A 54099-nucleotide genomic window follows, 5' to 3' on the forward strand; every position below is an offset into this window, starting at 1 on the left:
GTGACGGCGCGCGAGTACGGCCCGGAGGCCGCCACCCGCTGCTGCGCCTTCTGGATGCGCGAGGCGGAGATGAGCTCCATGGCCCGAGTGATCTTCTTGGTCGTCTGGGCAGACTTGATCTTCTGCCGGTAGACCCGAAGTTGCGCTCCCATGTGCTTAGTCCCTAATCCTTGGTCAGCTAGCTACTACTTGCGCTTGCCCTTGACGATCTGCGCCTGCTCGATGTCCTCGGGCTCGATCTCCTCGAACACCTCGGTGCCGGCGGAGATGAGGGGCTTGCCCTCGCCCGTCTGGAACTCGAGCTTGAACTTGTCCACGGCCTCGCCGAGCGCGGCGGTGGTGTCGTCGTCGAGCACGTTCGTCTCGCGCAGGGTGTCGAGCACCTTGGTGTTGCGCGCGAGGTAGTCGTGCAGCTCGGACTCGAAGCGCAGGATGTCCTCAACGGGCACCTCGTCGAGCTTGCCGTTCGTGCCGGACCAGATCGAGACGACCTGCTTCTCCACGGGCATCGGCGAGTACTGCGGCTGGCGCAGCAGCTCGGTGAGGCGCGCGCCGCGGGCGAGCTGGCGGCGGCTGGTCGCGTCGAGGTCGGACGCGAACATCGCGAAGGCCTCGAGCGAGCGGTACTGGGCGAGCTCGAGCTTCAGCGTTCCCGAGACCTTCTTGATCGACTTGACCTGGGCATCACCACCGACGCGGGACACCGAGATGCCGACGTCGACCGCGGGGCGCTGGTTGGCGTTGAACAGGTCGGACTGCAGGAAGATCTGGCCGTCGGTGATCGAGATCACGTTGGTCGGGATGTACGCGGAGACGTCGTTCGCCTTGGTCTCGATGATCGGCAGACCGGTCATCGAGCCGGCGCCCAGCTCGTCGGAGAGCTTGGCGCAGCGCTCCAGCAGGCGGGAGTGCAGGTAGAACACGTCGCCGGGGTATGCCTCGCGTCCCGGCGGGCGGCGCAGGAGGAGCGACACGGCGCGGTAGGCCTCGGCCTGCTTCGACAGGTCGTCGAAGATGATCAGGACGTGCTTGCCGTCGTACATCCACTGCTGGCCGATGGCCGAGCCGGTGTAAGGCGCCAGGTACTTGAAGCCGGCCGGGTCGGAGGCGGGGGCCGCGACGATGGTCGTGTACTCCATTGCTCCGGCGTCCTCGAGGGCGCCCTTGACGGCCGCGATCGTGGAGCCCTTCTGGCCGATGGCGACGTAGATGCAGCGCACCTGCTTGTTGGTGTCGCCCGACTCCCAGTTCGCCTTCTGGTTGATGATGGTGTCGATCGCGATGGCCGTCTTGCCGGTCTGGCGGTCGCCGATGATGAGCTGGCGCTGGCCGCGGCCGATCGGGATCATGGCGTCGATCGCCTTGATGCCGGTCTGCATGGGCTCGTGCACGCTCTTGCGCTGCATGACGCCGGGCGCCTGGAGCTCGAGGGCGCGGCGCGCATCGGCCTTGATCTCGCCGAGGCCGTCGATGGGAGCACCGAGCGGGTCGACGACCCGGCCGAGGAACGCGTCGCCCACGGGCACCGAGAGGACCTCGCCCGTGCGGGTGACCTCCATGCCCTCGACGATGCCGGTGAACTCACCGAGGATGACGACGCCGATCTCGTCCTCGTCGAGGTTCTGGGCGAGGCCCAGCGTCCCGTCGGAGAACTTGATGAGCTCGTTGGCCATGACGCCCGGGAGCCCCTCGACGTGCGCGATGCCGTCAGCGGCGTCGATGACGTAGCCGACCTCGGTCTTCGAGGCCGCGCCGGGCTCGTACGCCTTGACGAAGTCCTTGAGCGCGTCGCGGATCTCGTCCGGGCTGATCGTGAGTTCTGCCATTGTTCGTTCCTTATGTGGGTAGTTCGCTAGCCAGCGAGCTGGAGCCTGAGGTCGTTGATGCGCGTGGACACGCTGCCGTCGATGACGTCGTCACCGATCTGCACGCGGATGCCACCGATGATCGAGGGGTCGATGACCAGGTTGAGCTTGAGGTCGCGTCCGTAGCTCTTCGCGAGCCCGGCGCGCAGGCGCTCGACCTGGGCGTCGCTGATCGGGGCCGCCGTGATGACCGTGGCGACCGCGAGGCCGGCCTGGTCGGCGACGAGGGATGCCGCGGTCCGCACGAGCTCGCCGATGCGGCGGCCGCGCGGCTGCTGCACGAGGTGGTCGACGATGGCGAGCGTCTGCGGGCTCGCCTTCTTCGCGAGGAGCTTCGTGACGAGGGCCGACTTCGCCGCCGGCGTGCCGAGCTTGCTCCCCACCGCGAGCTCGAGCTCGGGGTCGGACGACACGGCGGCGCCGAACGTGAACAGCTCGGCCTCGAGCTCGGAGCCCTTCGCGGCCGACGAGGCGACAGCACGGATGCCCACCTCTTCGATGCCGGCCAGAAGGTCGTCCTGGCTCGACCACCGCGACGACACGATCTCGCCGAGCAGAGCGCGTGCCGGTGCGCCGATCGCGGAGAACACCTGGCCGATCACCGAGGCCTTCTCCTGGGCGGCAACCGACGGGTCGGCAAGGACGGCGCGCAGCTGCGCCGAGCCGCCGATGATGCGGGCAGCCTCGAAGAGCTGGCTGCCGGCCGCGAGGGCCTCCGAGCCGCTGACCTTCGCGAGTGCGCCACGGGCGCTCGCGAGCGCCTCCCTGGTTGCCGATCCCACTACTTGTTCGCCTTCTCGTTCGACTCGAGGTCGGCGAGGAACTGGTCGACGAGGGACGACGCCTTCTTGTCGTCGCTCAGGCTCTGCCCGATGACGCCGGACGCGAGGTCGATCGCGAGCGAGCCGACCTCGGCGCGCAGCGCGACGATCGCGCTCTGGCGCTCGGCCTCGATGGTGCTCTGGGCGTTCGCCACGATGCGGGCGGCGTCAGCCGCGGCCTGCTCGCGAACCTCGTTGCCGATGGCGGTCGCGTCCTGGCGGGCCTGATCGCGGATCTTCGCCGCCTCAGCGCGACCCTCCGCGAGCTGGTCCGTGTACTGAGCGAGTGCCGCAGCAGCCTCGGCCTGGGCGATCTCGGCCTTCTTGATGCCGCCCTCGATAGCCTCGGCACGCTCATCCAGCGTCTTCTTCACTGCCGGAAGGAACTTCCAGACGAAGAACGCGACGATGATCGCGAAGCAGACCGCCGACCAGATGATGTCGTACGGCGCGGGGATCAGCGGGTTCGGAGCCGCTTCCTCTTCCGCGGCTGCAGCCAGGATTGCGCTAAGCATTCCTGCCTCCTTCGGTAGTTATCGGGGTGCTCAGGCGGGGAACGGGATGAACGCGACGGCGATCGCGACGAAGGCCAGTGCCTCCGTGAACGCGATGCCGAGGAACATGAGGCCCGTGAGGCGCCCCTGCAGCTCGGGCTGGCGCGCGACCGACTCGACGGTCTTGCCGACGACCAGGCCTACGCCGATGGCCGGGCCGATCGTCGCGATGCCGAAGGCGATCGGGGCGAGGCTGCCGGTGATCTCGGCGACGTTCGTAATGGGGTCCACGTGGGTTTCCTTCCGTAGGGATGAACTGGCGGATGCCAGGTTCGCTTGTGCTTAGTGGTCGTCGGCCAGCGCGAGCTGGATGTATGCGGCCGTGAGGAATGTGAAGACGTACGCCTGCAGCACACCGACCAGGATCTCGAAGATCGTGAAGATGAAGCCGAAGGCGAGTGTGCCGACGCCGAACAGGCTGTAGAGGCCGCCGGCGTTGAACAGGAAGAACTGCGTCGCCGAGAAGCAGAGCACGAGCAGCATGTGCCCGGCGATCATGTTCATCAGGAGTCGGAGGGCGAGAGTGACCGGGCGCAGGATGAAGGTCGAGAGCAGCTCGATCGGCGTGACGATGATGTACAGCGCGCCGGGAACGCCCGACGGGAACAGCGCGCTCTTGAAGAAGCCGCCACCGTGCTTCTTGATGCCCGCGTAGATGAAGGTCACGTAGGCGACTATCGCGAGCACCAGAGGCAGGCCGATGACCGACGTACCGGCAAGGTTGATGCCGGGGATGATGCCGGTGATATTCATGCCGAGCACGATGATGAAGATGCTCGTCAGCAGCGGGAGGAAGCGAGCGCCGTCCTTGACCCCGAGGTTGCCCTCGGCGATGTTCGACTTGATGAAGCCGAGCACGAACTCCATGATCGTCTGGCCGCGGCCCGGGACGATCTTCATGCGCCGAGTGCCGAGCCAGAAGACCAGCAGGATGACGAGGACGACGAAGAACCGGATCAGGATGACGCGGTTGATCTCGAACCAGGTGCCTTCGAAGAAGATGACCGGCGGGAAGAAGTCGTCAAGGGTCGGCCCGTGGAAGCCACCATCGCCTGATCCGTCATCGGTGGCGAGGTTTATGAGGGTGAGAGCGTGGTGTAGCAGCGCTATCTCCAGAATCGGGGCACACAGCTGTGCGGCGATGAAAATGTGGGGGGCGTTCTCAGTAACCCTATCAAAGTTCTACGACGTGTCGAACTCCTATTTACTGGGGGCGCTGCGCTCGGCATCCCCCGGCAGCGTTACGTCTCCGACGTACGGAACCCGCGCGCCCACGTAGGCGACGACGTCGACCACGAGGCTGCCGATGACCGCCGCGAGGATCGAGAAGAACATCACGAGCGGCTCGATGAACGGCTGGTTGCGCAGCAGCACGAGGATGACGATGAACACCACGAACTTGAGCAGCCAGACGCCGAGCACGATGCCGAAGAACAGGGTGCTGGATGCCTCGCCCTTGGTCACGCGCGCCGCGAGCAGGATGCTCAGGGCGGTGAACCCCATGAAGAGCGCCGTGAGGCCGGCGCCGATGAGGGCGCTCAGGAGCCCGGGGACGCCCGCGACGAGGTAGCCCGCGATCGAGCCGACGACCGCGATAGCGACCGTGAGGATTCCGCCGTAGACGAGGGCCCTCGCGAGGATGGTGGCGGTCTTCATATCGTCTCCTTGAGGTCTTCGGTTTCGGAGGCGGCGTCGAGGCCGTCGTAGCGCGCGACGTCGGCCGGGGCATCCGGGCCGCTCGCCTCCGTAGACTGCGCGACGGACTCGAGCGCCTTCCGCTTGCTCAGCGGCGAGAGGGTGATGATCGTGAGGACGACGAGCCCCGCGGCGATGAGCAGGGTCGCCATGTACCACGGCATGAACATGTAGCCGAGGCATCCCACCGAGACGACGAGGGTCCAGCCGTAGAAGATGAGCACGGCGTGGAGGTGCGAGTGGCCCATGTCGAGCAGGCGGTGGTGCAGGTGCTTGCGGTCGGCGGTGAACGGCGACTTGCCCGCGCGGAGTCGGCGCGTGATCGCCAGTCCGAAGTCGAGCAGAGGCACGACCAGCACCGCGAAGGGAAGCAGGATCGGGATGAAGCCCGGCAGCAGCGACGCGGTGAACTGGTCGGGGCGCGCTACGAAGTCAGACTCGACCTGCCCGGTGACGAGGATCGCGGAGGAGGCCATGAGCAGGCCGGTCAGCAGCGCACCCGCGTCGCCCATGAAGAGCTTCGCCGGGTGGAAGTTCAGCGGCAGGAAGCCGACGCACGCGCCGATGAGCACCGCGGTCAGCAGCGAGGCGAGGTTGAAGTACTCGGTCTGCGCCTGAAGCTGCAGCAGGTAGGTGTAGATGAAGAACACGCCGTTGGCGATGAGGGCCACGCCCGCGACCAGGCCGTCGAGGCCGTCGATGAAGTTGATCGCGTTCATCACCAGCACGATCGCGAACACCGTGATGATGAGCGAGACGTAGGGCGACACGATGGTCTGTCCGCCGATCGGCAGGGTAGAGATCTGCACGCCCTGCCAGGCGAGGATGCCCGCCGCGATGATCTGGCCGGCGAGCTTGGTGAGCCAGTCGAGGTCCCAGATGTCGTCCGCGACGCCGATGAGCACGATGATCAGCGCCGCTCCCCCGACGCCCAGCACCTTGCCCGGCTCGCTGAAGACGATGCTGAAGTTGGGCAGCTGCGAGGCCACGAGGAAGGCCGCGAGCATCCCGAGGAACATCGCGACGCCGCCGAGGCGCGGAGTGGGCCGCGTGTGCACGTCGCGCTCGCGGATCTTCGGGTACAGCCGGTACTTCGTACTGAGCTTCCAGATGACGATCGCGAGCCCGAAGGTCACGGCGGCCGAGACGCCGGAGACGAGGACGTAGAACGCTATTCGCACTTGTCGCCCCCCACGAGGTCGCGGATGTCCGCCGAGGCGATCACCCCTTCCCGCACGATCCGCAGCTTCCCCTCCGGGGCGAGGAGGCCTGTGGCGTCCACGATCGTCGACGCGACAGTGCCACCGGGACCGTCGTCGAGGTAGAGGGCGACGCTCTCCCCGAGCATCCGCTCGGCGTCCTGAGCCGTCGTCGCTGCGGGCTGGCCGGTGAGGTTCGCGCTCGAGACCGCGAGCGGCCCCGTCTCGGAGAGCAGCTCGAGGGCGATGCGGCTCGAGGGCATGCGGAGAGCGACCGTGCCGCGGGTCTCGCCGAGGTCCCACGACAGCGACGACTGCGCGGGCAGGATGATCGTCAGCCCGCCCGGCCAGAACGCCGCGACGAGCGCGCGCACCTCGTCCGGCACCGATTCGGCGAGCGCGTCGAGGGTCGGGATGCCCGGAATGAGCACGGGCGGCGGCGACTGGCGCGTGCGGCCCTTGGCGTCGATGAGCTTCTGCACGGCGGCGGGGTTGAAGGCGTCCGCGGCGACACCGTAGACCGTGTCCGTCGGGATGACCACGAGATCACCGCGGCCGACCGCGGTTCTGGCGAGGCGCATACCGGTGAGAAGCTCGGCTTCGACCGAGCAGTCGTAGATGGGGGCCATGGCCCTTCAAGAGTAATGCGAGACTAGTAAGCCCGTGGACCTCTACTTCTTCGACCTCGACAAGACGCTCTACGCGTACGACTTCCGCTACCGCCTGCCCGAGCTCGCGCGGCTCGCCGGCGCGTCGCAGTACTCCCTCGCCAAGGCGTGGTGGGCTGGCGGCTACGAGGCGCGCGCGGAGGCCGGCGAGTGGCCCACCGCGGACGAGTACCTCGACGAGTTCTCGGCGGTGACCGGGTCTCGGCGGCTCTCGCTCGAGGAGTGGGCGTCCGCTCGGCGGCTCGCCATGACGCGCATACCGGGGTCGATCGCGGCCCTGCGCCGGGCATCCCAGTTGGGCACTGTCTCCCTGCTCTCGAACAACCCCGCCGCCACCGCGACGGCGCTGCCGATGCTCGCGCCCGACGTGGTCGAGATCCTGGGCGAGAACCGCCTGTTCAGCTACCAGCTGAGGTCGCGCAAGCCCGGTGAGGAGATCTACCGCCGGGCCCTCGCCCACTACGGCGTCGCTGCGTCCGACTGCTTCTTCGCCGACGACTCCGCCGCCAACATCGCCGGCGCCCGCGCGGTCGGCATCACGTCGCACCAGCTCACCTCGCACGACGGCCTCTTCGACACCGACGCGCTCCTCGCGGCCATCGAGGCCTTCGCGGTGAGGCAGCGATGAGCCTCCTCTTCATCTTCGACATGGACGACGTGCTCTACCGGTACGACTGGCGCGTGCGCATGGCCGGGATGACCGAGCTCACCGGGCTCTCCCTCGAGGAGCTGCGCCGCCGCTGGTGGCACGACGCCGGTGAGTGGAAGGCCGAGGCCGGCGGGTACGAGACGCCGGACGCCTACCTCTCCGCCTTCGAGAGCGCCATCGGGATGCCCGTCGACGAGAGCGAGTGGGTGCGGGTCCGCGGAGCGGCGATGACCCCGGATCCGGCGTCGCTCGCGGCCGTGCGGAGGGCATCCGAGCTGGGGCAGATCACCCTGCTCACCAACAACGGCGCGCTCGCTGGCAAGCACCTCGCGACCCTCGCCCCCGAGCTCGTGGAGCTGTTCGGCGACCACCTGTTCACCTCGAGCCACTACGGGGCGCGCAAGCCCAACCCCGTCGTGTTCGAGCGGGTGCTCGAGGCGTACGGCGTGCCCGCCTCCGACGCCTTCTTCGCGGACGACATGCGCGTCAACGTCGAGGGCGCCGAGAGCGTGGGAATCACGGCCTACCGCTTCGGCACCCCCGAGGGACTCCTCGCCGCGATCGAGGCGTTCGCGGCGTCACGGGGCTAGTCGCGCGGGCTGACTCCCGCGCCGAGTCGTCACATCCTGCTCCAGGCGCCGCCCCGCGGAGCGCTTTGTGCAGGCTCACCGTCGAGCCGCCCCACGACTGTGCAGAAAATGCTCTTCGGGGGCCGGTCGGGAGCAGATATTCACTTCTCGTCCCACCCGTGGGCAACGAGGGCGGCCCGGATGCGACGAACCAGGGCATCGCGATCCGCGAGGTGGCGCTTGTGGACCCGGACCACCGTCCACCCCGCGGCCGCGAAGCCCGCAAGCCGGTCGATGTCGAACTGGATCTGCTCGTCGGTCGCGAAGTGGTGCTCCCCCTCGTACTCGATCACCACTCGCCACGGGTGGTAGACGAGGTCCCCCGTGCCGAGCTTGCGACCACGGGCATCCCGCACCACGGAGTTGACGGCCGGCTCGGGCAGCCCCGCACGTACAACCAGGAGGCGAACCACCGTCTCCTGAGGCGAGTCGGTGCCGCTGCGCACCAGGCCGAGCGCCTCGACAAGGCGCACAACCCCGCGCTTGCCAGCCGCGCCGGCAACCGCAGCACCGAGCTGATCGAGTGTGGCCAACGGGGACTCCCTGCGCACGAGCGCATCGCCGATAACGACGAGAGCATCAAGAGAGAGCCGCCCGGCGCACTGGACCCACGCATCGAGCGGCGAGCACGCCGGCAGCCCGTCGGCGACAGCGCCCGATGAGAACTGGTGTCCGACAACTCCGCGAGTTCGCGGCGGAGTGCCCGGGGGCGGCGCGGCCACGTGAAGCGGGAGCTTCCCCTCGCGATAGGGAAGCGGAAGGTGGTGCAAAGCGATCGCCGTCGACTCGCAGAAGAACTGGCCGGGACGCAGTCGAGGAGCATAGTGCGCGGCTCGCCGGCGGATCTCCTCCTCCGGCTTGAGCTCTTCGACGGGAGGGATCGTCGCGCGTACCCCGTGGAACGGCGCAATGAGGTCATCCCCTCGCGTGCGACCGTAGCCCAGCCCGGCCGCACGGGCTTCGGCGATGGTGAAGGATGCGGACAGCTGGCCTGGCAGCGGGACCCTGTGGTTCATCGGCCAACCATCGCCGCTTCGAGGTGTCGGCACTCGAGCCGGGCGCCGAATCGTGGAGAAGTGCTCTCGATTGGCCGGTGTGAAGCACTTGTTGCCGACTCGGCGAGACGTCGTGCTCCGAGGTAGCGGGGGTCAGCGCAGCGCGGTGGTCGCCCGGTCGCGGCCGAGCAGGTCGCGATGGTGCGCGACCGCGGTCCAGCCGTCGGCGCGCAGCAGCTCGCCGATCTGAGCGGCCTGCGCCTCGCCGTGCTCGAGCACGAGGGTGCCGCCGCGGCGCAGCAGTCGCTGGGCGGTGGAAGACACCCGGCGCACCAGGTCGAGGCCGTCCTCGCCGCCGTAGAGCGCGATCTCCGGGTCGAACAGGCGCACCTCGGGGTCGCGCGGGATGGCCCCGACCGGGATGTACGGCGGATTCGAGATGACCACGTCCACAGCGCCGTCCAACTCGGGCAGCGCGTCGGCCAGGTCGGCGAACACCGGTGTCGCGTTGGGAGCGCCGACCGCCCGGAAGTTCTGCCTCGTCCACACGTACGCGAGCGGGGAGACCTCCACGCCGTACACGCGCGAGTGCGGCACCTCCGTGGCCATGGCCAGGGCGATCGCCCCGCTGCCGGTGCCGAGGTCGACTGCCACCGGCTCCGGCGAGGCTGTGGAGGCCAGCGCGTCGATCGCGAACTGCACGACGGTCTCGGTCTCGGGCCGCGGCACGAAGACCCCGGGGCCGACCGCGAGCTCGAGCTGCCGGAACGCCGCGACCCCGGTGATGTGCTGCAGCGGCTCGCGGGCGGCCCGGCGCTCGACGAGTCCGGCCACCGTCACGGCGTCGTCGCTGCTGAGCCCGGAACCGGTGACGGCTTTCGCCTGCACTCCCCCGCGGCTGAGGCCCAGCACGTGGCCGAGCAGGAGCTCGGCATCCACCCGCGCGTTCCTGATGCCCGCGCCCTCGAGCACGCTCGTGGCGCGGTCGAGCATCGCCGCGATGGTGGTCATGATGTCGCCAGGCTCGATCAGCCTTCGCTGCCGAGTGCCTCGAGCCGCGACTCCTCGTCGGCCTGGATGCAGCTCTGGATGACCGGCTCGAGCGCGCCGTTCATCACGGCATCGAGGTTGTACGCCTTGTAGCCCGTGCGGTGGTCTGCGATGCGGTTCTCGGGGAAGTTGTAGGTGCGGATGCGCTCGGAGCGGTCCATGGTGCGGATCTGGCTCTTGCGGTACTCCGAGGCCTCGGCGTCCGCCTCCTCCTGGTACCGGGCAAGGATGCGCGCGCGGAGCACGCGCATGCCCGCCTCGCGGTTCTGCAGCTGCGACTTCTCGTTCTGCATGGCCACGACGATGCCGGTGGGGATGTGGGTGATGCGCACCGCGGAGTCGGTCGTGTTGACCGACTGGCCGCCGGGGCCGCTCGAGCGGTACACGTCGATCTTCAGGTCGTTCTGGTTGATCTCGACCTCTTCGGGCTCGTCGACCTCGGGGAAGACGAGCACACCCGCCGCCGACGTGTGGATGCGCCCCTGCGACTCGGTCGCCGGCACGCGCTGCACGCGGTGCACGCCGCCCTCGTACTTCAAGTGCGCCCAGATTCCCTCGGCGGGGTCGGTGGAGTTGCCCTTGAACGCGACCTGCACGTCCTTGATGCCGCCGAGGTCGCTCGAGGTCTGCTCGATGATCTCGGTCTTCCACTTCTTCGACTCCGCGTAGTGCAGGTACATGCGCAGGAGGTCGCCGGCGAAGAGCGCCGACTCGGCGCCGCCCTCCCCCATCTTGATCTCCATGATCACGTCACGGGCGTCGTTGGGATCGCGCGGGATGAGCAGGCGGCGCAGCTTCTCCTGGGCGGCTTCCAGCGACTCCGTGAGGCCGGGGAGCTCCGCCGCGAACGACGCATCCTCCGCGGCCATCTCTGTCGCGGCGGCGACGTCGTCCGTCAGCTGCTGCCACTCGTGGTACGCGGCGACGATGCGCGCCAGTTCGGCGTACCGGCGGTTGACCTTCTTGGATCTGGCCGGGTCTGAGTGGAGATCGGGGTCGGAAAGCTGGACCTGGAGCTCGTCATGTTCGGCCAGCAGCGACTGCACTGACTCGAACATGCCTAGTCCTCTTTGGTGCCGTTGGCGTTCGGCATCGACTTCTGCACCTGCATGAGGAACTCGACGTTGGTCTGGGTCTCCTTGAGGCGGCCCAGGACGATCTCGAGAGCCTGCTGCTGGTCGAGGCCGGCAAGAGCGCGGCGCAGCTTCCAGGTGACCTTGACCTCGTCGGCGCCCATGAGCATCTCCTCGCGGCGGGTGCCCGAGGCGTTCACGTCGACAGCCGGGAAGATGCGCTTGTCGGCGAGCTGGCGCGAGAGGCGCAGCTCCATGTTTCCGGTGCCCTTGAACTCCTCGAAGATGACCTCGTCCATCTTGGAGCCGGTCTCGACGAGCGCGGTCGCGATGATGGTGAGCGAGCCGCCCTCCTCGATGTTGCGCGCGGCGCCGAAGAAGCGCTTGGGCGGGTAGAGCGCCGACGAGTCGACACCGCCCGAGAGGATGCGGCCGGATGCGGGTGCCGCGAGGTTGTACGCACGGCCGAGGCGCGTGATCGAGTCGAGCAGCACGACCACGTCGTGGCCCAGCTCGACGAGGCGCTTGGCACGCTCGATGGCGAGCTCGGCGACCGTCGTGTGGTCCTCCGCGGGGCGGTCGAAGGTCGAGGCGATGACCTCGCCCTTGACCGTGCGCTGCATGTCGGTGACCTCTTCGGGGCGCTCGTCGACGAGCACGACCATGAGGTGGACCTCGGGGTTGTTCTTGGCGATCGCGTTCGCGATGGCCTGCAGCACGAGCGTCTTGCCGGCCTTGGGCGGCGAGACGATCAGGCCGCGCTGGCCCTTGCCGATCGGGGACACGAGGTCGATGATGCGGGTCGAGAGCTTCGTGGACTCGGTCTCGAGGCGGAGGCGCTCCTGCGGGTAGAGCGGCGTGAGCTTGCCGAATTCGACGCGGTTCGCGGCATCCTCGACGGGCAGGCCGTTGATGGAGTCGATGCGCACGATCGCGTTGTACTTCTGGCGGCCCTGCTGGTTGTCGCCCTCGCGCGGCTGGCGGATCGCGCCGACGACGGCGTCGCCCTTGCGGAGGTTGTACTTCTTGACCTGGCCGAGCGAGACGTACACGTCGTTGTTGCCGGGCAGGTAGCCGGAGGTGCGCACGAAGGCGTAGTTGTCGAGGACGTCGAGGATGCCCGCGACCGGGATGAGCACGTCGTCCTCGGTGATCTCGGGCTCGAAGTCGTCGCCGAGCGGGCCACGGCCGCGCTTGCGGTCGCGGTAGCGGTTGCGGCCGGAGCGCTCGTCGCCCTCGCCCTCGACGGCGCGCTGCTGCTGGCCGTTGCGGTTCTGGTTGTTGTTCTGCTGTTGCTGCTGCTGGTTGTTGTTGTTCTGCTGGCGCTGCTGGCTGTCGTTGTTGCCCTGGCCCTGGCCGTTGCCGCCGCCGTTGTTGCGGTTGCGGTTGCGGTTGCGCGAGGAGCGGCCGGAGCCGGACTCCTGCTCGCCGTCGTTCTGCTCGTTCTGGGCGCCGTCCTCGGCGTCCGACTCCTCGCCGACGGCGACGTCGGCGGGGGTGGGGTCTTCCGCGGGGGCCTCGGCCTGCGCGACGTGCGAGCGGGAGGAGCGCGGCGCCGACGCGGCGGGAGCCTCCTCGGTCTCGGCGGCAGCGGCCGGGGCGTCCACGACGGGGGCGCCGATGCCCGCGCCGGCGGCGGCGATGGCCTCGGTGTCGGCGCTGGTCACGCGGCGGGAAGCGCGCTTGCGCACGGCCACGGGCTCCTGCACGGGAGCGTCGAGTTCTACTGCGTCAACGGCGGTCTCGCCGTTGCTGTGGGACTGGTTCTCGTTGATTGCGTCCACGAGGTCTCCTTTTCGAAGTTTTGAAGCGCCGCTGATACCCAGGGAGCTTGCGAGAGCCTGGAGCTCGGCAAGCTTGAGGGTGCTCAGGTCGGCACGGGAATCCGCGCTCGTTGCACGGATGTTGACGTCAGTCACTACTGGGGTTCCTTTCCCCTACCGAAGCGTTGCGTTTCGGCGGAGAGCTGATTCCCCCTACAGCTGTCTGCGCGGATGCGCAGGAATCTAGTGCTGCGGGAGGAGGGGTGATGTCGCGACCGGGAGGCGACGGCTAGGCCGAAGCTTCTACCTGGTGCGTGATCACTGTAGCACCTTTGAAATCCACGGCCAGTAGGAGCGACTGCCAGTCGCCGGTGGCGTGCTCCGCCACGAGGTCGGCGGCGACAAGGCGCTGGGAGGGGTCGTCGGCGAGCACGAGGATCGACGGGCCGGCCCCCGAGACCACCGCGGCAACGCCGTGGTCGCGCAGCATGTGCACGAGGGAGCTGGTCTCCGGCATGGCGCTGGCACGGTAGTCCTGGTGCAGCTTGTCCTCGGTGGCCTGCAGCAGCAGCTCGGGGCTCTGGATGAGCGCGGCGATGAGCAGCGCCGAGCGCGACAGGTTGAAGACGGCGTCCTCGTAAGGGACCGACGCCGGCTGGAGGCTGCGCGCGAGCGCGGTCGACACGCTGTGGTCGGGGACGCACACGAGTGGGGACACTCCGCGGTGGACGATGAGCTTCTTCGCACGCGGGCCCTCGGGCGTCGTCCACGCGATGGTCAGCCCGCCGAAGAGCGCCGGGGCGACGTTGTCCGGGTGGCCCTCGAGCTCGGTGGCGATGACGAGCATCCGCTCGAGGTCGAGCTCGACCACGCCATCGAGGAGCCCCTTGGCGGCCATGATGCCCGAGACGATGGCGGCGGCGGAGGAGCCGAGGCCGCTCCCGTGCGGGATGACGTTGGTCGCGTCCAGCCGCAGGCCGGGCATCGGCTGGCCCACGTGGTCGAAGGTGTACCTGATGGCGCGCGCGACGAGGTTCGACTCATCCGTGGGCACATCGCCCTTGCCGACGCCCGTGACCTCGACGTGCACGCCCGACCCGTCGACGACCGTCACGCGCAGCTCGTCGTACAGCGCGAGCGCGAGCCCGAGGGTGTCGAAGCCGGGCCCGAGGTTCGCCGACGTCGCGGGGACTCTGACCGTGGCGGCAAGGCCCACGGGAAGGGTCATGAAGCACTCAGCCCGAGCACGCCCGCGATCTCGCTGATGTCCGTGGAGACGACGGTGGGCTTGACGTCGGAGCCGTCGGCTGCGCGGAGGGCCCACTGCGGGTCCTTGAGGCCGTGGCCGGTGACCGTGAGCACGACTACCGAGTCCTTCGGGATCTCTCCCGCGTCCGCCCGCTCGAGGAGCCCGGCGACACTGATCGCGGACGCGGGCTCGACGAAGACGCCGACCTCGGCGGAGAGGATGCGGTGAGCTTCGAGGATCTTCTCGTCGCTGATCGCGCCGAAGTAGCCGTTGCTGTGCTCGCGCGCCGCGATGGCGAGCTCCCACGACGCGGGGTTGCCGATGCGGATCGCGCTGGCGATCGTGTCGGGGTCCTTCACGACGTGGCCGAGCACGATGGGCGCGCTGCCGGCGGCCTGGAAGCCGAACATCCGCGGCATCTTCGTGGTGATGCCGCGATCGAGCTCCTCCTTGTAGCCGCGGTGGTAGGCGGTGTAGTTGCCCGCGTTGCCCACCGGGACGAAGTGGAAGTCCGGTGCGTCCTCGAGCACCTCGACGACCTCGAAGGCCGCCGTCTTCTGGCCCTCGATGCGGTCGTTGTTCACCGAGTTGACGAGGTGCACCGGGTAGTTCGCGGCGAGGTCGCGCGCGATGTCGAGGCAGTCGTCGAAGTTGCCCTGCACCTGCAGGAGCTCCGCGCCGTGGGCGATCGCCTGCGCGAGCTTGCCCATCGCGATCTTGCCCTCCGGCACGAGCACCGCGGCGGTGATTCCCGCGTGCGTCGCGTACGCCGCCGCCGAGGCGGAGGTGTTGCCGGTGGAGGCGCAGATGATCGCCTTGGCGCCGGCCTCGACGGCCTTGGACACCGCCATCGTCATGCCGCGGTCCTTGAAGGACCCGGTCGGGTTCATGCCCTCGAACTTCACCCACACGCGGGCGCCGGTACGGCGCGAGAGCGCGTCGGCCGGGATGAGCGGCGTGCCGCCCTCACCGAGGGTGATGACCGGAGTCGCCTCCGAGATGTCGAGGCGGTCGGCGTACTCGCGGAGAACTCCGCGCCATTGGTGGGCCACTAGTTACAGTCCTTCGACTCTCAGAACGGATACGACAGCACTCACGACGGAAGTGGCGGCCAGCGCCTCCACGGTCGCCGCGAGGGCGGACTCGGATGCCTCGTGCGTGATGATCACAAGGGTAGCTGTAGGGCGCGCGCTGTCGCCGCCGTCGCGGACGGACTGTGAGACGCCCTCGACGGAGACCCCGCGGTCGCTGAACATCGTCGCGATGGTGGCGAGCACGCCGGGCTCGTCGAGCACGGTGAGCGTGATCTGGTAGCGGGTCGTGACGCTCGACATCGGCAGCACCGGGAGGTTCGCGTGCGTCGACTCCGCGACGCCCGGGCCGCCCGCGACGTGGCGGCGGGCCGCCGAGACGACATCGCCCAGCACGGCGGAGGCGGTCTGGATGCCGCCCGCTCCCGCGCCGTAGAACATGAGGCTGCCTGCCGCCTCCGCCTCGACGAACACCGCGTTGTTGGCGCCGTGCACCGCCGCGAGCGGGTGGCCGAGCGGCACCAGGGCGGGATGCACGCGCGCTGCGACACCCTCGAGGCCGTCGGCATCCGTCACCCGCTCGCAGATGGCGAGAAGCTTGACGACGTAGCCGGCCTTGCGCGCCGCGACCACCTGCTCGTGGGTGACAGAGGTCATGCCCTCGCGGTACACCGCGCTGAGCGGCACCGTGGTGTGGAAGGCGAGGCTCGCCAGGATCGCGGCCTTCTGCGCGGCGTCGTAGCCCTCGACGTCGGCGGTCGGGTCGGCCTCGGCGTAGCCCAGGCGCGTGGCCTCGGCGAGGGCGTCCTCGAGCGTGTCTCCCTCGGTGTCCATGCGGTCGAGGATGAAGTTCGTGGTGCCGTTGACGATGCCGAGGATGCGGCTGACGCGGTCGCCCGCGAGGCTGTCGCGCAGCGGGCGGATGATCGGGATGGCCCCGCCCACCGCTGCTTCGTAGTACAGCTGCGCGCCGACCTGCTCCGCGGCCTCGAAGAGCTCCGGACCGTGGGTGGCCAGCACGGCCTTGTTCGCCGTGATGACGTCCGCGCCGGAGTTGAGCGCCTGGAGGATGTAGGTGCGCGCGGGCTCGATGCCGCCGATGAGCTCGACAACGATGTCCGCGCCCAGGATGAGGGCCTCCGCGTCGGTGGTGAAGAGCTCCTGCGGGAGGTCGGTGTCGCGCTTGGCGTCCAGGTTCCGGACCGCGATGCCCACAACCTCGAGGCCCGCGCCCGCGCGCGCCGCGAGCTCCTCGCCCTGCGAGATGAGCAGGTGGGCGACCTGGGAGCCGACGCTGCCGCCGCCCAGGATGGCGACGCGGAGGTTGCGGTATTCGATCATGCGCGCGTTCCCATATCTCGTGACAGCAGGTCTTGCTCGGTCTCGCCGCGCACGATCACGCGGGCCTCGCCGTCGATCACGGCGACCACGGGCGGCCTGCCCAGGTAGTTGTAGTTGCTGGCCATCGCCCAGCCGTACGCGCCCGTGGCGGGCACGCCCACGAGGTCGCCGGGCTGCACGTCGGCCGGCAGGTAGTCGGCGCGCACGACGATGTCGCCCGACTCGCAGTGCTTCCCCGCGATCCGCACCAGGGCGGGCTGCGCGGTCGACGAGCGGTTGGCCAGGCGCACCGAGTAGTCAGCCCCGTACAGCGACGGGCGCACGTTGTCGCTCATGCCCCCGTCGACGGAGACGTACTTGCGGACGGCGGTTCCCTCAACCAGCACGTCCTTGATCGTCCCGACCGTGTAGAGCGTGGTGGTCGAGGGCCCGATGATCGAGCGCCCCGGCTCGATGGCGACGACGGGGACCGGGATGCCCAGCTCCGCCGCTCCCGCCGCCACGATGTCCGCGAACCGCACGGCGATCTGGTCGATCGAGAGCGGCTCGTCAACGCTCGTGTACGCGATGCCGAACCCGCCGCCCAGGTTGAGCTCGGGCACCGGGCCGCCCTCGAGCAGATCGGCGTGCAGGGCGAACAAGCGGCGCGCGGCCTCCGCGAACCCGTCGGACTCGAAGATCTGCGACCCGATGTGGGAGTGCAGCCCGAGGAACGACAGCGACGGCTCCGCGCGGATGAGCGCGACGAACTCGGCAGCGTCCGCGAGCGGGATGCCGAACTTCTGGTCCTCCCGCGCGGTGGCGAGGTACTCGTGCGTGCTCGCGTGCACGCCGCTGTTGATGCGCAGGCGCACCTGCTGCACGCGACCGTGGCGCGCGGCGGCCTCCGCGACACGGGAGATCTCGATGCGGCTGTCGATGACGATCGCGCCGACGCCCACTCCGACGGCACGGTCGATCTCGGCGAGCGACTTGTTGTTGCCGTGCAGCCCGAGCCGCGAGGGGTCCACCCCGGCGGCGAGCGCCACGGCGAGCTCACCGCCGCTCGCTACGTCGATGTTGAGGCCGGCATCCGTCACCCATCGCGCGACCTCGATCGACAGGAACGCCTTGCCCGCGTAGTAGACCTTCGCGGCGGAGCCGACGCGCGCGAACTCGCGGTCGAACGACGCCCGGATGCCCGTGGCACGGGCCTTCACGTCAGCCTCGTCCACCACGTACACGGGTGTGCCGAACTGCTCGGCGAGGGCAGTGGCCGGGACTCCGGCGATGGTCAGCTCGCCCGAGGAATCCCGTGCGGCGTTCTGCGACCACACCGCTGCCGGCAGCGCGTTCGCGTCCTCGGGCACGACGAGCCACGACGGCGCGAGTGGATTGCTGGACACGGTCCACAATCCTACCGGGGCTAGTTGGTGGCTTCTGGGCACGTGCCGAGCGTCGACAGGGCGGGATCGGAGAGGGCCGTCCCGTCGCCGTCGATACCGACCACGAGGTTCTTGCCGACCACCTGCACCTTGTCGATGCTGAGCGCCTGGGGCAGGTAGCCCGCGACGCAGAAGTCGCGCGACGCGAGCAGGTCGCCGGCGAGCGAGCTGAACTCGGGGCTCGCACGCAGGTCGGCGACGGAGATCTCGTCCTCGCCCAGCAGGATCGTCACCGGGTCGAAGTTGATGCCGCCCTCCTTCGCCGTCGGGTTCAGGTCGACCGCCACGGGGATGCTGATGAAGAAGACGTTGAACTCGGTGCCGATGCGGATCAGCCCGTCCTTGAGCTCGATCGACTTCAGGTCGATGCCGCTCAGGAAGCCGGACAGCTTCTTGACGTTCTCCTCGCTCACGGTCACCTGGATGTTGAGCTGGTCGACGGGCTTGCTGCTGTCGAGCGGCACCTTCGTCGCAGTGATCTGCGCCTCGCCGGTGATGTCGCCGAACGTGATCGTGTCGACGTGCACGTTCACCTCGTCGAGGCCGCCGCGGGCCGCCTGGAGCAGCACTGAGCCGCTGCCGAGGTCGACGTCGACCTTCGAGGCGGGGTCGAGCTTGAGGACCTCGACGATGCGCTCGCGCACGTAGTTCTCGGCGTAGGTCTTGGCGTAGCCGTCGGCGATGACGAAGCCGACCACCAGCAGAACGACGATGGCGAGCGCGATGAGCACGCCGATCCAGCGACGGCGCTTCTTCTTCGGCGGTGCGACCTCGACGACGGTGGTCTCGACAGGCTCAACCGGCTTGGTCGGCTGGATCGGCTCGGCCATCGGGCTACATCCTCTCGGGTGCGCTCACTCCCAAGAGTCCGAGACTGTTGCGGAGCACTTGGCCGACCGCGTCATTGAGCCAGAGGCGGGTGCGGTGCAGGTCCGTGACATCCTCATCGCCCAACGGGGTGACGCGGCAGTTGTCGTACCACCGGTGGTAGGCCCCGGCTAGTTCCTCACTATACCGAGCGACCCGGTGCGGCTCGCGGAGCTCGGCTGCCTGGCGCAGCACGCGCGGGAACTCGGCGAGGATGCCCAGCAGGATGCTCTCCGTCTCGTGGCTCAGCAGGCTCGCGTCGAACGCGCTGCGGTCCACACCGGACGCCGCGGCGTTGCGCGCCACCGAGTTCGTGCGGGCGTGCGCGTACTGCACGTAGAAGACCGGGTTGTCGTTGGTCTTCTTGCCCCAGAGGTCGAGGTCGATGTCCACCTGCGAGTCGATCGAGCTGCGCACGAGGGCGTACCGCGCCGCATCCACGCCCACGGCCTCGACCAGGTCCTCCAGAGTCACGACGGTGCCCGCCCGCTTCGACATGCGCACCGGCTCGCCGTCGCGCACGAGGTTGACGAGCTGGCCGATCAGGATCTCGAGGTTCACGTACGGCACGTCGCCGAACGCCTTCGTCATGGCCATGAGGCGGCGCACGTAGCCGTGGTGGTCGGCGCCGAGCATGATGAGGTTGCGCTCGAAGCCGCGCTCCCGCTTGTTGAGGTAGTAGGCGAGGTCGCCGGAGATGTAGCCGGCCTCGCCGTCGCTCTTGATGACGACCCGGTCCTTGTCGTCGTCGTAGTCGGTCGAGCGGAACCAGGTCGCGCCGTCGGCCTCGTAGATCGCGCCGAGGTCGCTGAGCCGCTTGATCGCGCGCTCGACCGCGCCCGACTCGTGCAGCTCGTTCTCGTGGAAGTACACGTCGAACCGCACGCCGAACTCGTGCAGGGCCGCCTTGATGTCGCCGAACATGAGCTCGACGCCGTTGGCGCGGAACACCTCCTGCTGCTCGTCCCGCGGGATCCGCGACAGGTCGCCCGGGTAGAGGTTGATGACGCGCGCGGCGATGTCGGAGATGTAGGCACCGCCGTAGCCGTCCTCCGGCGCGGGCTCTCCCAGGTAGCTGGCCAGCAGGCTGCGCGCGAACCGGTCGATCTGCGCGCCGTGGTCGTTGAAGTAGTACTCGCGGGTGACGAGGCCGCCCTGCGCCTGGAAGATGCGCGCGAGGCTGTCTCCGACCGCCGCCCAGCGCACGCCGCCGATGTGGATCGGGCCCGTCGGGTTCGCCGAGACGAACTCGAGGTTGATCCGCACGCCCTCGTACAGGTCTCCCCGGCCGTAGGCCTCGCCCTGCTCGACGATGGTCTTCGCGAGGGCGCCCGAGGCCGCGGCATCCAGCGAGATATTGATGAAGCCGGGGCCTGCGACGTCGACGGATGCCACGCCCGCCAGCTCCCGGACGCCCGCCGCGACCTCCTCGGCCAGCTCGCGCGGGTTCACCCCGAGCGGCTTGGCGAGCTTCATCGCGATGTTGGACGCCCAGTCGCCGTGGTCCCGGTTGCGCGGGCGCTCGAGGACGAGGTCGTCGACGGTGACCTCCGCCGTGCCGCCGCGCTGCTGCACGATCCCCGTGACGACGGCGAGCATGGCGGCGGAAAGATCAGCTGGATTCACGAGGCTCAAGCTTAGCCGCGGCGCGTTGCGGAGGTTCCCGGGCGGGGCGCTCGACAATGGAGGCATGAGTTTCCGCCGCGCCGCGATCGCCGTCCCCCTCCTCGTGCTCGCCCTGGCCGGCTGCGTGCCCACCGACACGCCCACGCCGGTGCCCGAGCCGACGCTCACCGAGCCGTCCCTCACCCCGAACCCGACGCCCACGATCACGCCCACGCCCGGCCCTCAGACCGAGGCCGTCGACTTCGCCTGCTCCGACCTCCTCTCCGCCCAGGCGATATACGACTACAACCCCAACGTGAGCCTTCTCCCGAGCTTCTCGCCGACCGGCTCCTCGGCCGCCGGACAGGCCATCGCCCAGCAGGGCATCGCCTGCGAGCTCGTCAACCAGACCAGCGGCACCACCATCGACTTCGGCGTCGTGCGGTACACCGACGACGCCTACGCCGCGAAGCTCGACGCGGTCTCGGGGTCCGCCACACCCGCCGACAGCTTCGACGGCTACTTCGACAACGGCCTCGCCCAGTTCTTCTCCGCGCCGTACTACGTGACCGTGGAGTCGCCCGACTTCACCTCGCCGAGCGACATCGCCCCGCTCGTAGCCATGGCGCAGGCGGGCATCAGCGGCTAGCCCAACTGCACCAGCTGGTTGACGTCGTCCTTCGGGAGGTCGTCGACGATGGCGAGCACGCTCATGTCCGTGAGGATGAGGTCTGCCCAGTGGTTCGTGAGGAACGCGGTGTCTGCGGCGTCCCGGCCGGTCGAGATGCGCAGCATGCTCTCGCGCGGTGCCAGGCGCGTGGCATCCACCACCCACCAGGCGCCGTCGATGTGGGCCTCGGCGACCGCGTGGAAGTCCATCGGCGAGAGGCCGGGCGCGTAGACGGCGACCATGCGCGCGGGCACGTCGAGGGCGCGCAGCAGGGCGATGACGAGGTGGGCGTAGTCGCGGCAGACGCCCTTGCGCGCGAGCAGGGTCTGCTCGGCGCCGTCCGTCGGAAGGCTCGAGCCGGGCACGTACCGCAGGCGCTCCCACACCCAGAGCGTGACCGCGGAGAGCAGGGCGTGGCCCTTGAGCCCCGCGAACTCGGAGCGGGCGGTCGGAGTGAGGCTGTCCGACTCGCAGTAGCGGCTCGGACGGAGGTAGGTCACGAGGTCCAGGTCGACGGAGGGCGCCGGGTCTGAGCGGCCTGCGACATCCGCCGTGTAGTCGACGATCATGCGGCCGGGGCCGCTCACGAACGTGTGCAGCCTTGTGCCGTGCCGGTCGGTCAGTTCCGTGGCGCGCTGCGGCTCGCCGTCGAGAACGAAACTCAGGGTCTCGGATGTCACGGCGGACCCCTGCGCGGCCGTGATGCTGAACACCATGTTGGTGGTGCCGCGGATGTCGAGCTCGAGGTGGTTGGTGACAGTTCGCAGCATGTCTCGATCCTGTCACGGCGCTGGTAGCCTAGGTGACGTTCCCTAGCCCCCATAGCTCAGGGGATAGAGCACTGCCCTCCGGAGGCAGGGGCGGCAGTTCGAATCTGCCTGGGGGCACTTCGTGAATCTGCTGGTCAGACGGTTCGGGCGTCCGGTGGCCTTCATGGGGGTGCTGAAATTGCCAGCATCTCATCAAGGCGCCTGTCGCTAAGTTTCACTGATCTCTCCATACCTATACACGTCGAGAGCAAGCCGGAACGTCCCAGATCTTGACTGCCGTCACGGCGTGATGGCGAGTTGGCCCACGCCGAAAAGCAGCGGCACGAAGGACAGGACCGCGAGCACAGTCCCCGCCACGAACGGGTGGCCGTCGCGATACTCGGCTCGCACACTCCCGACAATTCCCGCGGTGAGGAGGGCAAGGGCGGCGATGTTCACCCAGTAGAGCGGGACGTCCCGGACAGGCACCAGCTGGGTGTACCGCCCCCAGTTCCCGAGCCCGATGAAGAACGTCTGCGCGAGTATCCCGAAGGCCGCAACGACATCGACGGCGAAGAGCGCGACGGTGAGGCCGCGACGGTAGACGACAACGTCAGGATTGCTCGACTTCATGGGAGCATCCTCGCACGACCGGTGACGCCCCCGCCCCCGTCTACGATCGACGCGTGGCGAAGCCGACCGAGCGCAAGTCGGTTCAGTACCGCTACTTGTAACACTTCGGCCGATCCGGACATCTCAGGGCATGGGAGGCGACGTGGACGACGAGGAGCTGTGGCGGGCGGCCGTCGGCGGCAACGGCCGTGCGTTCGGACTCCTCTTCAGCCGGCACCGCGACCGGGTGTTCCGGCACCTGCTGCGATTCGTGGAGGGCGGGGCCGACGCCGAGGACCTCACCGCCACGGTCTTCCTGGAGCTGTGGCGCACGAGAGACCGCGTGCGGATCGTCGACGGCTCGCTCGTGCCGTGGCTGATCGGACTGGCCACGAACGTGGCTCGCAACTCCAGCCGAGCCACCCGTCGATACCGGCGACTCCTCGCGAAGCTTCCTGCACCGGAGGTAGTGGCCGATCACGCCGACACCGTCGCCGAGCGATCGGGCGGCCAGGCGAGCGCGGCCCGACTGGCCAGCGCGATGCGGGCGCTGCCGCTCGTCGACCAGCAACTGCTCGCCCTGACTGCGCTTGAGGGGTACGGCACATCCCAAGCTGGGGAGGCCGTCGGACTCTCCCCCGGCGCCGCGCGCACACGGCTCTCGCGCGCGCGACAGCGCCTTGCCCGTTCGATCGAACCCACCCTCGCCACGGAACTGGACTGACCATGGACACCTTCTCAGAGCACCGCAGTGACGCGATCCGGACGATCTTGGAGGCGCAGGTGACGACTGACGGCACGCAGCCGTGGCGCCGTCATCGCTGGCTTGTGGCGGCCGCATTGGTCGTCGGGGGCGCACTGGCCGGCACCGGGGTATCCGCCGCCGCATTCGCGATCTCGGCCTCGTCGAGCACCGAGCCCGACCGCACCGCGGTGGCGGCACCGCCCGGCGTGATCCCCGGCCAGCCGATCATCTCGGTGTTGGGGGATCCGGCGAGCCAGCAGACATCGGGAGACTCGGACATCCCGCTCGAGGCCGCGCCCCCCGCCGCCACGCACGTGCGGGTCACGGTGGTGTGCCTCACTCCCGGCGCGACGAGCTGGGGCTTCGACCCGGGTGGGAACAACCCTTCCTCGAGCTGCGACGAGGCCGATGTGCTGTCGGCATCCCCCGGCGCCTGGTTCGATTTCCCACTGTCACCGACAACAACGACACTGTTCCTGCGGAGCTCGGCCGACACGCGGGTCGTGGTGACGTACCAGTACCTGAACTACGTTCCGACGGCGCTCGGGGTCAACGACCGCGGGGAGACCTACGGCGCATCCGCCCACGACAGCGGCCAGCAGCCCGACCTCGTTGCCGTGTCCGGCCTGTCGCCGACCGGGGAGCCGGTTGACGGCTACGTTCGGGCGACTGAGCTCGACTCCTTCGGCCCCGACTGGCCCGACCAGCCGAGCACCCCGGACGAGGCGCTCGAGTGGCAGGCGCAGCGCGACGAGTCCTACCCGGACGGGTGGGACCTGACCGTCTACGCCAGCGACGGCACGACGGTGATCGGCACGTTCCACGTCGGGAACTAGGGCGCGACCTCTACCGCACGACCGGCCCGATCGGCGACGGCGGGCACGCCCGGTCGATCCGCTCCCACTCCCCCGCCGACGTCGGCACCGGCTCCATCTCGGTGTACGGGCTCCAGAACGGGCCATTGCTCCGGATGTACCCGCCCGCGCGGTTCTCGACGTCGTAGCCGAGCAGCTGCAGGCACGGCACCAGCCGCTTCTGGTCGTACGACCAGATCTGCGCGCGCTCGTCGTCGGTGAGCTGGCCCACCCCGCTGGGGTCGGTCGGGTCGGCCGAGTACCGGAGCTGGCAGGCGGAGAACGCCCGGCGCACCTCCCGCGCGTCGAAGCCCGCGGCGACGACCGGGTCCCACCCGCCTTCCGCACTCACCACATCGAGGACGCCCGCCGCGGACGAGCACTCGTCAGCCAGACCGCTCGGCACGTCCTCCCCCTGCGACACGAGGGGCGCGGCGATCAGGCGGTAGGCCTCCACGGGCGTCATCGGCTCCGGAGGGGGCGGCGTGGGCGTGCAGGCGGCGAGCAGGGCCCCGGATGCCGCGAGCGCGACCCCCACGAGCATCCCCCGTCGAACTGCCATGCCCCATCTTCCGTCAGGAGCGCGCGATTCGCACGGGCTGCTTGCCTTCCTTATTCTATATACCTAGGATAAGGAGCATGCAGTCCCTCCAGCGTGTGACCGCGCCGACTGTCGAGGTGCTCCGCGCACTCCTCGACGCGGGCGAGCCGGTCTGGGGCCTCCGCCTCGTCAAGGCGACGGGACGGCCCGCGGGCAGCGTGTACCCGATCCTCAGCCGCCTCGAGGAGTCGGGATGGCTCGTGGGCGAGTGGGAGGCAGACAGCGGCCGTGACGGCCCCCGCCGCCGGCTCTACCGCTTCACCGCCGACGGGGAGCCCTCGGCCCGTGAGGTTGTCGCGGCCTTCGAGGCCCGGCGAGCCCCCGTCAACGTCTGGAGCCCCGTGATTCCCGGCGGTGCGATGTGAGCCCGGGCGAGCGGATGATCCGCCTCCTCGCCGCGTCCCTGCCCGCCGCGCGGCGCGACGACCGGCTCGAGGAGTGGCTCGCCGACCTCGAGGGCGCTGCGGAGCTCGGGCTCTCGCGCGGGACTGTCCTGCTCGGCGCGCTCCGACTCGGCCTCACCGAGAACCGGATAGCCCGGCTTCGGCCCCGCACCTGGCTCATCGGCGGCGGTGCCGTGCTCGGCATCGCCGTGCTCGGGGTGCCGACTGTCGCGATCGGCGGCACCATCGTCGACAGCGCCCGCGGCGTGGTGACTGTCGAGACAGCGGCGGACGGCACGGAGCGCACAGTCTCGTGGCGCGACTACCCCGGGATCGGCGGGCTCGACCCCGCCGACGCGCTCTCCGGCCCGACGGCGGAGGAGGGGGTGCGCCTCGGCGAGACGATCACCGCCGAGATCCGGGCCGCCCTCGACCTCGGCTGGAGCCGGGAGGACGGCGGCCAGGTGTTCTTCCCCGCGGAGAACCGGTACGGCGGCCTCTCCCTGCTCGTCGTCGTGAACACCCCGGCCTGGCTGAGCGCCGCGGCACCCGAGGACGCCGACGGCGCGATGCGGGTCGTGCAGGGCATCCTCGAGCGACACGGCTTCACCGCCCCGGCGCTGGTCCAGGACGACGCGACCACCGCCAGCGGCATCGCGGAGGGCCCGGCCGGCCAGTGGCTGTCGTTCGCACTGACCCCGGAGTCGCTCTCGGTGAGCTACGGCGCGAACGCGCTGCTGCCGGCCGCCGAGCGCTCCGAGTTCGAGCAGCTGCTGGAGCCGTACCTCCCCTACGCGCAGCCCGCGCCGCTGGCCAGCTGACGTGGCGGCGCGGTCCCGGGTGCTGCGGTTCGCCCGCGACATCCTGCTGATCCTGTTGGCGGCGGTCCTGATCTCCTTCCTCCTGAAGACCTTCGTGATCCGCTCCTTCTACATTCCCTCCGCCTCGATGGAGCACACCCTGCAGGAGGACGACCGCGTCATCGTGAACGAGTTGGAGCCGCGGCTCGCCCCGCTCTCGCACGGGGACGTCGTCGTGTTCCGCGACCCCGGCGGCTGGCTCCCGCCCGACGCGGGCGAGCCCGGCACCTGGTTCGACGCGGTGCTCGTGTTCCTCGGCCTCGCCGCGCCCAAGGACGGGGAGCACCTCGTCAAGCGGATCATCGGCCTGCCGGGCGACACGGTGGTGTGCTGCACCGACTTCGGCCAGCTCACGGTGAACGGCGCGCCGCTCGACGAGCCGTACATCGTGATCCCGAGCGGTGCGAGCCAGGCCACCCGCGAGCCGTTCAGCGTCACGGTGCCGGAGGGCGCGCTGTGGGTCATGGGCGACAACCGCTACAACTCCGCGGACTCGACGGCGCACGTCGACGACCCCGGCGGCGGCTTCGTCCCGCTCGCCAACGTCGTCGGCCGCGCCGTGGTGATCAGCTGGCCGGTGGACCGCTGGACCTGGCTCGACAACTATCCGGCGACGTTCGCCGCTGCTACCGTGTCGCCATGACCGCAGAGGTGCCGCCCGCCGATCCGGCGCTCGTCGACTCGCCCCTGCTCGCCCGCATCCGGGAGTCGGTGATCGGCGACGACCAGGTCACGCCCGGCCCGTTCGGCCCCCGGCGCGTCACCTACGCGGACTACACGGCCAGCGGGAGGTCGCTCGGCTTCATCGAGGACTTCATCCGCGACGAGGTCCTCCCCCGCTACGCCAACACTCACACCGAGTCGAGCGGCACGGGCCTGCAGACGACTCGACTGCGCGAGGATGCCCGCGCCACAGTCCACCGCGCGGTGCACGGCGACGACGACACCGTCGTGATCTTCGCCGGCAGCGGCTCGACGGCCGCGATCGACAAGCTCGTCGGCATCCTCGGCCTGCGCATCCCCGCCGACCTCGACCTGCGGTACGGACTGTCGAGCAGCATCCCGGCCGACCAGAGGCCCGTCGTCTTCCTCGGGCCGTACGAGCACCACAGCAACGAGCTGCCCTGGCGCGAGTCGATAGCCGATGTGGTCACCATCCACGAGGACGCCGACGGCCACGTCGACCTCGCCCACCTCACGGAGCAGCTCGAGCACTACGCGGACCGGCCGGTCAAGATCGGGTCCTTCAGCGCCGCGAGCAACGTGACCGGCATCGTCACAGATACGGAGCTCATCACGCGCGTGCTGCACGAGCACGGCGCGCTCGCGTTCTGGGACTTCGCGGCCGCCGCGCCCTACGTCGACATCGACATGCGGCACGGGTACGACGCCGTGTTCCTGAGCCCGCACAAGTTCATCGGCGGGCCCGGCACCCCGGGCATCCTCATCGCCCGCCGCTCGCTGCTCACCAACACGGTGCCCGACATGGTCGGCGGCGGTACTGTCGCGTACGTCAACCCGCTCGAGCACCGGTACCTCACCGATCCCGCCCACCGTGAGGAGGCCGGCACCCCGGCGATCATCGAGTCGATCAGGGCGGGGCTCGTGTTCGGGCTCAAGGAGGCGGTGGGCGTCGACGCGATTCAGGCGCTCGAGCACGACTTCCTGCGCCGAGCACTGTCGGCGTGGGGCGCGCACCCGGGCATCCAGGTGCTCGGCAATCCGCTCGCGGAGCGGCTCTCGATCGTGTCCTTCGTCGTCAAGCGGCCGGGCGGGCGGTACTTGCACCACAACGTCGTCGTGGCGATCCTCAACGACCTGTTCGGCATCCAGTCGCGCGGCGGCTGCTCCTGCGCTGGGCCCTACGGACACCGCCTGCTCGGCATCGACCTCGAGCGCTCGCACGAGTTCGAGCGCGAGATCGCCGGCGGCTGCGAGGGCATCAAGCCGGGCTGGGTGCGCGTGAGCTTCAACTACTTCATCAGCGACACCGTGTTCGAGTACATCGTGCGGGCGGTGACGATGATCGCGGAGCACGGCTACAAGCTCGTCCCGCAGTACCGCTTCTCCTTGGACACCGGGCTGTGGCGCCACGAGAACGGCCCGATCGAGCCGCCGATGCGCCTCTCGCAGCTGGCCTACGACGCCGACGGCCGCCTCACCTACCCGCGCCACGACGACACCGCGCCCGAGTCCGCACTCGCGGGCTACCTCGCCGAGGCCGAGGCGCTGTTCGCGGCGCTGCCCGAGCCGGACGCGCGGCACGCTTCGGACGTGCTCGGGGCCGATCTGGTGAGCGCCGACTTCGAGCACCTCCGCTGGTTCGACCTCCCGGCGGCCTCGCTGCGCTAGAGATAGCCCGGCCGCGCTGCAGTTGTTGCGTCACGCGCCAGTTGTTTCAGTAGCGCTGCGCAAAAGGTGTAGCGCGGCGCGTGTGCTAGCTCTCGGTGGCGTGCACCTCGAGGAACTCGTACAGCTCGCGGTCATCGACGCCGGGGAAGGTGCCGGAGGGCAGCGGAGACAGGATGTGCGCGTGCAGCTTGGCGCTCGACCAGGCCTTGCCCGACCAGCGCTCCGTCAGGTCGGCGGCCGGGCGGCGGCAGCAGTTCTCGTCCGGGCAGGTCGAGGAGGTGCGGTTGGTGGTCTCCCGGCCCCGGAACCACTTGGAGTGCGCGAAGGGCACGCCGATGGTGATGGAGAACTCCTCCGCGGCGGTCGTGCCGGTCTGGGTCGAGTCGAAGAACGTGCCCTCCGGGGTGTCCGTGTACTGGTAGAACTCCGTGGTGCGGTTGGTGCGGGTGAACGCCGTGCGGGCACTCCAGTGCCGGCACACGAACTGCCCCTCCGTCGAGCCCGTGACATCCACCGGGAGCCGCAGGCCGTCGTTCTCGTAGGCCTTCGACACCGCGCCGTCGTCGCTCACGCGGAGGAAGTGCACCTCGAGGTCGAGGTGCCGCGTGGCGAGGTTCGTGAACCGGAGGGCCGCGGCCTCGTGGGTGACGCCGAACGCGTCGCGGAAGTCCTCGACGGCGATGTTGCGGTCGGCCTTGGCTGCGGAGAGGAATTCCACGGACTGCCGCTGCGGCATCAGCACGGCCGCGGCGAAGTAGTTGATCTCGAGCCGCTGCTGGAGGAAGTCGGCGTAGGTCGAGGGGGTCTCGTGCCCGAGCACCCGGTGGCCCATCGCCTGCAGCGCCATGCCCCGCAGGCCGTGGCCCCCGGGGATCGAGGCGGGCGGCAGGTAGATCCGGCCGTTCTCGAGGTCCGTCACGGAGCGCGCTGAGTGCGGGAGGTCGTGCACGTGGACCAGCTCGAAGCCGAGCTTCTCCGCGATGCGGCTCACCGAGCGGTGGGTCAGGGCGCCCGTGGTGTGGCCCACCTCGGCGAGCAGCTTCTCGGCGACCACCTCGATCTCGGGCAGGTAGTTGTCCAGCGTGCGCATGTGCTGGCGCAGCTCGGTGTTGGCGCGCCTGGCCTCCTCGGGCGTCGCGATGGCCTCACGGGCGCGCCGGGCCAGCTCGCGGTGCAGCCCGACCATCGCCTCGAGCGTCTCGTCGCTGGTCCCCTTCGAGGGCCGGATGCTCGGCAGCCCCAGCGACGCATAGACGCTGCTGTGCTGCGCGCGCTCGAGCTCGATCTCGAGGGCGGCCCGCTTGCTGGGCGGCGCCTCGTCGAGCAGGTCGGAGAGCTGCACCTCCACTGCCGCGGCGATCGCGGAGAGCAGGGAGAGGCGCGGCTCGCGGCGCCCGTTCTCCATGAGCGAGAGCTGGCTGCCGGCGATACCGATCTTCTCTCCCAGCTGGTCGAGGGTCAGACCGGAGCGGGTGCGGAAGTGCCGGATGCGCTGCCCGAGGGTCACAAGATCGTTCACACCGTCACCATACCTAAAGATCCACTGATCTTTCGACCATATTGTCGGCAAAGGCCGCCAATCTCGCATGCATAGTGGAAGAACACCACTTCTTCGAGTCGAAAGGTCAATGATGAGCATCGCCGAAATCACCAGGACCGACTCCCTCGTACCGGAGGGCGCACACCCCTCGGTAGTGGCGTGGGTCGATGAGATCGCGGCCCTGACGCTGCCCGACGACGTCGTCTGGTGCGACGGGTCGAAGGCAGAGTGGGATGCCCTGGCACGCGACATGGTGGCCAGCGGCACGCTCATCCGTCTCAACCCGGAGCACCGCCCCTACAGCTTCCTCGCCCGCAGCGACCCCCAGGACGTCGCGCGCGTCGAGAGCCGCACCTTCATCTGCTCCGAGAAGCAGGAGGACGCCGGCCCGACGAACAACTGGCAGGACCCCGCCGACATGCGCGCCACCCTCGAGCCGCTCTTCGCGGGCAGCATGCGCGGGCGCACGATGTACGTCATCCCGTTCTCGATGGGGCCCCTCGGCTCGCCGCTCGCCAAGCTCGGCGTGCAGGTCACCGACTCCCCCTACGTCGCCGCGAGCATGGGCGTCATGACGCGCATGGGCGCGGAGGCCCTCGCCCTCATCGGCGACCGCACGCAATGGGTTCGCGCCATCCACAGTGTGGGCGCCCCGCTCTCCCCCGGACAGCGGGATGTGCCGTGGCCGTCGAACGAGACGAAGTACATCACCCACTTCCCGGAGACGCGGGAGATCTGGTCCTTCGGCTCGGCCTACGGCGGCAACGCCATCCTCGCCAAGAAGGCGTTCGCGCTGCGCATCGCCTCCGTCATGGCCCGCGACGAGGGCTGGCTCGCCGAGCACATGCTCATCATCAAGGTCACCAACCCGCGCGGCCGGGTGTTCCACCTCGCCGCGGCCTTCCCCAGCGCCTGCGGCAAGACGAACCTCGCCATGCTGCAGTCGACGATCCCCGGCTGGAAGGTCGAGACAGTCGGAGACGACATCGCCTGGCTCGGGCGCGGCGACGACGGCCGCCTGCGCGCGATCAACCCGGAGGCCGGATTCTTCGGGGTCGCCCCGGGCACCGGCTGGCAGAGCAACCCCACCGCGATGGAGACCATCTGGGGCAACACGATCTTCACCAACGTCGCCCTGCGCGACGACGGCGACGTCTGGTGGGAGGGCATGAGCGACAAGGCTCCCGACCACCTCATCGACTGGCAGGGCAAGGACTGGACCCCCGCGTCCGGCCGGCCCGCCGCACACCCGAACTCGAGGTTCACCGTCGCCGCGCGACAGGCCCCGAGCATCTCGGACGACTGGGAGGACCCCCAGGGCGTCGTCATCGACGCGATAATCTTCGGCGGTCGCCGCGCGACCAACGTGCCGCTAGTGGTGGAGGCACGGGATTGGGAGCATGGCGTCTACCTGGGCGCCACGATCTCATCCGAGCGGACGGCGGCCGCCGAAGGCACCATCGGCGAACTGCGGCGCGATCCGTTCGCCATGATGCCCTTTGTCGGCTACAACATGGCCGACCACTGGGCCCACTGGCTGAAGGTCGGCGCCGACCTCCGCAAGACCGGCACGGTGCCGCGCATCTTCCAGGTGAACTGGTTCCGCAAGGGCGCGGACGGCAGGTTCCTGTGGCCCGGCTTCGGGGAGAACTCCCGCGTCATCGAGTGGATGCTCGAGCGCGTGGACGGCCAGGTGGCGGCGAAGGACAGCCCCATCGGCCTGCTTCCGCTCGACGGCTCGCTCAACACCGACGGCCTGGACCTGCCCGCCGACGACCTCGCAGAGCTCTTCGCGATCGACCACGGCTCCTGGCGGGACGAGGCCGACGCGACCGAGGAGTTCTTCGCCACCTTCGACGGCCGCGTGCCCGCGGCGGTCACCAAGCAGCTCGCGCTTCTGCGGGAGAAACTGGGCTGACCACAACGTTTCAGGGCAGTGGTGCGTCTCAGTAGTTGTGACCACCACTACCTTTGACTTCGTGGCGCGCCGTACCGACAAGTCGACCAAGGCGGAGCAGTCCGGCTGGGAGCAGATCGTCACGCGGCTCGTCGCGGAGCGGGGCGACGCCCTCACGAGGTACGCGTACCTCGTGTCGGGCAACCGCGACGACGCGTCCGACCTCGTGCAGGACGCTCTGGTCAAGACCTTCGGCAGGCTCCGCAACGGGTTCACGATCGCGAGCGCCGAGGCGTACGTGCGCCGCGCCATCCTGAACACCTATCTCGACTCTGGCCGCAGAGTCAGCCGCTGGCGCAAGATCGCCCACCTGCAGGCCGAGGCCGAGGTCGACGACTCGACGGCCGGCGAGACGGACGCGCGGCTCGACATCCAGGGCCAGCTCGCGCGGCTCAGCCCGCGCGAACGGGCCTGCGTCGTCCTGCGCTACTACGAGGACCTCAAGGTCGACGACATCGCCGAGTGGCTGGAGATCAGCCCCGGAGCCGTCAAGCGCTACCTGAGCGACGGGCTCGCGAAGATGGCAGTGTCATTGAAGGAGGGCGGCGAATGACCGACGAAGACGACCTGCGCCGGATGCTCGGCGCCGTCGACTCGCCGTCGAGCACGCTCGACGCGAAACGGGTGATCAACCGCAGCCGCGCGCGCCGCCTCCCCCGCCAGATCGCCGCGGGCGCGACGTGCGCCCTCGTGCTCGCCGGGGTCACGGTCCTCGGCGTGCAGGTGACCCAGCAGGGCGGTGCCGTCAGCACCGCCGGCGGCGCTGCGGAGTCGAGCCAGGCCTACGACACGAGCGAGGCGGCGCCCGAGATGGACACGATGCTCAAGCGGTCCCCCGCCGACAAGGTCAACCTGTGCACGGCTCCCCTCAGCGAGGTCGCCGGCAGCAAGTACGGGCTGAAGCTCGACGTGGTGCCCCCGGCCGAGGCGCCCACGGGCACCGGGCCGGTTGCTGTCACGGTGCGGCTCACCAACACCTCGGAGGGCCGTGTTGTCGGCACGACGCTGTCGCTGCCGGCGATCACGCTCTCGCAGGGCGGCATGGTGCTGTGGCACACCAACGGCACTCCCGACCAGACCTACGTGCAGGTCAACCTGGCCCCCGGCGAGTCCCTCGACTACGTCACCACGTTCACGCCGGTGCGGTGCGAGGCCGTCGACGACGAGGGCGAGTCGTTCCAGGCCGACCTGCCAGCGCTGGAGCCGGGCGAGTATGCGCTCTCGGCACTCGTCGACTTCACGGCCGACGCGTCGATGGGGCAGCAGACGCCCGACCTCGACCTCGTGGCCGGACCGCTGACAACGTTCGCCCTCGGTTAACAACAGGAATCGCCGCCTCCCCATTGAGACGGCGATTCCTTATCGCGAGGTCGAGTGTAGCCCACCCGAACGGGTGTCGTTGACCATCGCTCGCTAGGGTGAGGGAATGCCGATGCTGACACGACTGGGCGCCGTGGTAGCGCTCTGCGCCGGGGCGATCCTGGTCGCCTCCCCCGCCCGCGCCGCCGATCCCGTCGACCTCTCCGGGCAGTACGTGCTCGACACCGTCGGCGCGGTCTCGGGCGACGAGGCTGCCGTGCAGGACGCGCTCGACTCGGTGTACGAGCGGGCGCGCATCCAGCTCTTCGTCGTCTACGTGGACACTTTCGACAACCCGTCGAATGCCGTCGACTGGGCTGACGAGACCGCGCTCCAGAACAACCTCGGCACCAACGACCTGCTGCTCGCCGTCGCCATCGACGACCGCCAGTACGCGATCTCGGTCGACCCCGCGTTCACCCTCTCCGACTCGCAGCTCGACACGGTGGAGCTGGCCATCGAGGACCGGCTGCGCGACAGCGACTGGAGCGGCGCCGCGATCGCCGGCGCCCACGAGCTCGAGGCGCAGGCGACCGGAGTCGTGGGCCCCGGGCCGACCACCCCCACCGAGGAGCCGAGCTCCGGCGGGGGCATCCCTGTCCTGCCGATCGTGGGCGGCGCGGCGGTCCTCGGCGTCGGGGCCTTCGTCGTCGCGCGCGTGCGCAGGCGGCGCCGGGAGAACGCCGAGCTCGAGACCTCGAAGCTCAACCAGAAGCAGCTCACGCAGCGCGCGGGCAGCCTGCTCGTGCAGCTCGACGACTCGCTGAAGACCTCGGAGCAGGAGCTCGGCTTCGCGGTGGCCCAGTTCGGCGACGCGGCCACCGCCGACTTCACCGCGACCCTCGAGTCGGCGAAGGCCAAGGTCTCGCAGGCGTTCACGCTGCAGCAGCAGCTCGATGACGCCCAGCCCGACAGCGATGCCGACCGCCGCGCGTGGACCACGCAGATCATCGAGCTGTGCGAGGCCGCCGATGCCGAGCTCGACGCCCAGGCCGACGCGTTCGACGCGCTGCGCCAGCTCGAGAAGAACGCGCCCCAGGAGTTGGAGAAGGTGCGCGCCGCGACGCAGGCCGCCATGATGCGACGGGATGCCGCGGCGGCAGCCCTCGCGACGCTAGAGCAGACCTACTCCGCGACCGCGGTGAAGCCCGTCTCCGAGAACATCGCCCAGGCCACCGAGCTTCTGGCGTTCGCGGAGACCACGGCTGCCACCGCGCAGCAGGCCGTCGATGCCGCGAAGCCGAGCGAGGCAGCCATCGCGGTGCGCACGGCCCAGGCTGGCGTCGGCCAGGCAACCGCTCTCTTCGACGCGATCGACGCCCTCGGCACGAACCTCGCGGAGGCCGCGACGAAGCTCGAGGCGGCAGTTGCCGACACCGAGCAGGACATCGTCGCCGCGAGGGCCCTGGACCCCGACCCCGCGCTGACGCCGCTCATCGCCGCGGCCGCCGAGTCGCTCGCGGGCGTGCCGAAGGGCGACCCGGTTGCCGGTCTCGCCCAGGTCGAGAAGGCCAACGCCGCCCTCGAGCAGGCGTTCACCGGAGTGCGCGACAAGCAGGAGCAGGTGGCGAAGGCCCGGGCGCAGCTCGACGCGACCCTGAGCGGGGCGCGGGCGCAGGTGCAGTCCGCCACCGAGTACATCACCACGCGGCGCGGGGGGATCGGCAGCACGGCGCGCACGCGCGTGAGCGAGGCCGAGCGGTATCTGGCCGAGGCCGCTGCGGCCGCGGCATCCGACCCCGTATCTGCCCTGGCGAAGGCGCAGCAGGCGTCGTCGCTGGCCTTCAGCGCCCTGCAGTCGGCGCGTGCCGACGTGTCGGGCTACGAGGCCCGCGAGTCGGCGACCGGGTACGACGACTACCCGGGCTCGGCGGGCGCCGACCTCGGCGGGATCCTCGGCGACTGGCTGTTCGGCGGCGGGGGCAACGGCGGCGGGCGCAGCAGTGGAGGCGGCGGCGGCTGGTTCAGCGGCGGCGGCAGTAGTTCGCGCAGCTCGTACTCGGGCCGCAGCTCGCGGTCGGGCTCGTTCGGAGGCAGCTCCCGCAGCTCGGGCCACCGCAGTAGTAGCAGTGGTGGCGGGCGCAGCCGCGGCGGTAGGTTCTAGCTATGGCTAAGCAGACAATCCTCGGGCGCATCGCCCAGCTCCTCAAGGCGAACATCAACTCGCTCATCGACCAGGCAGAAGACCCCCAGCTGATGCTCGACCAGCTGGTGCGCGACTTCACCAACAGCATCGCCGAGGCCGAGAGCGCCGTCGCGCAGACCATCGGCAACCTGCGCCTCATGGAGCAGGACCACGCCGAGGACATCGAGGCCGCTGCCGACTGGGGCCGCAAGGCGCTGGCCGCGAGCAGCAAGGCCGACGAGCTGCGCGCGGCGGGCAACACCGCCGACGCCGACAAGTTCGACAACCTCGCGAAGATCGCGATCGGCAAGCAGGTCTCCGCCGAGAACGAGGCGAAGCAGGCCGAGCCCACCATCGCCTCGCAGACGGTCACCGTCGACGCGCTCAAGAAGGGCCTCGACGGCATGCACGCCAAGCTGTCGCAGCTCACCTCGAAGCGCGACGAGCTCGTCGCCCGGTCGAAGACCGCCGAGGCGCAGGGCCAGGTGCTCGACGCGATCAAGTCGATCGACCTCATGGACCCGACGAGCGAGCTCGGGCGCTTCGAGGACAAGATCCGCCGCGAGGAGGCGAAGGTCGCGGGCCAGCAGGAGCTCGCGGCATCCAGCCTCGACGCGCAGTTCGAGAGCCTCGACGACCTGAGCGAGCAGGCGGAGGTCGACGCCCGCCTCGCCGCCCTCAAGGCCGGCGGCACGACCCAGGCCATCACGCAGTAGTCGGCAGACTCACAGGGCGCCCGGGAACATCCCCGGGCGCCCTTCTGTTTGCCCGATCATGACAACTATCGGATTCATCGGTTCAGGCAAGATCGGCAGCCAGGTCGCGCGCAAGGCGATCGAGAACGGCTACGACGTCGTGCTCAGCAACTCGCGCGGGCCGGAGACGCTCGCCGGCCTTGTCGAGGAGCTCGGCCCGAAGGCTCGTGCCGCCACGGCGGTCGAAGCGGCGCAGGCGGGCGACCTCGTAGTCGTGACCGTCCCGTTCAAGGCCCTCACCGAGGTGCCCGTGGAGCCGCTCGAGGGCAAGGTGGTCATCGACACCAACAACTACTACTTCGAGCGCGACGGCCACTACGCGGTGCTCGACGACGGCACGCAGACCTCCTCCGGCCTGCTCCAGGCGCACCTGCCCACGAGCAGGGTCGTGAAGGTGTTCAACGCGATCTACTCGGCGGACATCACGACGGACGGCCTTCCCGCGGGCGACCCGAACCGCCGGGCGCTCCCGATCGCGGGCGATGACGCGGATGCCAAGGCCACCGTGGTTTCGCTCCTCGACTCCTTCGGGTTCGACGCGGTCGACGCCGGCACGCTCGCCGACAGCTGGCGCTTCCAGCGGGACATGCCCGCGTACGGGGTGCGCACGACGGCTCCCGAGCTGCGGGAGAAGCTCGCCGCGGCCACGCGCTAGGGTTCTGGCATGGCCGCCACGTTCGTCGTCGTCCCCCAATGGCAGGGCTCGGGCTCGTCCCGCGCGATGCGCCTCGTCGACGGCGCGGAGGCGATCCGCGGCGACCTGCCGTCGGCGTCCACCCGCTCCGTCGTGGTGCCGCTCGAGGCAGGCGACGCCGAGGGCAGTGGAGTCCACCGGCTGAGCTCCATCGCGATCGTGCGCGACCGGCTCATCGCGGAGCTCGCGCTGGTCGACGGCGCCGTCATCACGATCGGGGGCGACTGCAGCGTCGAGCTCGGCGCGATCCCCCGCGTCGCCGACCGGGATGCGGCGATCGTCTGGTTCGACGCGCATCCCGACTTGAACACCCCGGAGTCGAGCCCCTCGCACGCGTTCACCGGGATGGTCCTGCGCACGCTCCTCGGGGAGGGGCCCGCCGCGCTCGTCCCGGCCGACACGGTCGACCCCGCCCGCGTCGTGCTCGCCGGCGCCCGCTCGTTCGACCCCGGCGAGGACGCGTACGTGGCGGAGCACGGCATCCCCGCCATCACGGCCGAGGAGGTCTCGCCCGAGTCGGTGGTCGCCGCCGTGGAGGCCACCGGAGCGACCACGGTCTACGTGCACATCGACCTCGACGTGCTCGACCCCGCCGACATCAGCGGGCTCGGCGCCCCGGAGCCGTTCGGGGTGCGCGCGACGGTGCTGGTCGAGACGATCAGGGCGCTCGTGGCGCGGTTCCCCCTCGCGGGCGCCGGCATCACCGAGTTCGCGCCCGCCTCCCCGGAGGACGCCGTGGAGGATCTCCCCACCATTCTCAGGCTCATCGGCGCGCTCAACAGCTAGCGTGGGAGGCATGACGGACGCCCCGCGAGTGACAGTCGAGCGGGACGGCCACGTCCTGCTCATCGGCTTCAACCGACCCGAGAAGCGCAACGCCGCCGACTTCCAGCTCCTGCGGGAGCTCTCGCTCGCGTACGGCGAGCTCGAGCGCGACCCCGAGCTGCGGGCCGGGTTCGTCTTCGCGCACGGCGACCACTTCACGGGCGGCCTCGACCTCGCCGACGTCGGGCCGCGCATCGGTCCGGACGGCCTCGACATCGTTCCCGAGGGCGGCATCAACCCGTGGCAGGTGTCGGGTGAGAGCATCACTAAGCCCGTCGTGATGGCCGTGCAGGGCACGTGCCTAACGCTCGGCATCGAGCTCATGCTCGCCAGCGACATCGTCGTCGCGGCGGACTCCACGGTGTTCGGGCAGATCGAGGTCGCGCGGGGCATCCTCCCGTTCGGCGGCGCCACGATCCGCTTCCCCCGCGCCGTCGGCTGGGGCAATGCGATGCGCTGGATCCTCACCGGCGACTCGTTCCCCGTCGAGGAGGCCCACCGCATCGGGCTGGTGCAGGAGGTCGTGCCGCACGGCGAGCAGTACGCGCGGGGGCTCGAGCTCGCACAGCGCGTCGCCGCCCAGGCTCCCCTCGCGGTTCAGGCGGCACTGGCGAATGCGCGCCTCGCGGTGCGCGACGGGGATGCCGCGGCGGAAGCCTCCCTCCAGCCGAACCTCGTGCGGCTCGCCCAGAGCAAGGACGCGCGCATCGGCATGGAGGCCTTCGTGACGCGCCAGCCCGCAGTGTTCATCGGAAAGTAGGAGACCATGCCCAGCTATGACGTAGTGATCATCGGCGGCGGTGCCGTCGCCGAGAACGTCGCCGACCGCGCCGTCCAGGGCGGCCTCACCGCCGTGCTGATCGAGAGCGAGCTCGTGGGCGGCGAGTGCTCCTACTGGGCGTGCATGCCCTCGAAGGCGCTTATCCGCAGCGGTCTCGCCCTGCGCGCCGCCCAGCGGGTCGGCGGCGCGAGGGAGGCCGTGACGGGCGAGCTCGACGTCGCAGCCGTCTTCGCGCGCCGCAACGGCTTCACGCACGACTGGGACGACCAGAGCCAGGTCGACTGGGTCGCCGGGGCCGGCATCGACCTCGTCCGCGGGCACGGCCGGCTCACGGGCGCCAAGGAGGTCACGGTCACCGCCGAGGACGGCACCACGACGGTGCTGACCGCGAACCACGCCGTGGTGGTGAGCACGGGATCCGACCCGCTTATGCCCGACATCCCCGGCCTCCTCGACTCCAACCCCTGGACCCCGCGCCACGCGACGAGCGCCCAGACCGCGCCGTCCAGCCTCGCGATCATCGGCGGCGGAGTGGTCGCCGTCGAGATGGCCACCGCCTACGCCTCCTTCGGCACGACGGTCACGATCATCGCGCGCAGCGGGCTGCTGCAGGGCCAGGAGGACATCGCCGCCGAGGCGGTCACGAAGGGGCTCCGCGGCCTGGGCGTGGACATCCGGCACGGCTCCCCCACCAGGGTCGAGCGCTCGGAGGACGGCGTGGCGGTCCACCTAGGGGACGACGACGTGGTCATCGCGGAGGAGGTGCTCGTGGCGACCGGCCGCGTGCCCCGCAGCTCCGACATCGGCCTCGAGAGCGTGGGCCTGAAGCCCGGCGACTGGCTCGACGTCGACGACACCCTCCTTGTGAAGGGCTTCGACTGGCTGTACGCGACGGGCGACGTCAACCACCGCGTGCTGCTGACCCACCAGGGCAAGTACCAGGCCCGCGCGGCGGGGGACGTCATCGCGGCCCGCGCGAACGGCACGGCCGTGGACGACACGGAGTGGGGCGTCCATGTCGCGACCGCCGACCACCGGGCGGTCCCGCAGGTCACGTTCGCCGAGCCGGAGGTCGCCTCGGCGGGCCTCACCTCGGACGCGGCGCGCAAGGCCGGCTACGACATCCGGGTCGTCGACTACAACCTCGGCTGGGTGGCGGGGGCCTCCCTGCAGGCCGACGACTACGAGGGCACCGCGCGCATGGTCGTGGACGAGAAGCGGCGCGTGATCCTGGGTGTGACGTTCATCGGGCAGGACGTGAGCGAGCTGATCCACGCGGCGACGGTCGCGATCGTCGGCGAGGTGCCCCTCGAGCGGCTGTGGCACGCCGTCCCGGCGTACCCGACGATGAACGAGGTCTGGCTGCGGCTGCTCGAGACCTACGGACGGCCGACCGCGGCGTAGACGCCCAGGAGTCCCGCCGCGGACGCGCCCCACGTGAACCGCTCGGCGTGCGAGCGCGCGGAGGCCCCGAGGGCGGCGCGGCGGCCGTCGTCCTCGATGAGCACGGCCATCTCGGTCGCCCAGTACCGCGGCTCGCGAGTGCCCAGCAGCACCCCGGAGACGCCCTCCACGACAGACTCGGAGAGCCCGCCCGCGCGGTAGGCGAGCACAGGGGTGCCGCTCGCCGCGGACTCCAGCGCGACGAGCCCGAAGGTCTCGGAGAACGACGGGACGATCGTCAGGTCGGCCGCCGCGAACAGGTCGGCCAGGGCATCCCGGTGCAAGGCGCCCACGAAGCGCACGTCGGTGGCGACGCCGAGCTCGGCAGCCAGCGCTCTCAGCTGCGCGGCGAAGCCCTCGTCGCCCGGGGTGACGTCGCCCGCGACCACGAGCACTGGCGCCCACCCGCGCAGGGAGTGCAGCTCGGCGAGTGCCCGCACCGCGAGCTCGTGGCCCTTGAGCGGCTGGACCCGGCCCGCGATCACGACGATCGGACGGTCCGCCTCCAGCCCGAGCGCGAGCCTCGTGGCGGCGTGGGCGGCGACAGGGCGCGGCGCGAACAGGCCGAGGTCGACGCCGGGCGGGATGATCCAGGTGCGGTCCGGCGCCGCACCCACCTCGTCGATCAGCACGGTCGCCTCCGCCGACGAGGCCGCGATCACGGCGTCCGCCTGGGTGGCGAGGAACGTCTCACTGCGCAGCCGCTGCACCGGCTCGGGCGCCTGCCCCTCGCCCGCGAGCGCGTTCTTCATAACGCCGAGCGTGTGGAAGCTCTGCACGAGCGGCCGGTCGAGCTCGATCGCCACGGGGAGGGCGGCGATGCCGCTCAGCCAGTAGTGGGCGTGCAGCACGTCGTAGTGGCGGGCGCGGGCGAGCCGCGCCACCTCTTCTCCGAACTCGTCGGCGACCTCGGGCAGCCGCTCCTTCGGCAGCAGTCCGGGCCCGCCCGCGGGCAGCTCGTGCAGGGTCACGCCCGGCAGCAGCTCGCGGACGGCGGGCGCGCCCACCGCCCGGGTCACGAGGTCGACCTGCACGCCGCGCAGGGCGAGCTCCGCGGCGACCCCGAGCACGACGACGTTGAGGCCCCCGGCGTCGGCGGTCGCGGGCTGCGCGGCGGGCGAGGTGTGCATCGCGATCATCGCGACCCGCTCGACGGATACCGGCATGCTGCCCACTGTATTCTGCGGAGTATGGCGAACGAGACCCCCGCACGACCCGGACTGGTCAGGAGGCTGCGATCCTCCCGCTGGCTGAGGGCCGTGGTGCTCTCCCCGGTGGTGGCGCGGCCCGGCTACTGGTTCACCACGCTGTGCGCCGTGGTCTACGGGGGCGTCCTCAGCCGCTTCCGCCTGCGCCGCGAGGGCGGCCTCATCGTCGCGCCGCACCTGCCGACGTGGGCGTACGGGCGCGGCGGGACGACGGTGGGCGCCGTCTACCTCACGACGGACAACATCTCCCCCGCCATCCTCGAGCACGAAGCCGTGCACCGCGCGCAGTGGAAGCGGTACGGGCTCGCCTTCCTCCCCCTCTACGTCGATGCGGGGCAGGATGCCCGCGCCAACCGCTTCGAGGTCGAAGCCGGTCTTGCGAAGGGCGGGTACGGCCGATGACCCGCACGATCGTGATCACCGGCGCGAGCTCGGGCATCGGAGCCAACGCCGCCGGCCGCCTCGCCGCCGCGGGGTGGGACGTGGCCGTCGTGGGGCGCAACCCGGAGCGCACGAGGTCCGTGGCCGAGAGCGTGGGCGGCACGGCGTTCCTGGCCGACTACGACCGGCTCGACGAGGTGCGCGCGCTCGCGGCATCCCTCGCCGACCGCTACGAGCGGATCGACGTCCTCGCCAACAACGCCGGCGGGCTGATCCACGCCCGCGGCCTCTCCGCCGACGGGCACGAGCGCACGCTGCAGCACAACCACCTCGCACCGTTCCTGCTGACGAACCTGCTGCTGCCGAAGCTCACGGGCTCGCGGGTGATCGGCACGGCCAGCGTCGCCAACCTGTTCGGCAGCCTGCGGCTCGACAACCTGGAGTGGACGAAGCGGCCCTGGCTCGGGGGCTGGCAGGCCTACGGCACCTCGAAGATCGCGACGATCCTGTTCACGCAGTCGCTCGCCGCCCGCGGTGTCGAGGCCTACGCGTTCCACCCCGGGTATGTCGCCACGAGCTTCGGAGTCGACTCGCCGCTGGTGAAGTTCGCGAACTTCGTCTCGCGGAACAGCCTCGGCATCTCGCCGGAGCAGGGCGCGAGCCCGCTCGTGCACCTCGCGACCGCGGAGACCACGGGGGTGCCGAGCGGCACGTACTTCGACGGGCTCAAGCCGTTCGGGCGCATCGACCGCAGCGCGAGGAAGCCGGGGATCGCCGAGGCGCTCTGGAAGGCTAGCGCGGAACTGGTGGGCTTGGCCTAACCTCGGTCATTCGTCACAAGTTGCTCCACCTCGCCCCCTGCGGAGCACTTTTGCACGTCTCGTTCGGCTGCTCTCTGGCGAGTCGTCGAATAGTGCTGCGGATAACGCGTTCCGGAGCACTTCTTGACCAGTCGCCGTGCGGCGGCGGGGGCGAAGGGACTAGTCGCTCGTGAGCAGGCGCGCGGGGCCGTCGGCGGCGACCCAGGAGTAGACGCTGCTCGAGCCGAACGCGCTCACCGGGAGCATCTCGGCGAGCCACGCGTCGAGCGAGCGGCGCAGCGCCTGGCCGCGGTCGCGCACGAGCCAGCTGACGGAGAACCGGCCGGGGGCGGCGAGCTGCTCGATGTCGCTCTCCGACTGCACCTCGACGAAGACCTGGCCCCGGGCCGACGCGGGCAGCGTGGCCAGGATCATGCGGATCGTCTCGACGCACGCCTCATTGCCGGCGAGCAGCAGGCGGTCAGCGTCTTTCGGCGGGTTCCACGCGACGGGGGCGGAGGTCTCGGGTGTCATTGCCCTCCCAGTATAGGCATGCCTTACCTAAGAACTAAAGGGCCCGTCAGCGTCGATCGCGTAGATCCAGCGGGCTCCGGGATGCTCGGAGACCGACCACACCCGCCGGGCGCCGGGCTCGCGCGCGAGGTCCTCCGGGCCCGGGGGCAGCGCGCCGGGGTGCCGGACGAGCTCCCCCGGCAGGCCCGTCCACAGGTCCCCGTTGCGGGCCGGTCCGTTGCTCGTGGTCACGAACCACGTGCCGTCGACGACGCAGGCGCCCTGCATCCGCTCCGGTCCGCCGTGCACGTCGATCGCCGGTCCGCCGAGCTCGGCGCGCAGCAATCGAGCGTCGTCCGTGCGGTTGCGGTACTCCCCCGCGATCAGCCGCGGGGCCGCCCCGCCGTGCTCGAGCGAGACGAACGAGTAGCGCATCGCCCGCTCGCCCTCCGCCCGCTGGGCCGCGTAGCCGCCGCTCTGGGGCAGCAGGTAGTCGCGGCGGCGCAGCAGCCGGGCCAGAAGCCCCGGCCTCCGGACTTCGACGATGTCGCGGACGTCGAAGTGCCGCAGCCCGCCGAACGTGTCCGCGACGTAGAGCCGGTCCCCGTGCCAGGCGAGCCCGCCGGCGTGGACGGCGACCGGCCGCAGGTCGTGCTCGACCAGCTGCACGTGCCAGAACCGCGGCCGGGCATCCCGCAGCTCGACGAAGGTCACCCGCGCGGCCGTGTCGATCCCGTCGACCGGGTGGTGCCAGCTCACCGCCGCGATCCCGCCCTGCAGGTCGATGCCCTGCGGCCACCACGCGCTGTCCCGCTGCTCGCGGCGGGGCCACCGGATGCCCCGGCCCCCGCTCACCGCGGACCCTGGCGCCGCCGCCCACCGCGCCCGTCGCCCGCGCCGCGCGCGCACGCCCTGCAGCCCGACCCGGTCGAGGCCGCCGACCGCGGCGGGGCCGGGATCCCAGCGCAGTTCGAACATTCTTCGAGCCTAGGTGTTGACAATCCCGGCCAAGCCTGATTGGTTAGTTACGTGACCAACTAACCCACTAACCAAACATCGGAAAGGAGGTCTCCATGGATGAATCCCGGCCCATCTTCGTTCAGCTCGCCGAGCAGATCGAGAACGACATCATCGCCGGCACGCTCGCCGAGGAGACCCAGGTTCCCTCGATCAACGAGTTCGCCGCGTTCTACCGGATCAACCCGGCGACCGCGCTCAAAGGCGTGACGATGCTCGTCGACGAGGGGGCGCTCTACAAGAAGAGAGGGATCGGCATGTTCGTAGCCCAGGGCGCCCAGGCGCAGCTCAAGACCAAGCGGCGCGACAAGTTCAGCGCGGAGTTCGTCGCTCCGCTGCTCACCGAGGCGGCAAAGCTCGGCATCACGTCGGAGCAGCTCGCAGACATGATCAGAAAGGCAGACAGCAAATGACCTCAGTCACCGAGGGCCGGGTTATCGAAGTGCGCGGGCTCACCAAGCGCTTCGGCGGCGTGACGGCCGTGGACGACGCCACCTTCAGCGTCACCGAGAACAAGATCTACGGCCTTCTGGGCCGCAACGGCGCGGGCAAGACGACGCTCATGCAGCTGCTCACGGGCCAGGACTTCGCCACCTCCGGAGACATCCGGGTGTTCGGCCAGACCCCCGTGGAGAACGCCGCCGTGCTGCAGCACGTCTCCTTCATCAAGGAGAGCCAGCGCTACCCGGACGACTTCCGTGCCAAGCACGTGTTCAAGAGCGCGCCGTGGTTCTTCGAGAACTGGGACGCGGACTTCGCCGAGCAGCTCATCGCCGACTTCCGCCTGCCCGTCGACCGCCGCATCAAGAAGATGTCCCGCGGCCAGGTGTCCGCAATCGGGGTGATCGTCGGGCTCGCCTCGCGCGCTCCCCTGACCTTCTTCGACGAGCCGTACCTCGGCCTCGACGCGGTCGCGCGGCAGACGTTCTACGACCGGCTGCTGGCCGACTACGCGGAGCACCCGCGCACGGTCGTGCTCTCCACCCACCTCATCGACGAGGTGAGCAACCTCCTCGAGCACGTCCTCGTCATCGACGAGGGCCGCATCATCATCGACGAGGACGCGGAGGCCCTCCGCGGCAGCGCGACCACCCTGGTCGGCACGAAGAGCGCGGTCGACGGCTTCATCGGCTCGCGCGAGGTGCTGCACCGCGACGCGATCGGCGGCCTCGCCTCGGTCACCGTCACGGGGCTCACCGCGACGGAGCGCACGGATGCCGCGGCCGCCGGCCTCGAGCTGGCACCGGTCTCCCTGCAGCAGCTCATCATCCGCAGGACCAACACGAGCGAGAAGGAATTCGAGGTGTCAGCATGACCACCATCACGTCAACCGTCCGGAAGCCCGTGAGCGCGCTCGGCCGCATCGGGAACGTCGTCAGACTGCACCTGACGAACCCGTGGACGACGATCATCCTGCCGTGGATGATCCTGGGGATCATCCTCGTCGGGAACATCGCAATCTGGGCGATCATCCTCGCGAACACCCCGACGGCGGACATCGCCGATGTGCGCGAGGGGCTCGGCTACAGCGGAGCGAGCATGTACATCTTCGTGTACATCATGGTGGTCGCGGTTCAGGCCATCGCGGTGACGTTCCCCTTCGCCCTGGGGTACGGCGTCACCCGCCGCGACTACTACCTGGGCACCGCGCTCACCTTCGTCGGCCTCTCCGCGATGTTCAGCGTGGGTCTCACGATCCTTGCGGCAATCGAGCAGGCCACCGACGGCTGGGGGCTCGGCGGCCGGATGTTCACAACTGTGTACTACGGAGACGGCTGGGGCCAGCGGCTCTTCATCTTCTTCGCGGCGTTCCTGTTCTTCTTCTCGGTCGGCATGGCCGCCGCGTCGATCTGGGTGCGCTGGAAGGCGAACGGGCTCGTGGCGTTCTTCGTGGGCCTGGGCGTCATCCTCATCGGCGGCGCCGCGCTCTTCACCTTCACCGGCACGTGGGGCTCGTTCGGAGCCTTCTTCGCGAACGCCGGGCTCGTGGGCTCCTTCGCGTGGAGCCTCGTGATCAGCGCGATCGCGGCGATCGGCGGCTTCTTCGTCCTGCGTCGAGCCACACCGAAGAGCTAGCGCGCCACGTGAGGGCCGTCCCTCCGGGGGCGGCCCTCACTCGTGTTCCCGCCGCGCGTTGCGGAGGACGGCACGCCGCGAAACCGCCGTTCAGCACCCGCGGCGCGGCGCGGCGTCCTCCGCAACGGAGCGGGACACTGTCGAGCGCTACCCGAGCTCCTGGAACGCGGTGATCTGCATTCCGCCCGGCGCCTCGAGCCTCGCGTTGAGGGAGTTCCACGGCGTGACCGTCGGCGGCGCCAGCACGGTCGCCCCGGCGGCTTCGAGCGCGGAGGTCGCGGCCGCGGCATCCTCGACCTCGAAGGCCACCCGCACCGTCGCCTCGAAGCGCCGGCTGGTGGGCCTGCCCACCTCGACCTCGTCGATGTAGCGCACCTGCGCGGGGTTGGCGAGCTCGAGGGTCACCGAGGGGACCGACAGGATGATGACGCGCGCGCCGTCCGGGCCGTCGTACGACTCGAGCTCGGTGAGGCCGAGGGCGTCGCGGTAGAAGGCGAGGGCGGCGTCGAGGTCTTCGGTCTCGAGGACGAGGCGCAGTTGCTGGGCTGAGGTGGTCATGGTGCAAGCCTACGAACTAGCATGGGCGCGGGGTATCCGGGCGGCTCAGCGGCTGTCGCCGCAAGGTTCCGCACATCGGGAGCCCCACTCGTCTACACGACACCTATGAGGCTCAGCGGTTCGAATCCGTACAGTGCCCGCTCCGGCACCCCGCTTGCGGGAAGAGGCGCGGTGGCCCTGCGAGGGCGTGACGCCGGCTCCGGCCGGCAGAGCAGCCCTCCCGCCACCGCGGTGACGCCGGAGCGGGTACCTCGAGCCGGGAAGCAGCACCCATGACACTCCTCTCCAGCACCTTCACGAACGGCGCCATCACCGCCGGGCGCTACGTCACCGTGGCGCAGTGGCAGCGCGCCGTCGTCTTCACTGACGGCGCCCTGACCGGCACCGAGGGCCCCGGACGGCACCGCCGGAAGGGCCGCGCGGAGTGGCGCCTGGTCGACGTGCGGCCGAGCATCCTCACCATCCCGACCCAGGAGGTGCTCACGAAGGACGGCGTGCAGGTGCGCCTCTCGCTCGTGGCAACGCTCGAGATCACGGATGCCGCGGCCTGGATCGTCGCGTCAGCAACCCCGTTCGACGCCATCTACTCCGCGCTGCAGGTCGCCCTCCGGGACCGCGTGGCGGGCACCGACCTCGCGGACCTCTCCGCGAGCCGCTCGACCCTCCTCGAGGGCGTCGACGAGGAACTCGCCCCCGCTCTCGCGCACCTCGGCGCCACCGTCACCTCGATCGCGCTCAAGGACATCACGCTGCCGCAGGAGGTGCGCGCCGCCATCGCGCAGGCCGCCCTCGAGCGCCAGCGCGGCCTCGGCGAGCTCGAGCGCGCCCGCACCGAGGCCGCGACCCTGCGCAGCCTCGCCAACTCCGCCAAGCTCATGGCGGAGAACCCCATGCTGCTGCAGCTGCGCACCCTGCAGGCCGCCTCCGAGGGCGCGCAGATCATCATCCACCGCGGCTCCGACGCGGACGAGAAGTAGGAGCGATGGGCTACCTGTTCCTCGCCCTCGCGATCGTCGGCGAGGTCATCGCCACCTCCTTCCTCAAGTTCACCTCGGGCGAGAAGTCGGTGTGGTGGGCCTACCCGATCGTCGGCGTCGGCTACATCTTCGCCTTCGTGATGCTGTCGCTGACACTGCGGCAGGGCGTGCCGCTCGGCATCGCCTACGCGATCTGGGCGGGCGTCGGCGTCGTCGCGGTCGCGATCATCAGCTGGCTGGTCTTCCACGAGACGCTCACCTGGCAGCAGATCCTCGGGATGGTGCTGGTCGCGGGCGGCGTCATCCTGCTCGAGGCCGGCGGCAAGCACGAGAGCTAGCGCAACGAGCGCTTCTTGAGATTCAGCTCCATCATCACGGTGCCGAGCCAGCGGTCGTACTTGAAGCCGACCTTGCCCATCTGGCCCACGTTCTTGAAGCCGAACCGCTCGTGCAAGTGGATCGAGGCGTCGGCGTTCTTGTCCGCGATCACGGCGATCATCTCGCGCACTCCCGCAGCACGGGCGCGGTCGATGAGCTCGCCCAGTAGTGCCTTGCCGAGCCCCTTGCCTGTCGACGCCGGGCCCAGGTAGATGTGGTTCTCGACCGAGAACCGGAACGCCGCCTTGAGCTTCCACGGGTACACGTAGGCGAAGCCCAGCACGCTGCCGCCCGGGCTCACCGCGATGATGAACGGGTACCCCCGCTGGCGCGCACTGTCGAACTTCTTTCGCGCCTCCGCGAGCGTCCACGGGGTGTCATTGAGCGTGATCGACGAGTTGAGCACGTAGTGGTTGTAGATCTCCCGGATGCTCGGCACATCGCCCGGCTCGGCCGCGCGTATCTCGAACGAGAACGGGGCCTCCTCGGGCTCCGGCGGGCGGAGGTGGGGAGGCAGTTGCCGCCGAGGCTGGTACTCCTCCTCTAGCACCTGCCCGCTCCCATGCACCGAGCATAGGCGCTAGGTGATGTCCCGTCGCCATGCCGTGAGGTACCCGATCACCGACACGACGAGCGCCACCGCCGCCAGGACGAGGCCGCCCTGCCACCACTCGAGCGGGTCGGTGCTGCCGCCGCCGCCCGCGAAGGAGGTGAAGATGCTCGACCCGACGAGCGCGTCGCTCGCGGCACCGGGGAGGAAGCGCCCGACGGCGGCTGTCCAGTCCCAGATCGACGTTCCCAGCCGGAGGATCGGCTCGACGAACTGGGTGAAGGCGAGCACGCTGATGATGGCCGCCACCTGGTTCTGGATGAGGGACCCGACACCGACGCCGATGACCGCCCACAGCGCCATGGCGAGCACGATCCGCCCGGCGAGCGCCCACGTCGCGGAGTCGCCGAGGCCGGTCTCGGTGCCGGTGGCGCTGAGGATCGGAGCGCCCAGCCCGAAGGATGCGACGAGGCCCACGACGCCGAACAGCGCGCCCGCAGCCCCGAGGACCACGAGCTTGGCCGCGAGCACGCGGCCGCGCCTCGGCTGCGCGAGGAACGTGGGCGTGAGCGTCTGGTAGCGCACCTCCGAGGTGACGGCGAGCGTGCCCAGGATGAGCGGGAACACGTAGCCGACCGCCGTCACAGCGGAGTAGACGACCGGCGCGATCATGTCCGGCGGGAGCTGCGGCGCGTTCGACTGCGCGGACAGTTGGTCGCCCAGCGCGCCGAAGAGGCCGGCGAGGAGGGCCGCCGTGAATCCCACGTACCCGACCATGATGAGCGCGAGCAACCACCACAGCCGCGTGGAGGTGAGCTTGAGCACCTCGGACCGCAGTGCCGCGATCATGCCTGCACCCCCTCGGGAGCGCCCACGAGCTCGAGGAAGACCTCTTCCAGGCCCGCGCGCTCCGGTTGCAGGAGGCTCAGCGGCACGCCGGCGCGGTGGGCGATAGAGCCGACATCCGCAGCGGCGCCCCGCACCGTGAGGCCGGCGCCCGTGTCCACGACGTCGAGGCTGGCCGCGCGCAGCGCCGACCGCAGGGCCGCGCGGTCCGGCGCGTCGACGAGCACGGTCTGCGCCGTCTCGAGCTCGTCGAGCGAGCCCTCGTGCACGATGCGGCCGCGGGAGAGGATGACCACGCGCTCGACCGTCTGCTGCACCTCGCTGAGGAGGTGCGACGACACGAGCACGGTGCGCCCCTCGGCGGCGAGCTCCTGAAGCAGGCCGCGGATCCACCGGATGCCCTCGGGGTCGAGCCCGTTGATCGGCTCGTCGAGCACGAGCACCTCCGGATCGCCCAGGAGGGCGAACGCGAGGCCGAGCCGCTGGCGCATCCCGAGCGAGAAGCCGCCGACCCGCCGGTCCGCGGCCTCCGCGATCCCGGTGAGCTCGAGCACCTCGCCGATGCGCCCGCGCGGGATGCCCGCCGCCGCCGCATACACGGCGAGGTGGTTGCGCGCGGTGCGGCCGGGGCTGAAGCTCGACGCCTCGAGGGCCGTGCCCACCGTGGCGAGCGGCCGGGGAAGGTCGCGGTACGCCGTCCCGCCGAACGTCGCCGAGCCGCCCGTCGGCCGGACCAGGCCGAGCAGCATGCGCAGCGAGGTCGTCTTCCCGGCGCCATTCGGCCCGAGGAACCCGGTCACGCGCCCCGGCTCGACAGTGAAGCTGAGGTCGGACACCGCCTGCACGGCACCGAAGTGCTTGCTGACATTCCGGAACTCGATCGTTGTTCTAGTTCGCATAGAACAACCGTACCAGTACTAGGGCTCGAGCGACCAGTCCACCGGCGGGGCGCCCTGGGCGGCGAGCAGCTCGTTGGCGCGGCTGAACGGCTTCGAGCCGAAGAATCCGTTGCGCGCCGAGAGCGGGCTCGGGTGCGCGCTCCGGATGGTCGGCGTGCTGCCGAGGAGCGGGCTGAGGCTCGCGGCATCCCGGCCCCAGAGGATCGCGACGAGCGGCCCGCCGCGCGCCACGAGGGCCCGGATCGCCGCCTCGGTGACCGCCTCCCAGCCCTTGCCGCGGTGCGAGCCGGACACCCCCGCCTGCACCGTCAGCACGCGGTTGAGCAGCATGACGCCGTGCTCCGACCAGCGCGTGAGGTCGCCGTGCGCGGGCACGGGCAGCCCGAGGTCGTCGTGCAGCTCGCGGTAGATGTTCTGCAGGCTGCGCGGCACGGGGCGCACCGCCGCGTCGACCGAGAACGACAGGCCGACGGGATGCCCGGGGGTCGGGTACGGGTCCTGGCCGACGATGAGCACCCGCACGTCGGAGAGCGGGTACTCGAACGCCCGGAGCACCCGGTCGCCGGCGGGCAGGTACCTGCGCCCGGCGGCAGTCTCGGCGCGCAGGAAGTCCCCGAGCGCGTGGATGCGCTCCTCCTCCGGCGCGAGCGCGGCCGCCCACCCGGGGTCGACGAGCTCGGCGAGCGCGGCAGCCATCAGGCCCCGAGCGTCCCGACCAGCACGCCGTTGTCCTCCGCGGTGACCTTCCACACGCTGCCCGAGCCCTCGACCCGCAGTTCGCCGTCCCCCACGATCAGCACGGTGAACTCGTCGATGGCGACCCCGCCGTCCACGAGGCCGGCCTCGGTCGCGGCGATCAGGCGCGAGAGCGTGCCCCACTGCGCGGCGTGCACGTCGATCGCGAGGTCCACGAGGCCGAGCCCCTCGACGACGGTGAGCTCGTCGAGGTCCTCGCCGGTGTCCTCGGGGCACACCGGCACCCCGCCGATCTGCCAGCCGCCGATGATGGCGCGGTCGGAGGCGATCATCGAGCCGGCGGAGAAGCCCGCGTAGGGCAGGCCGTCCGCGACCAGCAGTCGGATCTCGTCGACGAGCGGCACGACCGCCTCGAGGTAGGAGGGTGTGTGTCCGCCGCCGATGAGCAGCCCGTCGATGTCGGTGAGCACGGCAGAGGCGAACGACTCCCCCTCGGCGACCATCGTGACGACCGGCTCGCAGGGCCCCGTGCGCAGCAGCTGCTCCCGGTACGCCCGGGCGTAGAGCGGGGCGTCCTCGCCGTCGCCGACGAGCAGCACCGCCACCCGTGCGAGCTCCCGACCGGACACGGACGCCCGCGCCGCGGCCTCCTCGAGGAAGATCTCGTACACCTCGCCGGTGTAGTCCTCCGAGCGTCCGCCGCCGATCAGGTGGATGCTCACAGGGTCACCACCGGCTGCACCGACCACGGGAAGTTGATCCACTTGTCGGTGCGCTTCCAGGTGTAGGTCGGCTCGTAGACCGTGCCGGGCTTCGTGTAGAGCACGACGGTGCGCAGGTCGGCGCCGCCCGCCTCGAGCAGCTGGACCACCATGGCGAGCGTGCGCCCGGAGTCCGACACGTCGTCGACGAGCAGCACCTTCTTGCCGATGATCGACTGCGCGTCGAGCAGCGGAGGGAGCATGATCGGCTCGGGGAGGCGGGTCCCGACGCCGGTGTAGAACTCGGCGTTCACCGCCCCGCAGCTCTTGATGCCGAGCGCGTAGGCGATGCTGCCGGCGAGCAGGAGCCCGCCGCGGGCGATCGCCACGACGATGTCGGGCACGAACCCGCTCTTGAGCACCTCGAGCGCGAGCTCGCGCGACGCCTCGCCGAACGCCTCGTAGGTGAGTGTCTCGCGCTCGGCGACGGTTTCGGCATCATTCACGCTCATGCGACCACGCTACCGGGCTGTAGCATCCGTTCATGTCACTCGTGCGTGGGAAGGCCGGCGCAGTAACGTTCGGCCTCGTCGGCTACCTCTTCCTCGTTGAACTCGTGAGCGGAATCCTGCAGGGCTTCTACGTTCCGCTCATCCCCGACCTGGTCGACCACCTCGGGATCCGGGATGCCGACTTCAACTGGTTCGAGGCGGCGCAGCTGCTGCTCTCGGCCATCGTCGTGCCGGTGCTGGCGAAGCTCGGCGACATGTACGGGCACAAGCGCATCCTGCTCATCTCGACAGTCCTGACGGCCGGGGCCACCTGGTGGCTGGCGTTCACCGGCGACTTCACGACGTTCCTCATCGCGTGGGCGCTCCAGGGCTTCTACGTGGTGTGGCTGCCGCTCGAGGTCGCGCTGATCTTCGACCGCGGTCGGGTGACGGGCCGCGGCGCGTCCCAGACGCGCCGGGCTGCGGGATACCTCGTGGTCGCCCTCGAGGCGGGCGCCATCCTCGGCGCGCTCGGCGGGGCCCGGGTGTTCAAGGCCCTCGGCGGAGAGGTAGCGCCGACGCTCATCGTCCCCGCCATCGCCGTCACCCTCGTGTTCTTCGCGATCCTGTTCGGCGTGCCGGAGTCGAAGCCGCTGCCCGGGCGCACCCTCGACTGGCGGGGCTTCACCGTCCTGTCGCTGGGGCTCCTGCTCATCACCTCGGGCCTCACGTTCCTCAAGATCAACATCGAGGCCGACACCGGGCTCTGGTGGATCGCCATCCCGATCATGCTCGTGGGCATCGCCGTGTTCGTGCCGTGGAGCCGCTTCGAGCTCAGGCAGTCCGACCCGGCCATCGACCTCCGCGTGCTGCGCGAGCCGACCATGTGGCCGATCCAGCTCACCGCGGGCCTCGTCGGCATCAGCCTGCTCGGCGCCCAGGCCCCGCTCTCCACGTTCGCCTCGAGCAAGCTCGGGATGGACGCGGACTCGATCTCGTACATCATCGGCGCCTACCTCGTGTCGATGATCATCGGCGCCCTGCTGTTCCCGCGCCTGTCGAAGTGGTCGAGCCCCCGCGTCGCCCTCATCGTCGCGACGTTCTTCGTCGCCGGCGGATACCTGCTCTTCCTCGTGAACCACACCACGATCGCCGGCACTTTCGTGAACATGGCGATCGCCGGCATCGGGTCGGGCGCGCTCGTCGGCGCGCTCCCGTCGGCCGCTGCCGCTGCCGCGCCGCGCGGCCAGACCGGCATCGCGACCGCGCTCACCAACACCACGAAGACGATCGGCGGCTCGTTCGCCTCGGCGATCTTCGCGATCGTGCTCGCGGCCGGGGCGATCGGCACTGCCTCGACGCTGTTCGGCTACATGACGGTGTTCACCATCTGCGGCGTCGGTGCGCTGGTGGCCGCGGTGCTCCTGTTCCTCGTGCCGAAGCTCGCGTTCGCTGACGTGGCCGACGAGGAGATCCTGCTGCCGGACACGGAGCGGGTGGAGTAGGCGCAGGGCGTTGCTTCGGGGTCGCGCTACAACTTTCGCGTCGCGCTGCAGAGACCTCTGTAGCGCGACGGGATTTCTGTAGCGAGCGGTGTCGGAGCGCCCTACTCAACCAGCCTTCGGCCTGAGGGCGCCGCGGATCACCTTGTGCTGCGCCGCCTGCGCCACCGGGCGCACGGTGAGCTGCTCGACCGAGACGTTGTGGGGCAGCTCCAGCGCGCCGACGATGGCGAGGGCCATGTCCGCGGCGGTGAGGGGCTCCTGCACGTTCTCGTAGACCTTGTCGGCGGCCGCCTGGTCGCCGCCGAACCTGTTGAGCGAGAACTCCTCCGTGTGCACCATGCCGGGCGCGACGTCGATGACGCGGATCGGCTCCCCCGCCAGCTCGAGCCGAAGCACTCCGACGAGGGCGCGCTCGGCGAACTTCGCGGCGTTGTACCCGCCGCCGCCCTCATAAGTGACGTAGCCGGCGACGGACGTGACGGTGAGGATGTCGGCGCTCGTGCCGGGCGTCCAGCTCGCCCGCAGCAGCGGCAGGAGCGCCGAGGTCACGCGCTTGGTCCCGAGGACGTTCACGTCGAACATCCACTGCCAGTCGTCGGGGCTGCTCTCCTCGACGGACCCCATGCCGCGAGCGCCGCCCGCGTTGTTCACCAAGGCGTGCACGGGCCCGAGCTCGGCGAGATGGGCGGCGAGGGCATCCACGTCGCCCTGCTTCGTCAC

The 54099-nt window shown here is 70.1% G+C and carries 60 protein-coding genes and 1 tRNA gene (2 of these 61 cut by a window edge); 27 read left to right on the forward strand and 34 right to left on the reverse strand.

All coding sequences use genetic code 11. The features are described 5' to 3' along the window. From AC1RTC_RS06140 to AC1RTC_RS06180, 9 genes are all read right to left on the reverse strand, one after another. Positions 1–152 carry the beginning of a F0F1 ATP synthase subunit gamma gene (locus AC1RTC_RS06140; RefSeq protein WP_493154593.1) on the reverse strand. The gene continues 748 nt to the left of window position 1, outside the view, so only the first 152 of its 900 coding nucleotides appear in the window; its start codon is at positions 150–152; the stop codon falls past the left edge of the window. A gap of 33 nt (positions 153–185) precedes the next feature. Continuing rightward, positions 186–1826 carry a F0F1 ATP synthase subunit alpha gene (atpA, locus tag AC1RTC_RS06145; protein ID WP_493154594.1) on the reverse strand — a complete coding sequence of 547 codons (1641 nt, stop codon included), beginning with the start codon at positions 1824–1826 and terminating at the stop codon, positions 186–188. A gap of 26 nt (positions 1827–1852) precedes the next feature. Then, positions 1853–2647 carry a F0F1 ATP synthase subunit delta gene (locus AC1RTC_RS06150; protein WP_493154595.1) on the reverse strand — a complete coding sequence of 265 codons (795 nt, stop codon included), beginning with the start codon at positions 2645–2647 and terminating at the stop codon, positions 1853–1855. Continuing rightward, on the reverse strand, positions 2647–3201 hold the full coding sequence (locus AC1RTC_RS06155; protein ID WP_493154596.1) for a F0F1 ATP synthase subunit B: 555 nt from the start codon (positions 3199–3201) through the stop codon (positions 2647–2649). Before AC1RTC_RS06155 ends, AC1RTC_RS06150 begins: the two co-directional genes overlap by 1 nt. Positions 3202–3231: 30 nt before the next feature. Beyond that, positions 3232–3471: an ATP synthase F0 subunit C gene (atpE, locus tag AC1RTC_RS06160; RefSeq protein WP_493154597.1), complete on the reverse strand. Its 240-nt coding sequence runs from the start codon at positions 3469–3471 to the stop codon at positions 3232–3234. 51 nt (positions 3472–3522) lie between these two features. Beyond that, positions 3523–4320 (reverse strand): F0F1 ATP synthase subunit A, encoded by a 798-nt coding sequence (gene atpB / locus AC1RTC_RS06165; protein ID WP_493154782.1) that lies wholly within the window; start codon positions 4318–4320, stop codon positions 3523–3525. A gap of 120 nt (positions 4321–4440) precedes the next feature. Next, entirely contained in the window at positions 4441–4896 is a 456-nt protein-coding gene (locus tag AC1RTC_RS06170) for a Cg1360 family ATP-synthase-associated protein (protein WP_493154598.1), read from the reverse strand. Beyond that, positions 4893–6110: an MraY family glycosyltransferase gene (locus AC1RTC_RS06175; protein ID WP_493154783.1), complete on the reverse strand. Its 1218-nt coding sequence runs from the start codon at positions 6108–6110 to the stop codon at positions 4893–4895. The genes AC1RTC_RS06170 and AC1RTC_RS06175 overlap by 4 nt, the downstream gene beginning before the upstream one ends. Then, positions 6107–6763, reverse strand: a complete 657-nt coding sequence (locus AC1RTC_RS06180) for an L-threonylcarbamoyladenylate synthase (RefSeq protein ID WP_493154599.1) — start codon at positions 6761–6763, stop codon at positions 6107–6109. Before AC1RTC_RS06180 ends, AC1RTC_RS06175 begins: the two co-directional genes overlap by 4 nt. Before the next feature lie 34 nt (positions 6764–6797). On the opposite strand from AC1RTC_RS06180, the gene AC1RTC_RS06185 reads away from it, so the two are divergent. Both AC1RTC_RS06185 and AC1RTC_RS06190 read left to right on the forward strand, forming a co-directional pair. After that, positions 6798–7430, forward strand: a complete 633-nt coding sequence (locus AC1RTC_RS06185) for an HAD-IA family hydrolase (RefSeq protein ID WP_493154600.1) — start codon at positions 6798–6800, stop codon at positions 7428–7430. Continuing rightward, positions 7427–8041: an HAD-IA family hydrolase gene (locus AC1RTC_RS06190; protein ID WP_493154601.1), complete on the forward strand. Its 615-nt coding sequence runs from the start codon at positions 7427–7429 to the stop codon at positions 8039–8041. The genes AC1RTC_RS06185 and AC1RTC_RS06190 overlap by 4 nt, the downstream gene beginning before the upstream one ends. Positions 8042–8181: 140 nt before the next feature. On the opposite strand, the gene AC1RTC_RS06195 is transcribed toward AC1RTC_RS06190, so the two are convergent. The 10 genes from AC1RTC_RS06195 to argS form a co-directional block, all read right to left on the reverse strand. Continuing rightward, positions 8182–8613, reverse strand: a complete 432-nt coding sequence (locus tag AC1RTC_RS06195) for a putative endonuclease domain-containing protein (protein WP_493154602.1) — start codon at positions 8611–8613, stop codon at positions 8182–8184. Between the two features lie 615 nt (positions 8614–9228). After that, entirely contained in the window at positions 9229–10086 is an 858-nt protein-coding gene (prmC, locus tag AC1RTC_RS06200) for a peptide chain release factor N(5)-glutamine methyltransferase (RefSeq protein ID WP_493154603.1), read from the reverse strand. A 17-nt stretch (positions 10087–10103) separates the two neighbouring features. Further along, on the reverse strand, positions 10104–11183 hold the full coding sequence (gene prfA / locus AC1RTC_RS06205) for a peptide chain release factor 1 (protein ID WP_493154604.1): 1080 nt from the start codon (positions 11181–11183) through the stop codon (positions 10104–10106). Between the two features lie 2 nt (positions 11184–11185). Continuing rightward, a complete protein-coding gene (rho, locus tag AC1RTC_RS06210) occupies positions 11186–13117 on the reverse strand; it encodes a transcription termination factor Rho (RefSeq protein ID WP_493154605.1) in 1932 nt (643 codons plus the stop codon). 133 nt (positions 13118–13250) lie between these two features. Next, entirely contained in the window at positions 13251–14189 is a 939-nt protein-coding gene (thrB, locus tag AC1RTC_RS06215; protein ID WP_493154606.1) for a homoserine kinase, read from the reverse strand. After that, positions 14186–15262, reverse strand: coding sequence for a threonine synthase (gene thrC, locus AC1RTC_RS06220; protein ID WP_493154607.1), 1077 nt, complete (start codon positions 15260–15262; stop codon positions 14186–14188). Before thrC ends, thrB begins: the two co-directional genes overlap by 4 nt. Positions 15263–15265: 3 nt before the next feature. After that, positions 15266–16582: a homoserine dehydrogenase gene (locus AC1RTC_RS06225; protein ID WP_493154608.1), complete on the reverse strand. Its 1317-nt coding sequence runs from the start codon at positions 16580–16582 to the stop codon at positions 15266–15268. Continuing rightward, positions 16579–17967, reverse strand: coding sequence for a diaminopimelate decarboxylase (gene lysA / locus AC1RTC_RS06230; protein ID WP_493154609.1), 1389 nt, complete (start codon positions 17965–17967; stop codon positions 16579–16581). The genes AC1RTC_RS06225 and lysA overlap by 4 nt, the downstream gene beginning before the upstream one ends. Positions 17968–17987: 20 nt before the next feature. Continuing rightward, the gene (locus AC1RTC_RS06235; RefSeq protein ID WP_493154610.1) at positions 17988–18836 is read right to left on the reverse strand and encodes an LmeA family phospholipid-binding protein; all 849 of its coding nucleotides are present in this window, start codon (positions 18834–18836) and stop codon (positions 17988–17990) included. A gap of 4 nt (positions 18837–18840) precedes the next feature. Further along, positions 18841–20499, reverse strand: a complete 1659-nt coding sequence (gene argS, locus AC1RTC_RS06240) for an arginine--tRNA ligase (RefSeq protein ID WP_493154611.1) — start codon at positions 20497–20499, stop codon at positions 18841–18843. 64 nt (positions 20500–20563) lie between these two features. On the opposite strand from argS, the gene AC1RTC_RS06245 reads away from it, so the two are divergent. Then, positions 20564–21127: a hypothetical protein gene (locus AC1RTC_RS06245; RefSeq protein WP_493154612.1), complete on the forward strand. Its 564-nt coding sequence runs from the start codon at positions 20564–20566 to the stop codon at positions 21125–21127. Here the strand turns inward: AC1RTC_RS06245 and AC1RTC_RS06250 are convergent. After that, a complete protein-coding gene (locus AC1RTC_RS06250; protein ID WP_493154613.1) occupies positions 21124–21918 on the reverse strand; it encodes a transglutaminase-like domain-containing protein in 795 nt (264 codons plus the stop codon). The genes AC1RTC_RS06245 and AC1RTC_RS06250 overlap by 4 nt on opposite strands. Before the next feature lie 45 nt (positions 21919–21963). On the opposite strand from AC1RTC_RS06250, the gene AC1RTC_RS06255 reads away from it, so the two are divergent. Continuing rightward, a tRNA-Arg gene (locus tag AC1RTC_RS06255) sits at positions 21964–22035 on the forward strand. A gap of 162 nt (positions 22036–22197) precedes the next feature. Here the strand turns inward: AC1RTC_RS06255 and AC1RTC_RS06260 are convergent. After that, positions 22198–22530, reverse strand: a complete 333-nt coding sequence (locus AC1RTC_RS06260; RefSeq protein ID WP_493154614.1) for a hypothetical protein — start codon at positions 22528–22530, stop codon at positions 22198–22200. A 130-nt stretch (positions 22531–22660) separates the two neighbouring features. On the opposite strand from AC1RTC_RS06260, the gene AC1RTC_RS06265 reads away from it, so the two are divergent. Both AC1RTC_RS06265 and AC1RTC_RS06270 read left to right on the forward strand, forming a co-directional pair. Next, positions 22661–23233 carry an RNA polymerase sigma factor gene (locus AC1RTC_RS06265; RefSeq protein ID WP_493154615.1) on the forward strand — a complete coding sequence of 191 codons (573 nt, stop codon included), beginning with the start codon at positions 22661–22663 and terminating at the stop codon, positions 23231–23233. Positions 23234–23235: 2 nt separating this feature from the next. Next, a complete protein-coding gene (locus AC1RTC_RS06270; protein WP_493154616.1) occupies positions 23236–24090 on the forward strand; it encodes a hypothetical protein in 855 nt (284 codons plus the stop codon). Between the two features lie 10 nt (positions 24091–24100). On the opposite strand, the gene AC1RTC_RS06275 is transcribed toward AC1RTC_RS06270, so the two are convergent. Then, positions 24101–24670, reverse strand: coding sequence for a hypothetical protein (locus AC1RTC_RS06275; RefSeq protein WP_493154617.1), 570 nt, complete (start codon positions 24668–24670; stop codon positions 24101–24103). Between the two features lie 77 nt (positions 24671–24747). Here AC1RTC_RS06275 and AC1RTC_RS06280 point away from each other — a divergent pair, with 77 nt between their 5' ends. From AC1RTC_RS06280 to AC1RTC_RS06295, 4 genes are read left to right on the forward strand one after another with little or no spacing between them, the layout of a single operon-like run. Continuing rightward, positions 24748–25074: a PadR family transcriptional regulator gene (locus AC1RTC_RS06280; RefSeq protein ID WP_493154618.1), complete on the forward strand. Its 327-nt coding sequence runs from the start codon at positions 24748–24750 to the stop codon at positions 25072–25074. Between the two features lie 14 nt (positions 25075–25088). Beyond that, entirely contained in the window at positions 25089–25913 is an 825-nt protein-coding gene (locus AC1RTC_RS06285) for a hypothetical protein (protein WP_493154619.1), read from the forward strand. Position 25914: 1 nt separating this feature from the next. After that, positions 25915–26595, forward strand: a complete 681-nt coding sequence (gene lepB / locus AC1RTC_RS06290; protein WP_493154620.1) for a signal peptidase I — start codon at positions 25915–25917, stop codon at positions 26593–26595. Next, positions 26592–28304, forward strand: a complete 1713-nt coding sequence (locus AC1RTC_RS06295; RefSeq protein WP_493154621.1) for an aminotransferase class V-fold PLP-dependent enzyme — start codon at positions 26592–26594, stop codon at positions 28302–28304. The genes lepB and AC1RTC_RS06295 overlap by 4 nt, the downstream gene beginning before the upstream one ends. An 85-nt stretch (positions 28305–28389) precedes the next feature. Here the strand turns inward: AC1RTC_RS06295 and AC1RTC_RS06300 are convergent, their stop codons facing one another. After that, positions 28390–29823, reverse strand: a complete 1434-nt coding sequence (locus AC1RTC_RS06300; protein WP_493154622.1) for a helix-turn-helix domain-containing protein — start codon at positions 29821–29823, stop codon at positions 28390–28392. 112 nt (positions 29824–29935) lie between these two features. Here AC1RTC_RS06300 and AC1RTC_RS06305 point away from each other — a divergent pair, with 112 nt between their 5' ends. The 9 genes from AC1RTC_RS06305 (at position 29936) to AC1RTC_RS06345 (ending at position 39744) form a co-directional block, all read left to right on the forward strand. Then, complete coding sequence (locus tag AC1RTC_RS06305) at positions 29936–31762, forward strand: phosphoenolpyruvate carboxykinase (GTP) (protein WP_493154623.1); 1827 nt, start codon at positions 29936–29938, stop codon at positions 31760–31762. Positions 31763–31823: 61 nt separating this feature from the next. Continuing rightward, on the forward strand, positions 31824–32354 hold the full coding sequence (locus AC1RTC_RS06310) for a sigma-70 family RNA polymerase sigma factor (RefSeq protein WP_493154624.1): 531 nt from the start codon (positions 31824–31826) through the stop codon (positions 32352–32354). Further along, positions 32351–33121, forward strand: a complete 771-nt coding sequence (locus AC1RTC_RS06315) for a hypothetical protein (RefSeq protein WP_493154625.1) — start codon at positions 32351–32353, stop codon at positions 33119–33121. Before AC1RTC_RS06310 ends, AC1RTC_RS06315 begins: the two co-directional genes overlap by 4 nt. Positions 33122–33227: 106 nt before the next feature. Beyond that, positions 33228–35264, forward strand: coding sequence for a TPM domain-containing protein (locus AC1RTC_RS06320; protein ID WP_493154626.1), 2037 nt, complete (start codon positions 33228–33230; stop codon positions 35262–35264). A gap of 2 nt (positions 35265–35266) precedes the next feature. Continuing rightward, complete coding sequence (locus AC1RTC_RS06325; protein ID WP_493154627.1) at positions 35267–36001, forward strand: PspA/IM30 family protein; 735 nt, start codon at positions 35267–35269, stop codon at positions 35999–36001. A 58-nt stretch (positions 36002–36059) separates the two neighbouring features. Then, entirely contained in the window at positions 36060–36695 is a 636-nt protein-coding gene (locus AC1RTC_RS06330) for an NADPH-dependent F420 reductase (protein WP_493154628.1), read from the forward strand. A gap of 9 nt (positions 36696–36704) precedes the next feature. Beyond that, positions 36705–37520: an arginase family protein gene (locus AC1RTC_RS06335; protein WP_493154629.1), complete on the forward strand. Its 816-nt coding sequence runs from the start codon at positions 36705–36707 to the stop codon at positions 37518–37520. A gap of 10 nt (positions 37521–37530) precedes the next feature. Then, positions 37531–38319, forward strand: coding sequence for a crotonase/enoyl-CoA hydratase family protein (locus AC1RTC_RS06340; protein WP_493154630.1), 789 nt, complete (start codon positions 37531–37533; stop codon positions 38317–38319). 6 nt (positions 38320–38325) lie between these two features. Continuing rightward, positions 38326–39744, forward strand: coding sequence for a dihydrolipoyl dehydrogenase family protein (locus tag AC1RTC_RS06345; RefSeq protein WP_493154631.1), 1419 nt, complete (start codon positions 38326–38328; stop codon positions 39742–39744). On the opposite strand, the gene AC1RTC_RS06350 is transcribed toward AC1RTC_RS06345, so the two are convergent. Further along, complete coding sequence (locus tag AC1RTC_RS06350; protein ID WP_493154632.1) at positions 39720–40949, reverse strand: glycosyltransferase; 1230 nt, start codon at positions 40947–40949, stop codon at positions 39720–39722. The two genes, AC1RTC_RS06345 and AC1RTC_RS06350, sit on opposite strands and share 25 nt — an antisense overlap. A 24-nt stretch (positions 40950–40973) precedes the next feature. Here AC1RTC_RS06350 and AC1RTC_RS06355 point away from each other — a divergent pair, with 24 nt between their 5' ends. Then, positions 40974–41393: a hypothetical protein gene (locus AC1RTC_RS06355; RefSeq protein ID WP_493154633.1), complete on the forward strand. Its 420-nt coding sequence runs from the start codon at positions 40974–40976 to the stop codon at positions 41391–41393. Beyond that, positions 41390–42193 carry an SDR family NAD(P)-dependent oxidoreductase gene (locus AC1RTC_RS06360; RefSeq protein WP_493154634.1) on the forward strand — a complete coding sequence of 268 codons (804 nt, stop codon included), beginning with the start codon at positions 41390–41392 and terminating at the stop codon, positions 42191–42193. The genes AC1RTC_RS06355 and AC1RTC_RS06360 overlap by 4 nt, the downstream gene beginning before the upstream one ends. A gap of 159 nt (positions 42194–42352) precedes the next feature. Here AC1RTC_RS06360 and AC1RTC_RS06365 read toward each other — a convergent pair whose 3' ends face one another. Next, complete coding sequence (locus AC1RTC_RS06365; RefSeq protein ID WP_493154635.1) at positions 42353–42706, reverse strand: SIP domain-containing protein; 354 nt, start codon at positions 42704–42706, stop codon at positions 42353–42355. A gap of 27 nt (positions 42707–42733) precedes the next feature. Continuing rightward, positions 42734–43663: a hypothetical protein gene (locus AC1RTC_RS06370; RefSeq protein WP_493154636.1), complete on the reverse strand. Its 930-nt coding sequence runs from the start codon at positions 43661–43663 to the stop codon at positions 42734–42736. Between the two features lie 95 nt (positions 43664–43758). Between AC1RTC_RS06370 and AC1RTC_RS06375 the strand changes: the two genes are divergently transcribed. Genes AC1RTC_RS06375 through AC1RTC_RS06385 form a run of 3 tightly spaced genes read left to right on the forward strand, consistent with a single transcriptional unit; the run spans position 43759 to position 45778 of the window. After that, complete coding sequence (locus AC1RTC_RS06375; RefSeq protein WP_493154637.1) at positions 43759–44115, forward strand: GntR family transcriptional regulator; 357 nt, start codon at positions 43759–43761, stop codon at positions 44113–44115. Further along, positions 44112–45017 (forward strand): ABC transporter ATP-binding protein, encoded by a 906-nt coding sequence (locus tag AC1RTC_RS06380; RefSeq protein WP_493154638.1) that lies wholly within the window; start codon positions 44112–44114, stop codon positions 45015–45017. Before AC1RTC_RS06375 ends, AC1RTC_RS06380 begins: the two co-directional genes overlap by 4 nt. Next, the gene (locus AC1RTC_RS06385; protein WP_493154639.1) at positions 45014–45778 is read left to right on the forward strand and encodes an ABC transporter permease; all 765 of its coding nucleotides are present in this window, start codon (positions 45014–45016) and stop codon (positions 45776–45778) included. The genes AC1RTC_RS06380 and AC1RTC_RS06385 overlap by 4 nt, the downstream gene beginning before the upstream one ends. A gap of 147 nt (positions 45779–45925) precedes the next feature. Here AC1RTC_RS06385 and AC1RTC_RS06390 read toward each other — a convergent pair whose 3' ends face one another. Next, positions 45926–46336: a VOC family protein gene (locus tag AC1RTC_RS06390; protein WP_493154640.1), complete on the reverse strand. Its 411-nt coding sequence runs from the start codon at positions 46334–46336 to the stop codon at positions 45926–45928. Positions 46337–46608: 272 nt separating this feature from the next. On the opposite strand from AC1RTC_RS06390, the gene AC1RTC_RS06395 reads away from it, so the two are divergent. Together AC1RTC_RS06395 and AC1RTC_RS06400 are read left to right on the forward strand one after the other, a co-directional pair. After that, positions 46609–47313 carry a slipin family protein gene (locus AC1RTC_RS06395; protein ID WP_493154641.1) on the forward strand — a complete coding sequence of 235 codons (705 nt, stop codon included), beginning with the start codon at positions 46609–46611 and terminating at the stop codon, positions 47311–47313. Between the two features lie 5 nt (positions 47314–47318). Beyond that, entirely contained in the window at positions 47319–47651 is a 333-nt protein-coding gene (locus tag AC1RTC_RS06400; RefSeq protein WP_493154642.1) for a DMT family transporter, read from the forward strand. Here the strand turns inward: AC1RTC_RS06400 and AC1RTC_RS06405 are convergent. The 6 genes from AC1RTC_RS06405 to AC1RTC_RS06430 are packed head-to-tail and all read right to left on the reverse strand — an operon-like array spanning position 47648 to position 51895. Then, on the reverse strand, positions 47648–48241 hold the full coding sequence (locus AC1RTC_RS06405) for a GNAT family N-acetyltransferase (protein ID WP_493154643.1): 594 nt from the start codon (positions 48239–48241) through the stop codon (positions 47648–47650). The genes AC1RTC_RS06400 and AC1RTC_RS06405 overlap by 4 nt on opposite strands. 30 nt (positions 48242–48271) lie before the next feature. Beyond that, positions 48272–49090, reverse strand: a complete 819-nt coding sequence (locus AC1RTC_RS06410) for an ABC transporter permease (protein ID WP_493154644.1) — start codon at positions 49088–49090, stop codon at positions 48272–48274. Then, a complete protein-coding gene (locus tag AC1RTC_RS06415; RefSeq protein WP_493154645.1) occupies positions 49087–49986 on the reverse strand; it encodes an ABC transporter ATP-binding protein in 900 nt (299 codons plus the stop codon). The genes AC1RTC_RS06410 and AC1RTC_RS06415 overlap by 4 nt, the downstream gene beginning before the upstream one ends. A gap of 18 nt (positions 49987–50004) precedes the next feature. Beyond that, positions 50005–50682: a uracil-DNA glycosylase gene (locus AC1RTC_RS06420; RefSeq protein ID WP_493154646.1), complete on the reverse strand. Its 678-nt coding sequence runs from the start codon at positions 50680–50682 to the stop codon at positions 50005–50007. Beyond that, positions 50682–51404 carry a Type 1 glutamine amidotransferase-like domain-containing protein gene (locus AC1RTC_RS06425; protein ID WP_493154647.1) on the reverse strand — a complete coding sequence of 241 codons (723 nt, stop codon included), beginning with the start codon at positions 51402–51404 and terminating at the stop codon, positions 50682–50684. The genes AC1RTC_RS06420 and AC1RTC_RS06425 overlap by 1 nt, the downstream gene beginning before the upstream one ends. Continuing rightward, positions 51401–51895: a phosphoribosyltransferase gene (locus AC1RTC_RS06430; protein ID WP_493154648.1), complete on the reverse strand. Its 495-nt coding sequence runs from the start codon at positions 51893–51895 to the stop codon at positions 51401–51403. Before AC1RTC_RS06430 ends, AC1RTC_RS06425 begins: the two co-directional genes overlap by 4 nt. Positions 51896–51927: 32 nt before the next feature. Between AC1RTC_RS06430 and AC1RTC_RS06435 the strand changes: the two genes are divergently transcribed. Continuing rightward, positions 51928–53379 (forward strand): MFS transporter, encoded by a 1452-nt coding sequence (locus AC1RTC_RS06435; protein WP_493154649.1) that lies wholly within the window; start codon positions 51928–51930, stop codon positions 53377–53379. Between the two features lie 105 nt (positions 53380–53484). Here the strand turns inward: AC1RTC_RS06435 and AC1RTC_RS06440 are convergent, their stop codons facing one another. Continuing rightward, positions 53485–54099, reverse strand: the 3' portion of a protein-coding gene (locus AC1RTC_RS06440; RefSeq protein ID WP_493154650.1) for an SDR family oxidoreductase. It continues 165 nt past the right edge of the window; 615 of the gene's 780 nt are visible here — the last part of the coding sequence; the start codon falls outside the window, past its right edge; it ends in the stop codon at positions 53485–53487.

It is taken from the genome of Rhodoglobus sp. GW821-FHT12B09, from assembly GCF_058809925.1.

Excerpts from the sequence above, each read along its gene's own strand:
- AC1RTC_RS06245 (WP_493154612.1), top strand. The coding sequence starts at position 20,564 with ATGAGTTTCCGCCGCGCCGCGATCGCCGTCCCCCTCCTCGTGCTCGCC.
- atpA (WP_493154594.1), bottom strand. The coding sequence starts at position 1,826 with ATGGCAGAACTCACGATCAGCCCGGACGAGATCCGCGACGCGCTCAAG.
- AC1RTC_RS06420 (WP_493154646.1), bottom strand. The coding sequence starts at position 50,682 with ATGGCTGCCGCGCTCGCCGAGCTCGTCGACCCCGGGTGGGCGGCCGCG.
- AC1RTC_RS06435 (WP_493154649.1), top strand. The coding sequence starts at position 51,928 with ATGTCACTCGTGCGTGGGAAGGCCGGCGCAGTAACGTTCGGCCTCGTC.
- AC1RTC_RS06320 (WP_493154626.1), top strand. The coding sequence starts at position 33,228 with ATGCCGATGCTGACACGACTGGGCGCCGTGGTAGCGCTCTGCGCCGGG.
- AC1RTC_RS06395 (WP_493154641.1), top strand. The coding sequence starts at position 46,609 with ATGACACTCCTCTCCAGCACCTTCACGAACGGCGCCATCACCGCCGGG.
- thrB (WP_493154606.1), bottom strand. The coding sequence starts at position 14,189 with ATGACCCTTCCCGTGGGCCTTGCCGCCACGGTCAGAGTCCCCGCGACG.
- AC1RTC_RS06280 (WP_493154618.1), top strand. The coding sequence starts at position 24,748 with ATGCAGTCCCTCCAGCGTGTGACCGCGCCGACTGTCGAGGTGCTCCGC.
- AC1RTC_RS06305 (WP_493154623.1), top strand. The coding sequence starts at position 29,936 with ATGAGCATCGCCGAAATCACCAGGACCGACTCCCTCGTACCGGAGGGC.
- AC1RTC_RS06390 (WP_493154640.1), bottom strand. The coding sequence starts at position 46,336 with ATGACCACCTCAGCCCAGCAACTGCGCCTCGTCCTCGAGACCGAAGAC.
- AC1RTC_RS06315 (WP_493154625.1), top strand. The coding sequence starts at position 32,351 with ATGACCGACGAAGACGACCTGCGCCGGATGCTCGGCGCCGTCGACTCG.
- prfA (WP_493154604.1), bottom strand. The coding sequence starts at position 11,183 with ATGTTCGAGTCAGTGCAGTCGCTGCTGGCCGAACATGACGAGCTCCAG.
- AC1RTC_RS06430 (WP_493154648.1), bottom strand. The coding sequence starts at position 51,895 with ATGAGCGTGAATGATGCCGAAACCGTCGCCGAGCGCGAGACACTCACC.
- AC1RTC_RS06275 (WP_493154617.1), bottom strand. The coding sequence starts at position 24,670 with ATGGCAGTTCGACGGGGGATGCTCGTGGGGGTCGCGCTCGCGGCATCC.
- AC1RTC_RS06360 (WP_493154634.1), top strand. The coding sequence starts at position 41,390 with ATGACCCGCACGATCGTGATCACCGGCGCGAGCTCGGGCATCGGAGCC.
- AC1RTC_RS06270 (WP_493154616.1), top strand. The coding sequence starts at position 23,236 with ATGGACACCTTCTCAGAGCACCGCAGTGACGCGATCCGGACGATCTTG.
- AC1RTC_RS06295 (WP_493154621.1), top strand. The coding sequence starts at position 26,592 with ATGACCGCAGAGGTGCCGCCCGCCGATCCGGCGCTCGTCGACTCGCCC.
- AC1RTC_RS06225 (WP_493154608.1), bottom strand. The coding sequence starts at position 16,582 with ATGATCGAATACCGCAACCTCCGCGTCGCCATCCTGGGCGGCGGCAGC.
- AC1RTC_RS06400 (WP_493154642.1), top strand. The coding sequence starts at position 47,319 with ATGGGCTACCTGTTCCTCGCCCTCGCGATCGTCGGCGAGGTCATCGCC.
- AC1RTC_RS06170 (WP_493154598.1), bottom strand. The coding sequence starts at position 4,896 with ATGAAGACCGCCACCATCCTCGCGAGGGCCCTCGTCTACGGCGGAATC.
- AC1RTC_RS06355 (WP_493154633.1), top strand. The coding sequence starts at position 40,974 with ATGGCGAACGAGACCCCCGCACGACCCGGACTGGTCAGGAGGCTGCGA.
- AC1RTC_RS06285 (WP_493154619.1), top strand. The coding sequence starts at position 25,089 with ATGATCCGCCTCCTCGCCGCGTCCCTGCCCGCCGCGCGGCGCGACGAC.
- AC1RTC_RS06155 (WP_493154596.1), bottom strand. The coding sequence starts at position 3,201 with ATGCTTAGCGCAATCCTGGCTGCAGCCGCGGAAGAGGAAGCGGCTCCG.
- AC1RTC_RS06380 (WP_493154638.1), top strand. The coding sequence starts at position 44,112 with ATGACCTCAGTCACCGAGGGCCGGGTTATCGAAGTGCGCGGGCTCACC.
- AC1RTC_RS06260 (WP_493154614.1), bottom strand. The coding sequence starts at position 22,530 with ATGAAGTCGAGCAATCCTGACGTTGTCGTCTACCGTCGCGGCCTCACC.
- AC1RTC_RS06340 (WP_493154630.1), top strand. The coding sequence starts at position 37,531 with ATGACGGACGCCCCGCGAGTGACAGTCGAGCGGGACGGCCACGTCCTG.
- AC1RTC_RS06330 (WP_493154628.1), top strand. The coding sequence starts at position 36,060 with ATGACAACTATCGGATTCATCGGTTCAGGCAAGATCGGCAGCCAGGTC.
- AC1RTC_RS06345 (WP_493154631.1), top strand. The coding sequence starts at position 38,326 with ATGCCCAGCTATGACGTAGTGATCATCGGCGGCGGTGCCGTCGCCGAG.
- AC1RTC_RS06325 (WP_493154627.1), top strand. The coding sequence starts at position 35,267 with ATGGCTAAGCAGACAATCCTCGGGCGCATCGCCCAGCTCCTCAAGGCG.
- AC1RTC_RS06265 (WP_493154615.1), top strand. The coding sequence starts at position 22,661 with ATGGGAGGCGACGTGGACGACGAGGAGCTGTGGCGGGCGGCCGTCGGC.
- AC1RTC_RS06370 (WP_493154636.1), bottom strand. The coding sequence starts at position 43,663 with ATGTTCGAACTGCGCTGGGATCCCGGCCCCGCCGCGGTCGGCGGCCTC.
- prmC (WP_493154603.1), bottom strand. The coding sequence starts at position 10,086 with ATGACCACCATCGCGGCGATGCTCGACCGCGCCACGAGCGTGCTCGAG.
- AC1RTC_RS06335 (WP_493154629.1), top strand. The coding sequence starts at position 36,705 with ATGGCCGCCACGTTCGTCGTCGTCCCCCAATGGCAGGGCTCGGGCTCG.
- AC1RTC_RS06250 (WP_493154613.1), bottom strand. The coding sequence starts at position 21,918 with ATGCTGCGAACTGTCACCAACCACCTCGAGCTCGACATCCGCGGCACC.
- AC1RTC_RS06190 (WP_493154601.1), top strand. The coding sequence starts at position 7,427 with ATGAGCCTCCTCTTCATCTTCGACATGGACGACGTGCTCTACCGGTAC.
- AC1RTC_RS06410 (WP_493154644.1), bottom strand. The coding sequence starts at position 49,090 with ATGATCGCGGCACTGCGGTCCGAGGTGCTCAAGCTCACCTCCACGCGG.
- AC1RTC_RS06365 (WP_493154635.1), bottom strand. The coding sequence starts at position 42,706 with ATGACACCCGAGACCTCCGCCCCCGTCGCGTGGAACCCGCCGAAAGAC.
- AC1RTC_RS06180 (WP_493154599.1), bottom strand. The coding sequence starts at position 6,763 with ATGGCCCCCATCTACGACTGCTCGGTCGAAGCCGAGCTTCTCACCGGT.
- AC1RTC_RS06385 (WP_493154639.1), top strand. The coding sequence starts at position 45,014 with ATGACCACCATCACGTCAACCGTCCGGAAGCCCGTGAGCGCGCTCGGC.
- AC1RTC_RS06350 (WP_493154632.1), bottom strand. The coding sequence starts at position 40,949 with ATGCCGGTATCCGTCGAGCGGGTCGCGATGATCGCGATGCACACCTCG.
- AC1RTC_RS06375 (WP_493154637.1), top strand. The coding sequence starts at position 43,759 with ATGGATGAATCCCGGCCCATCTTCGTTCAGCTCGCCGAGCAGATCGAG.
- AC1RTC_RS06235 (WP_493154610.1), bottom strand. The coding sequence starts at position 18,836 with ATGGCCGAGCCGATCCAGCCGACCAAGCCGGTTGAGCCTGTCGAGACC.
- AC1RTC_RS06415 (WP_493154645.1), bottom strand. The coding sequence starts at position 49,986 with ATGCGAACTAGAACAACGATCGAGTTCCGGAATGTCAGCAAGCACTTC.